Below are 57671 nucleotides of genomic sequence, written 5' to 3'. Positions count from 1 at the left end.
AAACTATTGCAAAAATTGCAGTCTAATCCAAATGTTAGTCTGTTGGATTTGAGCCAGCCAATGTTAAATAGAGCAAAGGAACGCGTTGGAAAATTAACCAATGGAGAAATTCAGTTGATTAAAGGCGACTTTCGTGCTGCAGCTTTAGAGGAAAACAAATTTGATGTCATTATCGCAACATCCGTTTTACATCATCTTCGAGATGATAACGATTGGGAAAATGCGTTTAGCAAGCTGTTCCGCTTATTGAGAACCGGAGGAAGTCTGTGGATTTTTGATTTGATTGAGCAAAATAATGAACAGCTTCAAAAATTAATTTACAGGGAAAAATATGGTGAATACTTAACTAACCTGAAGGATGAACAGTATCGTGATCATGTTTTTGACTATATCGAGCATGAGGATACGCCAAGATCGCTGATCTACCAACTAAACTTATTGACACAAGTTGGCTTTAAAAATGTTGATGTTTTACACAAAAACCTTTGTTTTGCTTCTTATATGGGATTCAAATAGGGGCTGGAAAACGAGTGTCAAATAAATAAGGCGATACGGGGAGTATCGCCATAAAATCACACTAACTATTAAAAAACCTATAGGACTAGGAATTTACAAATTCAATAAACCAATGTATGTCTCCATCCCACGCTTCTCTACTTTTATTCCTCGTCACATGCGAGATGTCAAATAAATAATAAAATGTAATTATTAAGGTCAATACTTTAAAAAAATCAAGTATTTCCATTGGTTTACGTAAAGATATGTCTTTATTTTTTAAATACAAATAAAAATGATGAAAATTGAAAAATTATTATTATTTGACTGTTTTTAAGAATTCTTCCCAGGCGATTTGATCTGTTTTGAAGGTCAAATCTTCCGTTAAAACCGATTCAATTGGTACCCATCGAAAAGATTGAAGCTTATTATCTTCAGGTTTCTGATCAGGATCGAAATCAAAAGCTTTGGTAGTCGTTCTGATCTGAATAGCTGAGGTATTCTTTACCTGATAGTAAATCGATATGATTTGGCTATCGTTAAAGCTTGATTTCTCATAAAAGTCTGTGGTGTAAATATGCTTAACCACAGCAATGTCAAAATCACATTCTTCCTGATACTCCCGGATCAAAGCATCCAATAAGCCTTCCCCGTATTCTAAGCCCCCACCAGGGAATTTGGTAAATGAAACATTTTCCGTTCTTTCGTCGCTGATCAATACCTCTTGATTTTCATTGATCAATATTCCGTACACTCTTACGTTAAATGGAAACATGGGTTAATTATGTTTGTATATATTTAGTTTCTGTTTTTTTACAGTGGCATAAAACCATTGTCTACTGCAAATTCATCCAATCCGATATAGGAATAATGTCTGGGAAGAAACCAGCCTATTGCTTCCATGATATTTGTAAATTCTTTTTCAGTCCTGAATTGATTTGCAACGATATTGAATGCCAAATCTTGTGAAGCATTTTCTTCATCTTTATAATTACGGGCAAGGAGCATAACCTTTGCGTTCTTTACACCATAATAATCCAGAAATTCACGTAATTGGGTGCGGACAGCCTGTGGGAGAATTGTCTCGGCAGGTTGCCCCACTAATATTTCTTCATCTTTGCCTATAATGGTTTGTTCATTTTTCTTTGAGAAAACACTTTCATCTGTATAAAACTCTGCGTTTAAAAAGTAGTTAACTAAGTCGCCATAGGTGAATACCCAGTCAGGGTTTTCATTTTGTGTATTGATAGCAATACCAAAACCTTTTGGCAACACGAAATCCTTTAGCCGATTTTTAATGACAAAAGCCTGAAAGTTCTGATCCTTAGGGACACTTTCGAGTTGAAAATAGGGAAATCCGTCAGGCCCAACAACCACTTCTGTTTCTGCTAATTTTAAGGTACATTCAGCAATATTAGCCAGAAATATATCACGCCACTCTTCATCCCGTTCTTCAAAGGGAACTTCCATCAGGCTATTTATTATAATCGTTTTTTCAAGGTCTCCCAATCGATTATCATTCGCATTGTTGCTATCGTCAAATAAATGTATTGTATTCATCTCGGATTATGATTTTTTGATTTGCTGGTAAAAGTAAAAGAATATTTATTAATTAACGACGTTTTCTTGATTTCGAGGTGCCTTTTCGTTGATTGTTTTGGCTGCTGGAAAGCATTTTCTCCCAGCTCAATAAATAAGGATGTTGATCATCAATTTTAATTTGCCGTTTTAAGGATAACTGTAATTTTATCCACTTTTCATTGTCCTCTGCATCGCAAAAGGTAAACGCCTTTCCCGCGGCTTCCGAACGGCCTGTTCGACCTATTCGATGCGTATAGAGCTCAGGAGTATCCGGAATCTCGTAGTTTATAATAGCCTCTAAGTCTGGAAAATCTACACCTCGAGCCAAGAGGTCCGTCGCAATTAATACACGTACCTCTTTTTGTCTGAACTTATCAATAATCTCTTCTCGTTTTTGCTGTGATTTATCGCCATATAATGCCGAGCAAGAAATACCGTGTCGATCTAGATCGGTTGCTATCCGTTCGACAGCGTGAACTGTTCGCGTGAAAACAATTACCTGCTGTGAAATACGGTTTTCAAGAAGATAACGGAGAAGATTTTTTTTATCATTTTTATCGACATAGAGTACAGATTCTTCTATTTGGTCTTTTTTTGCTTTTGCTTCTAGGTTGATCTCAACAGGGTTAATTAATATCTTTCGAACAATTTTTTCGATTTCAACGGTTTTCGTTGCTGAACTGAAAATGGTTTGTCTCTCAGCGGGCAATGTGCCAATAATTTTATTGAGTTCTTTCGTGAAACCGAGATCCAACAATTGATCGAATTCATCGATCACCAATGTATCTATCGTTTTTAGATCGATAATACCTTGTTCAATGAAATCCAACAAACGTCCTGGAGTAGCAAGGATCATCTGGGCTTTTGGATAAACTTCAAGCTGACTTTCATAAGTTCCCCCACCATAAAAACTAGCGATAGTCAAACCCATACCATCGATAAGGCCCGATATGCGCTGTTTGGTCTGTATACAGAGCTCCCGTGTAGGAAGGAGTATAAGGACCGATAGGTGGTCTGCGGTAATCTTGGTTCGTAAGCGCTGAATAATAGGGATGGCGAAAGCCTCTGTTTTCCCCGTGCCGGTTGGGGCAATCGCCAAACAGTCTCTACCTTCCAAAATGGCAGGGATGGCTATTTCTTGAATAGGAGTAAGCGAAGAAAGCTTTTGTTTTTCAAGATTAGCGGCAAGGATTTTATCGAGTTTAAGTGCTGAAAAATTCAAAATAATGAATGTAAAACCCAAAAATAAAAATTTAAAAGGACAATGGTGTTTTTGCCTGCTTATTGGAATTAAAAATCTGCAAAAATTAGGATTTTTTGTCAAAAAGTACTAATTTGAGGAATTAGAATATTCTATTTCAAATATGAGTTATTGATTATCAATTTATTTGATAAACACCAATTATATAGAATAATATTTTTGTTAAATTTGTTGAAACAAAAAAGAATATGTTTGATACTGCATTTGACCAAAACAATGAATCTATTTCCACTTTGAGCTTTGACGAGTTCAAAAAGATTATTGTGAATGATTATCGAACTGCCTTAGAAAGTCGTTACGTGAGTTTATTGGGACGTAAAGAAGTGCTTACAGGTAAGGCTAAGTTTGGTATTTTTGGCGATGGAAAAGAATTGGCACAAATCGCGATGGCTAAAGTTTTCAGAAATGGGGACTGGCGGTCGGGATATTACCGTGACCAAACATTTATATTTGCTTCTGGCATCAGTGATGTCTACCATTTTTTCTCTCAATTATATGCCCATCCCGATGTCGAGGCAGATCCTTCTTCCGCAGGAAGGCAAATGAACTGCCATTTTTCGACTCGTGTTGTGGACGACCAAGGGAACTGGTTGGATCAAATGGTTCAGAAAAACTCGTTTTCAGATATTTCGACCACCGGTGGTCAGATGGCAAGATTGCTGGGCTTGGGCTTAGCTTCTAAGTTGTATAAGCAGAATAGAAATTTAGACTACCTATCTTATTTTTCAAATAGAGGAAATGAAGTTGCATTCTGCACTATCGGAAATGCAGCTACTTCTGAAGGTGTATTTTTTGAAGTTATTAACGCCGTAGGTGTTCACCAGATTCCAACAGTGATTTCCATTTGGGATGATGGATATGGGATATCTGTGCCCAATGAAATTCAAACAACAAAGGGAGATATCTCAGAAGTCCTCAAAGGTTTTCAGAAGGAAGAACTGACAAACGGAATTGAGATATTCAAAGTGAGAGGATGGGATTATGCGGGTTTATGTGAAACGTACGAACAGGCTGCCCTTATTGCGCGCGAGAAACATATTCCATGTTTGATTCATGTGACCGAATTGACGCAGCCGCAAGGACATTCTTCTTCAGGTTCACACGAACGGTATAAATCGCAAGAAAGATTGCAATGGGAGACTGACTTCGATTGTCTAGCGAAAATGAAAGAATGGATCTTAAGTTCTGGTATTGCTACCGTAGAGGAACTGGATCAATTGGATCAACATGCTAAAGACCATGTTCGCCAAGAACAAAAACGAGCTTGGGCCGATTATATTAAAACGTTGAGCATTGAAGCTAGGGAAGCCATTGATTTACTTCAGGGCATTCCAAATGAGCGGGCTGATTTTGCGTCAAAGAAATTACAATCGATGGTTGAGCCTTCTTTGAAAGAGGTTTACGGCCAGGTTCGCAAGGTATTGCACGAGCTTAAAGGTCAGCATAGCGATGGGCGCCAGCAATTATTAAATTGGTATAAAGAGAAGCAGGAACTGAATGAGAAACGTTATAATTCAAAATTATTTACAGATGGTGTAGATTCACCTGCTCATGTGACAGTCGTACCTGCAGTCTACAGTGAAGAAGCTAAAGTGGTCGATGGACGTGAGGTTTTGAATCTATGTTTTGAAGAGAACTTTAGACGTGACGAAAGACTATTAGCATTTGGAGAGGATGTCGGTAAGATTGGAGATGTGAATCAAGGTTTTGCAGGTCTACAAGAAAAGCTTGGTGTGCATCGCGTATTTGATACCGGTATTCGTGAGAATTCAATTATAGGAAAAGGACTAGGTTTGGCAATCCGTGGACTTCGTCCAATTGCTGAGATCCAATACCTAGATTACCTAATCTATGGTATTACGGTCGCAAGTGATGATTTGGCAAGTTTAAGTTATCGCACTTTTGCTGGTCAGAAAGCACCATTAATTATTCGTACAAGGGGTCATCGATTGGAAGGTATATGGCATTCGGGCTCGCCTATGTCGGTAATTTTAGGATCGTTGAGAGGTTTACATGTATGTGTGCCGCGTAATATGACACAGGCAGCAGGTATGTACAATACGTTGTTCCGCTCTGACGAACCGGCTATTGTTGTCGAATGTCTGAATGGGTATCGTCTAAAAGAGCGTCTACCAGAAAACGTTGGTGAATTTACGGTGCCAATCGGTTATGCCGAATGTGTTAAAGCAGGACGCGATATTACTGTCGTATCCTATGGTTCAACTTTACGTGTTGTTGAAGAAGCGGCCGTGGAACTGGAGCGCTTGGGGATATTCATCGAAATTATTGATGCACAGACATTGCAGCCTTTTGACAAAGGAAAACTTTGCGCCGAATCGCTGAAGAAAACAAATAAACTACTTATTGTAGATGAGGATGTGCCAGGCGGGGCTTCAGCTTTCATCTTACAAGAGATCTTAGAGAAGCAAAATGGCTACTATCTATTGGATAGTCAGCCGAGGACACTAACTGCAAAAGCACATCGCCCACCATATGGTTCCGACGGGGATTATTTCTCGAAGCCATCTTCTGACGATGTTGTCGAGACGGTGTATGCAATTATGCATGAAGCTAATCCAGAAAAATATCCATCTATGTTTTAATAGATGGATATCTTTTTTGTTTGACTAAGCTAAGTATTCCAACGAGGGATGATATCTTTTCTTAATTGAATATACTCGCAGCACCAATCATAGCTGCTTTTTCACCAAGTATTGCGGTGTAAATCTGAAATCTTTCAAATTCTTTTCGGTCACCAATGAAAATAGGTAGCGCCTTAGCAATATTGCCACCGATTATAAATATTTCAGAAGAATGTTTCTCTGCGAAGAACTGCATAAAATCAAAGAGATGTTTAGCATATTCATCTTTGATAATTTGAAATTCCTCAGTTTCCCGATGATTATCTAAAATCTCCTTAAGTCCCGTAACATCTTTTCCTGCTACTTCTTTGAAACGTTTGACGAACCATCGTGTGACAAGAAATTCTTCGAAAATACAATCTTCATAAGGGCTGTTCCATAGGGCGGCATCAAAGGCCTTCTCGCCTTTATTCCATACCGCAGAACCAAGTCCGGTACCCAACGTAATTCCTAATATCCGGTTGTTTGTTTGCAAGTTCTGTACGAATATTTCACCTTGTAGGAATGCTGCTGCGTCATTGATAAAGTGAATAGACGTAGGCGAAAGTCCCAATTCTTCAGCTAAAAGAGTTTTGACATCTTTATTGTAAAGATTGTCATACTTGCTTTGTCCCTGTATTTTAGATATTCCATTTTCGTAGTCAAAGGGGCCCGGCATGGCAATGCCGATGAACTGAATAGGAGCAGGAGAAGTGGCGATGATATCGCGTATAGCTGATGCCCAGGTTTGTAAAATCGTTTTAGCATCTCCTTGAGAAAAAACGTGGTTTCTGGCCACGTTTTCTAAGTATATATTCCATTGTTTTGTGTCAATGATACAGGCAGAAATATGTGTGCCTCCAATATCAACACCTACGACATAATTATCTTGCAGCATGTTTGTAACTTTGATTTTTAAGTAGATGATCCGCGATTACAAGTGCTGCCATAGCTTCCACAATAATTACTGCTCTCGAAACAACACAAGGGTCATGTCTTCCCTTGCCACTTGCAATAGCAGGGTTGCCATGGATATCCACTGTTTCTTGATCTCTCATGATAGTGGCAACAGGCTTAAATGCTACTTTAAAAGTAATATCCATACCATTTGAAATCCCTCCCTGAATACCTCCAGAGAAGTTGGTATGTGTGTGCACTCGATTTAAATCATGGTCATCTGCTACAAATATATCATTATGTTCGGAACCTCGCAACTCCGAACCTGCAAAACCTGAACCATATTCAAAACCATGTACAGCATTGATGCTCATCATTGCTTTTGCAAGGTCTGCATGGAGCTTATCAAAGACCGGTTCGCCTAAACCAACAGGGACATGTCTGATGACAGCCGAAATACGTCCGCCAACTGTGTCACCCGCTTTTCTGACCGAGTCGATAAACTCAACCATTTCATTTGCTGTTGCTGGATCTGCACAACGTGCAATGTTAGCTTCCCGTAATTCAAGCAAAGCTTTTAGATCTTTGGTATCTACATTTGGCGCCTCGATAGTGCCTACCCCCGAAACGTGGGCAAAGATTTCTATGCCAAATTGAGTCAGGAAGCTTTTTGCTACTGCACCTGCAGCAACACGGGCAGCGGTTTCCCTCGCCGAAGACCGTCCACCGCCTCGATAGTCACGGATACCATATTTCATCTGATAGGTGAAATCAGCATGGGAAGGTCTGAAGATATCTTTGATATGTGTGTAATCTTTCGAACGCTGGTCTTCATTTGGGATAACAATTGCTATTGGTGTTCCCGTTGATTTCCCTTCGAATACGCCAGATAAAATCTGTGCGGTATCACTTTCTTTTCTTTGTGTCGTGATCTTAGATTGACCTGGTTTACGTTTATCGAGCTCAGACTGGATAAATTCCTCGTCGATTGTTATATTTGAAGGGCAACCATCAATAATTACACCTATAGCTTTGCCGTGTGATTCGCCAAAAGTGCTAATTCTGAATAAATCGCCAAATGAATTTCCTGCCATAAAAATTAAATTTCAATAAACTTAGATAAATTTGCCTTTAAATGCAATTCTAAAGCACCAGACTGGCTACAAATTTATGGATCTGTAACTCGTATATGGCCTAATAGATTACATCACAATTTTCTGTCCCAGGCTAAAGGCTATCTGGGAGATTGAATAATAAAACAGAGATTAATGTTGATGTTAATCCCTGTTTTTAATATGTTAGTCAATTACAAAAGCTTGCGCTTGTAAATGTTTCCAAAAATCAGGATATGATTTTTCTACAACTTGAGGTTCAGCAATCTTGATTTGGTCAAAAACTAACGCCAGAGGTGCAAATGCCATCGCCATACGGTGATCTTCGTAAGTGTCGAAGGTCACATCTTCAGGCTGATATACCTGTGCTGTTTTCAGGTGATAGGTATCACCATCTTCGATCAATTCAGCACCGAACTTTGCGATTTCGGTCTGTAACGCAGCGATACGGTCAGTCTCCTTAATCTTTAAGGTTTCTAGACCTGTAAAGGAAACATCACGTTTTAAAGCTGCTGCGATAACGACTACTGTTTGCGCGAGATCAGGACATTCTTTAAAGTCGAACAACGTTTTGTTTGAATTGATTTCTTTTTTATTTAAATGCAATCCATCCGATTCAAAGCTCGAATAAACACCAAAATGCGCCATAATGTCTGTGATGGCAATGTCGCCCTGTAAACTATGTTGTCTTAGCCCGGGCAATATAATCGATGCATGAGCATCGGCTAGTGCTACGATAGCATACCAATAGGATGCTGCGCTCCAATCTGGCTCGACATATATGGTTTGCTTTTCAAATACCTGCGGTGCAATTTTAATCGCATTCTCCGTCCATTCATGTTGGATCCCGACACTTTTAAGCATATCTAAGGTCATGGACACATAAGGTCTGGAAGTTAATTCGCCTTCAATCTCTAACGTAAGTCCCTTTTTTAATGCTGGAGCAATTAATAGCAAGGCGGATATATACTGACTGCTGATATTTCCTTTGATCTTAACACGGTCTTTTCCTTGAAATAATCCACCTTCAATCTTCAAAGGAGGATAACCCACTTTTTTTTCATAATGGATTTCGGCGCCAATTTCTTTCATTGCATCGACCAATATCCCGATTGGACGCTGTTGCATGCGCTCTGTCCCCGTCAGGATGAAATTTCCTTTAACAAGGTTGAGGTAAGCTGTAAGGAAGCGCATAGCCGTTCCTGCAGGGCCTATGTCAATCGTATTATAACCGGGTTGCGGTTCTGATGCGATTTGCAATACGCGGTTTAGGGTAACCGTATCTGCAGCCTCAGAGAGGTTGGCTATTTCAACTTGTCCTTTACTCAGCGATTGGATAATAAGAGCACGGTTGCTCTCAGATTTTGAACCTGTGAGTTGGACCGTGCCCTGTATTTTTTTTGAAGGATGCGTCAGCGTGATGACTTCTTGATTCATTATGCTTCTGCTGTTGGTTGCTCCTGAGTATTCATGACCGCATTTTGTTTGCGGATAGATTCGTTGTGAATTAATTCGAGGAATTTCGTCGCAAATTCGCTACCTAAAGAAAGCGCTTCCGCTAATTTAGTGCGTTTTTGAACAATTTCATCCCAACGGTTAACCTGCAAAATTGTCACGTTGTTATCGCGTTTGTATTCGCCGATTTTCTCCGCTATTTTCATGCGTTCACCAATTTTTTGGATGATCAAATCATCTAATTTGTCGATGTTGCTACGTAATTCTGCTAATTTATCTTCGAATGAAGGATTGTCAGAAGCTGCTTTACGTAATGTCAAGTGGTCGATCAACTCGGCCAATGCAGCTGGCGTTACTTGTTGTTTTGCGTCAGTCCAAGCGACAGATGGATCAATATGTGATTCGATGATCAATCCTTGCATATCCATATCCATTGCTTTTTGTGCGATGTATGGTAACAATTCGCGGTTTCCACAGATGTGACTTGGGTCGTTGATGATCGGTAGATTAGGACAAGCAGTTTTTAACTGAATCGCTAAATCCCACATTGGTTCATTACGGAATGCTGTTTTCTCGTAAGAAGAGAAACCTCTATGGATAGCACCTAATTTTTTGATACCAGCACGGTTGATACGTTCCAATGCACCGATCCACAACGATAAATCTGGGTTTACAGGGTTTTTAACAAATACTGGAATATCTACACCTTGTAAAGCATCAGCAATTTCTTGTACGGTAAATGGATTGGCTGTTGAACGTGCGCCTACCCATAGTACATCCACACCAGCAGCCAAAGCTTCTTCCACGTGTTTTGCAGTAGCAACTTCAGTAGCTGTTAATAAACCTGTTTCTTCTTTCGCTCTTTTCAACCACTCCAAACCAATTGAACCGATTCCTTCAAATTCTCCCGGACGAGTACGTGGCTTCCAGATACCAGCACGTAAAATATTTACTTTTCCGGTATTTGCCAACAAATGCGCTGTCGATACCAACTGCTCTTCTGTTTCTGCGCTACAAGGGCCTGCGATAATTAAAGGTTTGTCTCCTGTGTCCAACCAAGATTTTAAAGGAGTGATGTCTAATGTATTTTTCATGTTAAGTTTGATTATCTATTTTAATATTGTATGCGTAAATTGTTAATTATAGTTTTTCGTTTTTGACATACTCGCCCATAATATTGAAATTAACACTATGTTTGAGTACTTTACGTATTGCTGCTTCGTAGTCTGTTTGTTTTTTCCATTCTACGTCAACGAAAAAATCATATTCATTGCGTTTTCCGATTACCGGCATTGACTGAATTTTGCTCAAGTTGATATTCTGTTCGGCAAAGCATTGTAAAATAGTCGCCAGAGATCCTACTGTATTTCCTGTTTGGAATGATAATGACGCTTTATTAGCATTCTTATGTTCGACAACCTCATTGGATAATACGAGGAAACGTGTTGCGTTCTTCTTATTGGTTTCGATTCTCTTTTCTAATATTTCAAGACCATAGATTTCAGCAGCCAATGTCCCAGCAATTGCCGCAGTATCCGTTAATTTGCGCTCCGCAATCATTTTCGCAGTTGCAGCGGTATCAGATCCCTCGGTTATACGTACACCTTCAAGTTCAGAAAGAAATTCTTCACATTGGCGAATGGCAATCGGATGCGATTCGATGTGTTTAATATCCTTTAATTTAACGCCTGGCAATACCATGAGATTCTGTTGGATGTTTAGGTAAACTTCCCCAGTGATATGGAACTTATAATCTCTCAATAAATTATAATTCGGTAATAGGCTTCCCGCAATTGAATTCTCGATCGCCATAACGATATAGTCGACTTTTCTTTGCTTTAGCAATTCACAAGTTTTTTTAAATGAATCACATTCTACAATCTCAACTTCTCTTCCGAAAAATTTAAATGCGGCCTCTTCATGAAATGAAGCCTTTGCTCCCTGTATTGCAATTTTTAAACTCATTGTTTTTTTTGTTCGCTTATGTTGTCTCCAAACAAGAAGAGTCCCGATCATTTGAACCGGGACTCTTCTTGTTTGTATTTTTTATGATTTATACACAATCTAATCCCGGCTCTTATTTTTAAAATAAAAGAAGTTAAAATAGAAATATGTATATGATCTGTTCATCCTGTTGTTGTTTGACATTTCAAATGTACGAATGTTTTTGAAATATCAAAGAAAAAAATAATTTTTTATTATAAATATTGAGTTAATTTCATGGTTTTTTTATGTGTTTTTATATGATTTTTTTGATTAATTTTTGGTGGTTTATTTGTAATGTTTTTAAAGTGTTTATTTTTCTTTAATTCTGGTATTATGTTGTTTTTTTAGTTATTTAAGTTTTTGTTTTGTTGTTTTTCTTTTATGATAAATTATGTTTTTGTGTTATTTTTTATGTTAAAAATAGCTGTGTTTTTATGTGATTTTTTGTTGTTTTTTTTGTATTAAATTTATGTGTTTTTAATATTAATATTTCCGTTTTTTTTGGCTGTTTTGTTAAAAAAGTATTTTACTACCTTTGGGCAAACGCTGGATTTTATGCTAAAACGACGTAATTTTTATGTATGTGTATGTATGATCTGTTTTTTATTGACAGGTTTTACTTTTAAAGGAGAGGAAAAAGACGCGAAGGTAAAGCGCGTTATCGATGGTGATACCTTTGTCATTGAAAATGGAACCTCAAAAGGGGAGAAAGTTAGGTTGATAGGGGTAGATGCCCCGGAAACGAGACGGACAGCACGTAAGGAGATCGGTTACTATGGTCAAGAAGCGAAGCAGTATTTAACGGGGATGTTGAATGGGAAAAGTGTAAAGTTAGTCTTTGACGTTGGAAAACGGGATCGGTATGGAAGGCTTCTTGCCTATGTGTATATTGGAAAGAAATTTGTCAATCGGGATTTGGTTGAACAAGGTTATGCAGTATCTTATACGCTAGCACCAAATGTACAATATGCAGATTTATTTGTAAAATTGGAACGTCAGGCTCGTCAGGAGAAACGTGGCCTTTGGAAATAAATGAATTTTGAATCATGATTTTTGTTTTATTAAGTGTCATCTGCAGCGTAACCGTTGCTGTTTTATTAAAATTGGCAAAACAAAATGGAGTCGAAACCAAACAAGTTATCGTTTGGAATTACCCCATGGCGGTTGCACTGACCTATTTTGTATTGCAACCTGATCTAAAATCGCTGGTATGGGATGCTATGCCGGTTACGTTGTATACGAGTCTGGCGATATTACTTCCTGGGATGTTTGTTTTTATAGCTTTGTCCATTCGCTATAGTGGTTTGGTCAAGACAGAGATTGCACAACGCTTATCGTTGTTTATTCCCTTGCTTGCATCATTTTTCTTCTTTCATGAAAAAATGGAGGGACATAAGATGCTTGGAATAGCCTTTGGTTTGTTGGCCATCCTGTGTTCTATTGGCTGGCAAAAAAATCAGCATAGTAGCTCGATGGCAGATAGTCGTTATAAAGCGCTTTATCCATTATTGGTATTTATCGGTATGGGCATAATTGATATCCTCTTCAAACAGGTCGCCTTGCATGTTAATATACCTTATATCAGTTCCATGTTTATTATCTTTGTGATGGCGATGTGTATTGCAATGGTGCTGTTGCTGTATTTCCTTTTGGTGGAAAAGCAACGTTTTTCAAAGCAAGCTATGGGATATGGATTGGTTTTGGGTGTATTTAACTTCTGTAACATCCTATTCTATATGAAAGCGCATCGTGCCCTACCAGAAAATCCATCAGTCGTATTTACTGGGATGAATATTGGTGTGATCTCATTGGGCGCTTTAATTGGCGTCTTATTTTTTAAGGAAAGGTTATCGTTATTGAATTATATAGGCATAGCGCTTTCTATTGTTTCAGTTTTAATCATAGCATATCTATGAGTTTATTTGAAGATACTTACCGGACTATTGATGCAAAATACGAGGGAATTTTTAGGGATAAGGGCAGTAAGTTTATTGCTTATGCTTTTCCATTTAAATCCGAAGATCAATTAAAAGATCTGATCTTGGAAGTGAAAGCGATTCATCCGAAAGCGAGACACCATTGTTGGGCTTATCGTCTCACACCAGATCGTGCGGTCTTTCGCGTGAATGATGATGGAGAACCTTCAGGGACAGCAGGACGCCCAATTTTGAACGTTCTCCTGTCGATGGATGTCACCAATGTTATCGTGATTGTCGTTCGCTATTTCGGTGGTACATTGTTGGGTGTCCCAGGCTTGATTAATGCCTACAAATCAGCAACGCAAGATGCTTTGACCCAAGCAGAAATTATCGAGCGTACAGTGAATGACCATTATGGTATTACCTTCGATTACCTCCATATGAATGATATTATGCGGATCATAAAGGAAGAGGACGTGGAAATTGAAAAGCAGGAATTTGATAATCAGTGTTATTTGGAGTTTGAAGTCCGAAAAATGCAGGTCAATCGAGTTGTTGATCGGTTTTCCAAAATAGAAGGTTGTCAGTTAACTTATTTATATACGATATGATCAACGAATCGGAATTGATTTTAAACGCAGATGGCAGTATATATCATCTGAATTTGTTGCCGGAGGATCTGGCAAATACAGTAATCACAGTTGGTGATCCAGATCGTGTAGCCAAAGTATCGAAACACTTTGATCGTATTGAACTCAAAAAAGGGAAACGTGAGTTTATTACGCATACCGGCTATCTGGGAAATAAACGGTTGACCGTAATCTCAACAGGTATAGGTACTGATAATATAGATATTGTGTTGAATGAACTGGATGCGCTGGCAAATATTGATTTTGCCAATAGAACGGTGAAGTCGACGCTCAGCTCATTGAATATTGTTCGCATTGGAACTTCTGGAGCGGTACAACAAGATGTTGAGATGGGAACTATTTTGGCCTCTGCGTATGGAATAGGTCTTGATGCATTGATGAACTATTATCAGGGATCTTACGACTGCGAGGAGCAGGCGCTTCAGGTTGAGCTAGCCGAATATTTTTCCGCATTAAACCTAAAGCCCTACGTTGCAAAAGCTGGCGCAAGCCTTCTGGATCGAATTGCCTTTGATTTACCGAAGGGAGTCACGTTGACTGCGCCCGGATTTTATGCTCCACAGGGAAGGACTGTCCGATCAACTAATACGATTCCCAATTTTATAGACTTGATAAAGTCCTTTCAATATAAAGATCAGCGTTTCACCAATCTGGAAATGGAAACAGCGGGTATTTATGCATTGGCTAACATGTTTGGACATCAGGCTTTATCCATTAATGCAATTTTGGCAAGTCGGGTAGATGGCCGGTTTTCTTCCGCACCTGAAGAAGTTGTGGATAAAGCTATACAGCTCGTTTTGGAGCGTATTTAACCGTTTGTCTGTGCTAGGCAAGGGAGTCTTTGTTTTTTTCTCAATTGATGCAGTAAAAGAGTTGAGAAGAACTAAATAGGGGTACAAATAGAAAAGCAGTTGTTTTTAGACAACTCCTTTTCTATTTGAATCAAATTTAAGCATGATAAACAGTAAAATGGTGAAACTCCATAAGGATGAACCACCGTAACTGATAAAAGGCAGCGGAATCCCGATAACCGGAACAATACCTATTGTCATACCGATATTGATAAATAAGTGAAAAAAGAGGATGGAGGCTACACCGTATGCATATATCCTGGCGAAAGCTGAACGCTGTCGTTCGGCGATATGAATAATGCGTAGCAGTAAGGTGAGGTAGATAAGTAATAAGGTAACCGATCCAACAAATCCCCACTCTTCTCCAACGGTACAGAAAATAAAGTCCGTACTCTGCTCAGGTACAAAGTTGTATTTTGTCTGCGTTCCCTGTAAGTAACCTTTGCCGAGAAGTTGCCCCGATCCAATTGCAATCTTCGACTGATTCAAATTATATCCTTTACCCTTAGGGTCTTCCATTTTACCCAGGATAATGTCAATACGGTCGCGTTGATGGGGTTGTAGCACATGTTCATACACCAAGTCCACACAGAGAACAAATACAGCGCAGGCTGCAAAAAGTATACTCAAATTAATAATGTATTTCCTTCTCTTGCGGTAGTTCCACATGACAAGGCCAATGAGCAATGCTAAAATCAAGATAAGTATCCATGGCTCGACCAATAAAGCAAGGACAAAAAGTAAAATACAGAGACCGCCAAATATTAGTAGTTCATTATTTACATAGCCCTCACGGTAGAATACAAAAATCAACGAAAAGAATGCAAGGGCAGATCCCGTATCGGGTTGTAACATAACCAAAAATACAGGAAATAAGACAATACCGGCTCCCATTGCCAGTGTCTGCATGGTCGGAGCTTTATTACTTTGTGAACTTAAAAAGTTAGCCAAGAGCAGACAGGTTGAAAGTTTTGCAAACTCAGAGGGCTGTAAGCGGAAAAAACCTAAGTCAATCCATGCCTGATTTCCGCCGACATTTCGCCCTACAACGAGCACGATAACAAGCAGGACAGCTGTTATACCATAAAATATCGGTGAAGCGGAGCTGAAAAATTTGGCGTCTATGATCAGAATGGATACCCCTAGAATAATTGCGGAAACAAGATATAAAGACTGTTTTCCATAATTGGTCCCTAAAGTAAAGAAATTGGGTAGTTCAGGATTAAATACAGCCGCACGAATATTGAATAAGCCAATTAAGCATAGCGCAAGCCAAAGAGTGATGGTTAGCCAGTCTATCTTTCCAAAGAAACTAGTTTTTTGATTATTCATATCTTCTCTTTATCTCGCTATGGTGAACAATTGTTTCCTTTGGTTTTGTTAAGGCAGCCAGCTGACGTTTTGATTTTAAGGTGTCGGTTTTCGATTTGACTGAATCCGTCTTTTTTACATCTTTAGCCTTTGGATCCACAACCTTTTTTGGTGCAGGAAGAAAATTCGCTTTATAAATGCGGTCCTGAATATATTTTGGTGCAGTTATCGTGTCTTTGAGGTATTTCTCAACCATCATACTTGCGATAGGTCCTGCCCAGGTTCCACCGTAACCAGCATTTTCAACAAAGACAGCAATGGCAATTTTAGGGTTTTCTCGAGGTGCAAAAGCAAAGAAAACGGCATGGTTTTCTCCGTGTGGGTTTTGTGCTGTACCTGTTTTTCCGCACATTTCGATGCCTGGGATACGATTGGCCCAAGCAGTACCTTCGGGTGTATTGACAGCATCACTCATCCCTTGGATAACAACAGGATAATACCGCTCATCCACGCCGGCACTGACTTTTTCGGTGAATTCCTTCTTGGCAATTTTCTGTGCGCCAATACCTTTAATCAAATGAGGTCTGTAATAAAAACCTTTGTTGGCAACGATAGCCATAATATTAGCCATTTGCAAGGGCGTTATACCCATTTCCCCTTGTCCAATAGATAAGGAGATATTGAAACTTGAACGCCATTTATCGTTACCATAGCGTTTGGTATAAAAATCTGACGTAGGTAGTAAACCTGGTTTTTCACCCGGCAGATCAATTCCTAGTTTATGGCCAATTCCAAACTGTGTTACTGCATTGCGCCATAGATCGTAAGCCTTAGGTCCCGAAAGCCCACGTCCGTCGATCATCTTAGCATAGGTAAATCCATAGTAGGTATTACATGATACAGCTACAGATCGCTGTAATGTAGTTGATCCATGATAGTGCGTACAGCCCATCCAGCCGCGTCCACCACCATAGCTATATCCATGCGGGCAGAAAAATACCGTATTGCGATCAATAACACCAGCCTGCTGCGCAGTCAGTGCTGAAACAACCTTAAATACAGAGCCTGGAGGGTAAGAGGCTTGAATAGGACGGTTAAAAAGCGGTTTGGTGTCGTCTTTCAATAATTTCATATAATTATTGCCAGACTGTCTGCCGACCATCATGTTTGGATTGTAACTCGGACTACTTACATACGCCAATATTTCACCTGTTGCAGGTTCAATAGCGACAATGGACCCCAATTTATTTTTCATGAGGTTTTCCCCTAGAATCTGGAGGTCCTTATCCAAAGAGGAAACCAGTCCTTCCCCTGCGACAGCAAGTGTATCGTATTTCCCCTCCATAAATACCCCTTTCGGGCGGTTCAGCGCATCAACCATTAAGTTGTTGACACCACGTTTTCCGCGAATAAGGTCTTCATAAGAACGTTCTACACCACTGCGACCAATATAGTCACCACTACGATAAAACCCGTTGGAGCGTTCAATATCTTTATCATTTACCTCACTTACATAACCCAAAAATTGAGCTGCTATGCTATCGGGATAACTTCTGATTGTTCTTTTTTGGACATAGAAACCACGAAATTGATATTGGTATTCCTGATATTGGGCCCATGTCCGTACAGAAAGCTGTTTTTCAAAAATGGATGCACGGTAAGGCGAGTGTACTCTTGCCTTTTCCATCCGTTTAATAAAGCCTTCCTTGTCAATGTCTATCAATTTGCAAAACAAAGCGGTGTCGATTTCTTTCACCTCACGTGGAGTAACCATAAGGTCATATACCGGTTCGTTTTGAACTAATACCTTTCCCTTTCGGTCCAATATAACCCCTCTGGCCGGGTACACAATGACCTTACGCATGACATTGCTGTTTGCGGAATGTATATAGGAATCGTCTATGATCTGTAAATAGAATAAGCGGGCCACCAAGGTCAATGTGATGGCAATAAAGATTCCCGAAACGACGTACTTACGCGCAAAAAAACTGTTCATAGAAATGAATTTCTATCCATCGATCTACTACAACCGATCTTTCTTTTTGTAGAATAATATGCTAAATAATAGCATGATAATTACTGTAAATATACAACTTAAAACTATACTCAATAAGGTGTATTGGATGTGCTGGAAGGAAAAAGATTCCAAGAGATACAAAAATGTATGATGGATCAATGTTCCGAAAAAGATGTAGGAAAAGAACCAGCGAATATTCATGAACCCCAACATCGGGGTAAAAAAAGATTCGCGTTCTTCAACTTCGAGCGTAATTTTCATGAAGAAAATACGGAAGGCTGCCAATGCAACACAGGCTGCGGTATTGACACCAAGGGTATCATAAAATGAATCTACGGTAAGTCCTGTGAGAAATGCGATCAAATACACCAGGAAATTAGGTGTTCCTGTCGGAAGTAAAAAAATAAATAAGATATAGGGAAATGCAGCGACCAGATTGTAATAACCGATATTTTGAAATAGGAAAACTTGCATGCCTATCAAAACGATAAATCGAATAATATTAAATATTAAAATCCTAGCCATTGTCCTTTGTCGATTCTTCTAGTGTCTTTAATTCTTTATTTAACAGGTCTTTTACAACGTAGACATGTTGCAAGTTGGAGAAATTGGTGCTCAATAATAGTCTAAGATCCAAAAAAGCATCTCCTGAAGAAATACCCGTCTGAATGACCGTCCCGACAAAAATTCCTTTTGGAAAATGTCCTGAATATCCTGAGGTATACACTTTGTCTCCTTTGTTGACTTTGATATGGTTTGGAATTTCCTTGACCATTGCCGCTCGGTAATCCATGCTATTGCCCCATACCAACGAGCCGAAGACCTCGGTATGACCCAGTGTAACGGATATACGCGTATCTGGATGCAATAGGGATTGAACTGTCGAGAAGTTTTGGGAAACATTCAAAACAATACCAACTACCCCGTTGGGAGCGATAACACCCATACCTCGCTCTATACCGTCTTTACTGCCTTTATCGAGTGTAATCGTATTTGCCTTTTGGTGAATGCTATTGTTGATGACATTCGCAATAATAAATTCGTAACGCCCAAACTCACTGCTATCGATTGCTGGGACAGGAGCGATCTTGATGCTGTCAGTTGATCGATAGGCTTGTAAGTCCTTTCTTAATTGTGCATTTTCCTTTGCAAGTGCATCGTTAGTCTCCCCGAGGTGCAGATAGCTTTTCCAAGAATTGACCTTTGCATACAGGCCTCCGATGATACTATTTGAAGAATTTAAAACAGAGTTACGTTGGAAAGAATTGTTGGTGATCACCAAAAATAACGAGAATCCAAAAAATAGGATAAACCAGAAGAATGCATTATATCGTCTCAGGAATAACCAAAGGTTTCTCATTTTTTAATGTGGGTATTTAATAAGCAAGCGATATAATAGTTTTGCATATTATATCGCTCTTTAATAAAATATTGTTATTAATTATCGAACGTTATGATTGCATCAAAAATTTAAATCGTCCAATATTTTTAAGTGCAATACCAGTTCCTCTTACGACAGCACGTAACGGATCTTCGGCAATATGTACTGGAAGTTTAGTTTTCGCTTGTATACGACGGTCCAAACCACGCAATAATGCACCACCACCGGTAAGATAGATACCTGTTTGATAAATATCTGCTGATAATTCTGGAGGAGTGATTTCAAGTGCTTTTAAGATCGCCTCTTCAATTTTTGATATGGACTTATCTAGACAATGCGCTATTTCGGTATAAGAAACAGTGATTTGCTTAGGAACACCTGTCATCAAATCACGGCCTTGAACAGCGAAATCTGCCGGTGGTTCCTGTAACTCAGGTAGAGCAGCACCGACTTCAATTTTGATTTTTTCAGCCGTACGTTCACCGATCATGATGTTATGTTGTCTTCTGATGTATTGAACGATGTCAGAGTCGAAGTTATCACCAGCAACACGAATGGACTGGTCACATACAATACCCGATAAAGCGATGACAGCAATTTCAGTGGTACCACCACCGATATCGATAATCATATTACCCATTGGTTCTTCCACATCAATTCCGATTCCTACAGCAGCAGCCATGGGTTCATGAATTAAATAGACTTCTTTGGCACCCGCAATTTCTGCTGAATCGCGCACAGCTCTTTTCTCTACTTCCGTAATACCGGAAGGAATACAAACAACCATACGTAGGGAAGGAAAAAACCAACTCTTACCATTGTTTACCAATTTTACCATACCTCTGATCAGGTGTTCAGCTGCCGTAAAATCAGCGATTACTCCATCACGTAAAGGACGTACTGTCTTTATATTGTCGTGTGTTTTACCCTCCATTTGCATGGCCTGGCGACCAATGGCGATCACTTTGTTTGTGGTGCGGTCAAATGCAACAATAGAAGGTTCATCCACTACTACTTTGTCATTATGAATTATTAGGGTATTTGCAGTACCCAAGTCAATCGCAACTTCTTGCGTAAACCAATTAAATAAGCCCATCTGCTAATCCTTAAGCTATTTTAAAATAATATGCAAACCTACACAAAAAAAATTAATCTTTTTGAGGTTATACATCAAAAAAAACTACATTCTGAAAGTAAATTCTATCTGGAAAAAACTGTCTTTAAATTTAACGAATATAATCTGTAATTCTTACGTCCATGGTGAAGTTATTTTTAATTGGACGCCGTGTTAAAGAAGAATTAAGCAGGTGTTTTTGAAATCATTGACTGCGAGAAGAAAGAATCCAATCTTGAAAAGGTGGTTTTGACAACTATCTGGAGAGGGCTGTTGTTTCGAAGTGTTCCCACACTCCGCTAATACATCTTTTTGGCGAGTGGATTAAACAGGTAAGATAGGGGTAAAAAAACAGCGCCATTATCGTTTGGGATAATGGCGCTGTCGATGTATTGAAATAGTTTATATAGACTCCAATAGAAAGTTATTGCGCTGTTTCTGCCTGCTGTTCTTCTGGACTCGGCTCATCATATTTGTGGAAGATCAAACGGACACCACTGTTTTTGGTGAAAAATTTGACCGACCAGTTTACGAATGTGATCAATTTATTTCTGAATCCATAGATGGACATCAAATGGACAAACATCCACGTCATCCAGCCAAAGAATCCATTGAAATGGATTTTTCCCATGTCAACGACAGCTTTATTACGACCTATAGTAGCCATGGATCCTTTGTCAAAATAGTTGAATTTCTCGGTTGGTTGATTGGACATTGTTTGAAGAATGTGTTTTGCAACATATGCTCCCTGTTGTTGTGCTACCGGTGCAACACCTGGTAAGCCACGAGGAAGATCATCTGTAATAAATGCCGAAACATCACCAATGGCATAGACACCTGGCATATCGATAACACGGCATTGATCGTCTGTCTGTATACGGTTACCGCGTTGGATAATCTCCTTTTTGAAACCATTCGGATATTGCCCAGCTACACCTGCTCCCCAGATAACCGTTTTTGTTTCAATGCTTCTGCCATCGGCGAAAGTAATTGAATTGCCATCATATCCTGTTACCTGAACATTTAATAGTATTTCTACACCCAAATCTTTGAGGTACTTTTCTGAATCTTTAGAAGATTTTTCAGATAAGTTAGCCAATACTTTTGGAAGTCCTTCAACCAGGTACACCGACATCTCAGATTTTTTCAATTCTGGATAATCTTTCTCAAGAACATTGTTTTTGATTTCTGCAATTGCCCCCGAAAGTTCTACACCTGTTGGACCACCCCCAACAATTACAAAATTCAAATTAGCCTTACGATCAGTAGGGTTTTCTATCCGTACCGCTTGTTCGAGGTTCTGTAAAACATAGCTTCGAATATTTAATGCTTCTTGTATGTTTTTCATCGGCAAAGCATATTTTGTGATTTGTTGATTGCCGAAGAAGTTCGTTGTAGCACCTGTAGCAACAATTAAATAATCATAGTCAAAATCACCAACATCTGTTCTTACAATCTTAGCCTCGTTGTCTACGCTTTTTACGTCAGCAAGTCTAAAATGAAAGTTGTCTTGGCCTTTGAACATTTTGCGGACAGGGAAAGAGATGGAGTCCGCTGAAAGAGTACCCGTAGCAACTTGGTACATCAATGGTTGAAAAGTATGAAAGTTATTTCTGTCCAGCAACAGAACTTCAACTTCCTTATTTTTAAGCTTTTTAGCAACTTCAATTCCTCCAAATCCAGCACCAATAATGATTACTCTTGGGAATTTTCTATTTGAACTATTGCTTGGCATATTTTTAATAGTTTGTTGTAAAAATTCGGTACAATCGAATTAAGCTGCAAATATCTTAAATTTTGACTCAAAAAGCTAAGAAATATTTATTTATTGTGCTGATATGTTGTGAATTTTATTGTAAAGTAGCTAATTCTTTCAATAATATGTTTTGTACTTATTTGATTTTTAGTTCTTTATGGTGAATATTGCTATCTCAAAAAAAAATCGATTAATAGTGTTATCATTGTGTATTTTATACACAATGATAACACTATTGTAGCGCGCCTTTTATCTTGATTTTCATACCGTTGTTGCTATTCTGCAGATAAAGCTGACAGGCAAGGCGGCTTTGATCATCGGCATCCGGAAGCGTATCCAGCATATCGAGCTCCTGATCACTCGCTGAAGGAAGCGTATCCAGGCCTTCGACAACTTCGACATGGCAGGTAGCGCACAGCGCCATACCACCACAAGTGGCCAGAATTTCATATTCGGATGCCTTTAAAATCTCCATGAGTGAGAGATTGATATCGGTGGGAACCTCCATTGTATTTTCGGTCCCATCACGATCAATAACAGTGACTTGAATTAAATTATCGTCCATGGCTAGAATGTATTTATACCGTTTACAGTGGTGTATTTGAATGTCAATTTTTGATCTGGGTAGACAAATTTAAAAGCACTTTGACACATCAGTGCAGCCTCATGGTACCCGCAAAGAATGAGTTTCAGTTTGCCTGGATAGGTGTTGATGTCTCCAATAGCATAGATCCGCTCGATATTGGTTGAGTAATCAAACGTATTGACCTCTATCGCATTTTTATCGATATTTAATCCCCAATCTGCGATTGGACCAAGCTTCGGCGTAAGACCATATAAAGGAATGAAATAGTCTGCATCTGTTGCGATGACTTCTTTTTCTTTATTTGTTGTTTCAACATGGGACAAGTAGTCATTGCCATGAATATTGGTCAGATTATGGGACAATAATAAGTTGATCTTACCCTGTTGGGCCAATTTGAAAACCTTTTCAGCTGAGTCCGGAGCGCCCCTGAAGGAGTCACTTCGATGGATTAAAGTGACCTGTTGCGCAATATCTGCGAGATGGAAAGTCCAATCGAGCGCGGAATCACCACCACCGGCAATGACGATTTTTTTATCCCGGTACTTGGCTGGGTCTTTTACCATATAATCTACGCCTTTCCCTTCAAAGAGGTGAAGATTTGGAATTTCGGGCTTGCGCGGTTCAAAGCAACCTAGGCCCCCAGCGATGACAATGACCTGTGTATGAACCATCGTATGATCATTGGTTTCTACAATAAAAGAACCGTCGTCCTGTTTTGTTATATGTTCCACACGCTCGCCTAAGGTGAATGTGGGGTCAAAGGGTTTAATCTGTTCAAGCTGTTTATCGATCAACTCCTGCGCAGTGATACTCGGATAACCAGGAATGTCGTAGATAGGCTTATGGGGGTAGATCTCTGAAAGTTGACCGCCCACTTGGGGGAGCACATCAATCAAATGGCAGCGCATTTTTAAAAGCCCAGCTTCAAAAACTGCGAATAGGCCAACAGGTCCTGCTCCGATGATACAGATATCCGTATTTATCATAGCTATTCTATATTTAAATTGTTATATATTGTATTCAAAATCCTTGTGAAAGCTTCGAAATCTTCGTCTGCTAGATTTTCCCAGGCCTTCATGCGAATCTCCGTAACAATTGGCGTAAGCGATGCTACTTTCAATTTTCCTTCTTCTGTCAAATGGAGGTAGAGACTCCGACGGTCTGTTTCGTCAGTGATCCGCTCAGCCAGGTTTTTCTTAAGGAGGATATCTACGATCCGTGTCAGTGTGGGCTGGTCTTTTCCGCAGCGCTTGGCCAGTTCTTTTTGTGAGAGTTGATCTGTTTCGTACAAAGCCTTTAAAATGGTCCATTGGTCTACAGTAATATCAAATCCTTTCTCGGCAAAAGAAGATTGGGCGAACTGTTTTACTTTCTTGGCTGTTTGGTCCAAGATGAAAGAGTAGCGGTCAAATTTTTCGTTTAGCATACAAATATTTAGTACAACAAATATATTTAAAATATTTAGTGTGACAAGTAATTTGAATGCAATAAAAAAGGGCGTTCATTCGAACGCCCTTTTTTATTTTATCAATATCAGCTATTATGGTCTTACGACTTCAGCTTTTTTAGCAGTATTACCTTCTGCCAAATGCTTTCCTTTACGTAAGTCATATACTGAAGGTGCAGCTAAGATAATAGATGAATATGTACCTACGATAACACCGATTAAGATCGCGAATGAGAATCCACGGATAACTTCACCACCAAAGATAAACAATACAGCAAGAACAAATACGATTGTCAATGATGTGATAATTGTTCTACTTAATGTCGAGTTGATCGCATGGTTTACGACATCACCAAGATCTTCATTATGTGCATTTGGTTTCGATACGAATTCACGTAAACGGTCAAATACAACCACTGTATCATTCACCGAGTAAGCAATTACAGTTAATATCGCTGCTACAAAGTGTTGGTCAATATCAAGTGAGAATGGTACGATACCATCCAAGATAGAGAATAATCCCAATAAAATAATCGCATCGTGAATTGTTGCAATAGCTGCTCCAACTGAATATTCCCATTTATGGAAACGGATCAAGATGTAAGCTGCAACAATGATGATAGAGAAAATTGCTGAGCTGGTTGCTCTGGATTTGATGTCAGTAGCGATACTTGGTCCAACTTTTTGAGACGAAAGAATCTCATGTTTATTGGATGCATCTACTTTCGATAAACCTTGGTTTAATTTGTCCAATACTTCTTTATCGGCAGTATCCGAAGTTTCTTCAATATGGTAAGTTGTTGTAATACGCAATTGATTGGCTGCACCGAATACTTTTACCTCTGTTGTTTTCTTGAAGATATCATCCAAGTTTGTACGCACAGCTTCTAAGTCCACAGGTTTATCATAGCGAACAGTATAAGTACGTCCACCTTGGAAATCCACACCTAAACTGAATCCTTTTGTGAAAATTGATGCAGCAGAAATTAACACAGCAACGATTGAAATCGCGTAAAAGATTTTACGTTTCTGCACGAATTTGAAGTTTGCGTTATGCAGAGTGTTTGCAGACCAAGGGAAAGAGACTTTGATTTTGAAATCTTTCGCCAACATCCATTCAAAGATGACACGTGTAACTAAGATCGCAGTAAACAATGAAGTAATAATACCCACCATTAACGTTGTTGCGAAACCTAAGATCGGACCACTACCAAATAAAAATAGGATAATACCAATTAAGAAGGTTGTGATCTGCGAATCCAGGATGGACGGTAAAGCATGTTTGTAACCATCGGCAACAGCCTGACGGATCGATTTTCCTAAGCCTAGTTCTTCACGGATACGTTCATAAATCAAAACGTTTGCATCGACAGCAGTACCCATTGTCAATACGATACCGGCAATACCAGGTAGGGTCAGTACAGCATTTAAGGATGCCAATACCCCCATAATGATAAATACGTTTAACAATACCGCGATGTTCGCTACGATACCCGCAGTATTGTAGTAAGCGATCATAAAGATCATTACAACGATAATACCGATAACAGCAGAATTTACACCGGCGTCAATGGCAGCTTGACCTAAAGTAGGACCAACAACGGCTTCTTCAACGATTTTAGCAGTTGTCGGAAGACGACCTGCCTTCAATACGTTTGCTAAATCTTTGGTATCTTCTACCGTAAAAGATCCAGAGATTGATGAGCTACCATTTGGAATTTCACCGTTTACAGAAGGAGCAGAATAAACTACATTATCAAGCACGATAGCAATTGCATCTCTGTTTTGAGCTGCTTTTGCTGTAATTTTCTTCCATTGATGAGCGCCTTCACTGTTCATTTGCATACCAACCACAGGTTGATTTTTCTCATCAAAGTTTGCTGTTGCGTCAGTGACCACATCACCTGTCAATACAGCACCATTGTCCTGTCCAGACCCCTTAATTGCATATAATGATAATTGCTCAGGTGTTTTTTGTTCAGGTTTAACAGCCCATAAAAGCTTTAAGTTTCCTGGAAGGATTGATTTCACCTCAGGACGTTGCAAGTAAGCATTTACTTTTGCCGTATCTTTTAATGAAGCAATACCGACCATTGAACCTGGCATAAGTGCCATTTGTTGGTTCTCGCCCATATAAACAGCTGGACGTAATACTTCAAATAATGGGTTTTTCTGACCTAGATTTACAGCAGCACTGTCTTTCTTAGCATCTTTTTTACCACCGGTTAGATTAGACAATAAATCATCTGATTTTTTGCTCGTATCTGCAGCAGCATTTGTCGTAGCAGCTGGAGCAGCTTTTAACGTTGATGCTAAAGTTTTATCGATATTTTCCAGTATTGGATAAACTTCCTGGTTTGTATATGTTTCGTAGAATTCCAATTTAGCCGAACCTTGTAATAGGTTACGAACACGGCTTTCATCTTTCACACCAGGTAATTCGATCAAAATACGGTTTGTACCTTGTTGAATTTGAATGTTTGGAGATGCAACGCCAAATTTGTCGATACGTGTACGAAGTACTTTGTATGAATTTTGGATAGCATTGTCTGCTTCTTTTTGAAGGAATGATTCAACTTTGGAGTCTGAATCACCAGGTTTAATTAGAGCAGCATTATCTTTTGTTGAAAAGAATGTCGAAAGTGGAGTTGTAGCACCGATGGATTTGTACTCTTCCATAAATAAAGCAACGACTGTTTTTGCACTCGTTTTGCTTTTTACCACTGCTTGCTCCAACGCTTTGTTGAATTTCTCATCTTTTGGATTGTTCGCCAAATTGCGGATCAATTCGTCCAATGAGATTTCCATTGTCACGTTCATACCACCTTTCAAATCCAATCCCAAAGCGAGTTCATTTGCTTTGGCTTCCCGATAGGTGTATTTTGCAAAACCTAAATTGTACACTACTTCACCGGCCATTGAGTCGAGATAGCTTTTCTCTTTCGCCAAATCTCCTTTGGCAAAATTCTCAGCATCTCGTTCCACATTGCGGGTCACCCAAGTAAATGATAGGGAGTATAGACACGCTAATGACACCACTATCACTAAAAGTTTAATCAGCCCTTTACCTTGCATCGTCTGTTATAATTGTATTAATTTTAATGTTAAATACTGTTTATGTAATTGATAATTAGTTCTCGTTTAATCACATTTTACCAAGAATGGCAAAGGTATAAAATTTTTGTAGAATGAAAAGTTTTATTTACGCCAATCAGGTCAATGGCATAAAAATAGGAGAATTGAAGAAAAAAAGAAATATTTATTGATTTTATTTATAAAAAAAGGTCCTGCTCAAAATAGAGAAGGACCTTTTATACTGTTTAGTTGTTTTATATTACTTCAATGTATATTTGATACCAAACGAGAATGTTGATGCATCAAAATCACTGTTGTGGTTCAATCTCCAGTCGGGTTTCCAGTCTGCGTGGAACGCAATCGGAGCAACTGGAATTTTAAATTCCAAACCTAATTGAGGGCGCAAGGCCACGTTTGTAATGTTATCACCTACGTCAATAAAAGTCAATTGTGCACCAACACCTGCATACCATCCCAAACCATTAACGCCCTGGAAAGGTCTTGCATATTGGTAATCAGCACCTACAGCAACAACATGGTCGTCAAACATCACTTGTGCTTGCCCCATGTTGGCGCCACCAAAAGATTGCTTATATTGAACACCCCATAAGTCAGTTGTTGTACCATCGAATACAACACCTATCGCTGATCTAAATGGAGACTGAGCTTTCGCTTCCTGTGCGCCAAATGCTAATGCTGCGACGGCAGCTAATGAGAGTAATGTCTTTTTCATAATTATCTTATCTTTATATTTTCATTAATTAAAATAACTTTTCGTGTTACCAAAAGCAAATAGCCTGCCAAAAAATGATAAAGGCTGGGACGTACCCTAAGTGAATGCTTAATTCATAACGGTTCTAATTTGTCTTCCGATTGTAATTTGTATCTTTTATTTTTTATTATTGCTTATTTTTCTTAAATTTGCCTGGCAAATAGAAAACCCAATACATATTTGCCATGCAATTAGATCCACAAAAATTCGTAGCAGAAGGTCTCACTTACGACGACGTCTTATTAATTCCAGCTTATTCTGAAATTTTACCCCGTGACGTTGATACGAGCACTTCGCTAACAAAAAAAATCAAATTAAATATTCCATTGGTTTCTGCAGCAATGGATACGGTAACCGGTGCTGATTTGGCGATTGCGATTGCACAAGCTGGCGGTATTGGTATGTTACATAAGAACATGACGATTGCAGAACAAGCTGCTGAAGTACGCAAAGTAAAACGTTCGGAGAGCGGTATGATTCAGGATCCAGTAACGTTATTGGCAACAGCAACTGTGGGTGATGCCTTCAATATTATGAAGGAACACAAAATCGGTGGGATTCCTGTTGTGAACGAACAAGGTCAATTGGTCGGTATTGTAACGAATCGTGATCTTCGTTTCCAAAAAGATATGAGCCGTCCAATCAACGAGTTGATGACTAAGGAAAATCTTGTCGTTGCTCCCGAAGGAACGGATTTGGTGAAAGCGGAAGAAATTCTTCAGAACGAAAAAATCGAAAAACTTCCAGTAGTCAATGAAGAAGGTATTTTGAAAGGCTTGATTACCTTTAAAGATATCCAAAAATATAAGCATTACCCCAATGCTGCCAAAGATAGTCATGGCCGTTTATTGGTTGGTGCGGCAGTAGGCGTTACTCCAGATACCCTTGACCGCGTTGAGGCTTTGGTGAAAGCAGGTGTGGATGTGGTCACAATCGATACGGCACACGGGCATTCTAAAGGTGTAATCGATAAGTTGAAATTGGTGAAATCGCAGTTCCCTGAGCTACAGGTAATCGTTGGAAATATTGCGACAGGTGCAGCAGCAACAGCTTTGGCTGAAGCAGGTGCAGATGCCGTAAAAGTAGGTATCGGACCTGGCTCAATTTGTACAACCCGAATTATTGCTGGTGTCGGTGTTCCTCAGCTTTATGCTGTATATGAAGTTGCCAAAGCACTTAAAGGAACTGGCGTGCCATTGATTGCAGATGGTGGTATCAAACAAACAGGTGATATTGCAAAAGCAATTGCAGCCGGAGCAAGCACAATTATGGCTGGATCTTTATTCGCTGGTGTGGAAGAAGCTCCAGGCGAAACAATTATCTATGAAGGACGTAAGTTTAAATCTTACCGCGGTATGGGCTCAATCGAAGCCATGGAAAAAGGATCTAAAGATCGTTATTTCCAAGACGTAGAAGATGATATCAAAAAATTGGTTCCTGAAGGTATTGTTGGTCGTGTTCCTTACAAAGGTACATTGGCTGAGGTCGTTTATCAATATATTGGCGGATTACGCGCTTCTATGGGATACTGTGGTGCTGCAACAATTGAAAAATTACAGGAAGCACAGTTTGTCCGTATTACAGGAGCAGGGTTGAGAGAGTCCCATCCACATAATATTTCCATTACAAAGGAATCACCAAATTATAACAGCAGAGGCTAGATGTTGCTTGGATGATATAAAAACCGATAATCTTGATTATCGGTTTTTTTTGTGTAAAAATATTAGCAAGATAGCCCCAGTGATCAATAGGAAATTTGTACTTTTATACCCTATTCTCAGGTTTTAAAATTTAAGGAGTTAATTTGGATTATTTAGCGGGTTTAAACCCTTCACAACGAGGAGCCGTAGAGCAAACAGAAGGTCCTGTGATGATTGTTGCGGGAGCTGGTTCAGGAAAAACACGGGTAATTACCTATCGTGTAGCACACTTGATTCGAAAAGGTGTTGATCCATTCAATATCTTGGTATTAACATTTACCAACAAGGCCGCCAAAGAGATGCGCGCACGTATCGTTTCTGTTGTTGGGAGCGAAGCGAAAAATATTTGGATGGGCACATTCCACTCGGTATTTGCAAAAATACTCCGTGTCGAAGCAGAATTGATCGGTTATCCCAGGAACTTTACCATCTACGATACGGACGATACCAAAAGTTTGCTGCGAGCAATTTTAAAGGAAATGAATCTCGATGATAAGCTGTATAATGTCAATCATGTGTACGGACGTATCTCACAGGCAAAAAACAACCTGATTTCACCGCAGGAATATAATAAGAATGAAGCCATATTGGCCGAAGATATTTCCAATGGTCGTGGTCAATTGGGACAGATTTATATGACCTATGCACAACGCTGTTACCGTGCTGGGGCAATGGATTTTGATGACCTCTTGTTTAAAACAAATGTCTTGTTAAATAAGCATCCAGAGGTACTGCATAAATACCAGCATCAATTTCGTTATCTGATGGTCGATGAGTACCAGGATACCAACTTCTCTCAATACCTTATTGTCAAACGCCTGGCAGGAGTCAACGAAAATATCTGCGTGGTAGGGGATGATGCACAATCGATCTATGCATTTCGTGGTGCAAATATTCAGAACATCCTGAATTTCCAAAAGGATTATCCTGATGTGAAGATCTTTAAACTGGAGCAGAATTATCGATCGACTAAAATGATCGTGAATGCAGCCAATTCGGTGATTGCGAATAATCAGAATCAATTGGAAAAAAATGTTTTCTCGGATAATGAAGAGGGCGAAAAGATCAAGGTTTCACGTGCTTTCTCTGACAATGAAGAAGGTAAGATCGTTGCCGACCAGATCATTGAAGAGAAATCGTTAAAAGGGCTTAATTATAAAGATTTTGCTATTCTGTATCGTACCAACGCCCAATCCAGGGCAATGGAGGAGGCCTTACGCAAAATTAATATCCCCTATAAAATATACGGTGGTACTTCTTTCTATCAACGCAAAGAAATTAAAGATCTGATCGCGTATTTCAGACTCACCTTCAACCCAAATGATGAGGAAGCACTAAAGCGTGTTATCAATTATCCACGTAGAGGGATAGGGGATACGACGATAGAGAAGATAATGATCGCTGCAGATCAGAATCAATACCGTATATGGGATGTTGTTGCAAATGCAGCCCAGTTTCTAGACGGACGTAGTGCAACTTCTGTCGGTGGTTTTGCACAGATGATACAGAGTTTTCAGGCTCTTGCCAAAAACAATAACGCATTTGATACAGCAATGCATATCGCGCAGCACTGTGGTATTCTGAAAGAATTGTATGAAGACAAATCTGTGGAGGGATTGGCACGTTACGAAAATATCCAGGAACTCCTCAATGGGATCAAGGAATTTTCGGAACGGGAAGATATCGAAGAGCGTGGACTTGATGTCTATATGCAGGATATCGCCCTGTTGACAAACGACGATAATGATAAAGATCCAAATGCTGATACTGTATCATTGATGACCATTCACTCTTCTAAAGGATTGGAATTTCCGATCGTTTTCATTGTAGGCTTAGAAGAAAACCTATTTCCTTCCCAGTTGTCGTTGAATTCCAGGTCGGAATTGGAAGAGGAACGAAGACTTTTTTATGTCGCTGTTACGAGAGCTGAAAAAAAATTACTACTTTCGTATGCTACTTCGCGATATCGTTGGGGAACGCTGAATAACTGCGAACCCAGTCGCTTCTTGGATGAATTGAATCCGGCATGTCTTGCATTGGATTTTAAACCACGACAAACTTCTGCCTCAGCCGGAAGTTTTCAAGGCGAACGAATTGCATGGCAACAAAAGGACAGTGATGATACGTTTTCTAAACCTAAGCCTAAGCCTATGGTTAAAACGACATCAATACTGCCGAAAGCCCACAAACCTACTGCGGGTTTTGCTCCTTCAGATACATCAAATCTTCAAGTCGGCATGGAAGTTGAGCATGAACGCTTTGGATTTGGGAAAGTTGTTAATCTCGAAGGAAACAAAGGAGATATAAAAGCAACTATTTTCTTTAAAGAGTTGGGACAGAAACAATTGTTGCTTAAATTTGCAAAACTTAGAATAATTCAATAATAAAATACCAAAACGGCATCTTGATCGTTTAATTAGGTACTTATATTAGCTATATGGACTTTGACTACAACAGCACTAGACCAAAATTGATCCTTGCAGAATATGGTCGCAATGTGCAAAATATGGTAGATTACATCTGTACTTTACCCACAAAGGAAGAAAGAAATAAACATGCGCAGATTGTAATCGATATGATGGGGGTATTGAACCCACATTTGAGAGACGTGTCTGATTTTAAACATAAACTGTGGGATCACCTACAGATTATTTCTGATTTTAAATTGGATATTGACTCGCCTTATCCAATTGCTACAGCGAAAAGTGTGAAACACGAAGTTGAGCATTTGGGCTATCCGCAGCATTCCATTAGATTCAAGCACTATGGTTTTACCGTAGAGAAAATGATTGAAAGGGCTTTATTGGCTAATGACGAAGCCAAAAGAGAGCAGATGGTTATCGGTATCGCCAATTTTATGAAAATGGCTTACCTGACCTGGAATAAGGATTCTGTTTCGGACGAGTTGATCATCCAAGATCTAAAAGAGTTATCAGGTTATCAATTGACCTTGCCAGAAGGTACCGTATTGACCAAACTTGACTTTAAAACCCCGCCTCCGGGAAATCGTGTTAAAGGTCCGGCTAATAGTAATTCAGGCGGAAATAATAACAATAACAATAATAATTCGGGTCACCAGTCGAAAGGTGGAGGCAAGCCTCGTATGACAAGTAACAATAACAATAATACGAAGCGCAATAACTACGGAAGTAACAATAACAGCTACGGAAGGGACAACAATAACAATAATAGTTACGGAAGGGACAACAATAACAATAATAGTTACGGAAGGGACAACAACAATAATAGAAACAGAAAGCCTCAGGGTAATTATAATAATAAACGAGGCTAGTTCTTAAAGATTTTGTTTAAAGAAGCAGGCAATTGCGAAGTGATTAACAGATTTCTTTACAATTGCCTTCTTTTTTTTAAGAACCGCACTGCTTTAATGGGTAGCATGGTTCTTTGGCCTTCCATCTTTGTATGTTAGGGGGAAGGCTAAATATCCCAATGCAAATACAAAAACAGGGATATGATACTAAGAAGATATCACTTATATATAAATGAACGCATTTGAAATAATCGGTGGAAAACCGTTAAAGGGAGAGATTATTCCTCAAGGAGCAAAAAATGAGGCCTTACAGATCCTTTCTGCAGTTTTACTGACAGAAGAACCTATGACCATCAGTAATATCCCAGATATTAAGGATGTCAATAAGTTGATCGATTTATTGGCTGCTTTAGGTGTTAAAATTAATCGCATAGATAAGGACACATACGTTTTTGAAGCTAAAGATATAAATATAGACTATTTCCAATCACCCGAATTTAAAGAAAAAGGCGGTGGATTGCGTGGCTCTATCATGATTGTCGGCCCTTTGTTGGCTCGATTCGGAAAAGCCGCTATTCCGAAACCGGGGGGGGATAAAATCGGACGTAGACGATTGGATACACACTTTTTGGGCTTTGAAAAATTGGGTGCTAAGTTTGTGTACGATGCGACTACCCATTTTTTTAACGTTGATGCAACGGAGTTAAAAGGAAGTTATATCCTTTTGGACGAAGCTTCTGTAACGGGTACTGCGAATATCGTGATGGCTGCTGTATTGGCAAAAGGGACAACAACGATATACAACGCTGCTTGTGAGCCGTATTTACAACAACTATGTAAGATGTTGAATCGCATGGGTGCTAAAATATCCGGTATTGGATCTAATTTGTTGACCATCGAAGGAGTAGAGCGTCTGGGAGGAACTTCACACCGCATGTTGCCTGATATGATTGAAATAGGTTCTTTCATCGGACTTGCCGCAATGACAGGTTCAGAAATCACCATTAAAGACGTCTGTTTCGAAGAACTTGGCGTTATTCCATCTGTATTTTCACGCTTAGGCATCAAGTTTGAATTACGTGGTGATGATATTTTTATTCCGGCACAAGAATCGTATGAAATCGATACATTTATTGATGGATCTATTCTGACGATTTCAGATGCACCTTGGCCAGGTTTTACGCCCGATTTATTAAGTATAGTGCTTGTTGTGGCGACTCAGGCAAAAGGAAATGTATTGATTCATCAAAAAATGTTCGAGAGCCGTTTGTTCTTCGTGGACAAATTGATTGATATGGGAGCTCAGATTATCTTGTGCGACCCACACCGTGCAACCGTTATTGGACTGAATAAATCACACCACCTGAGAGGTATTGAGATGACTTCGCCAGATATTCGTGCCGGGGTGTCTCTATTGATTGCAGCGCTATCTGCCAAAGGAAAATCTGTGATACACAATATCGAACAGATTGAACGTGGCTATCAAGATATCGAAGAACGCTTGCGTAAATTAGGAGCAGATATTAGACGTATCGATGCCGAACCAAAAGGTCATTAATTAAAGCGACTAGCCTATGTGCTAGCGCAAGATAAAAGGAGCCCCGGATACAAATTCTGGGGCTTTTTTTGTGATATCTGCATCAAATAAGGTAAATTTGTCTAAACTACATTTAAACAGCTATAGATATGAAAAAATATCTAAAAAAGTACGCCTTAGTTTTCCCATTATTAGGCATAGTACTTCTTTTTCACAATTGTCAATCCTCTACACCTAAAGAGGTTAAGCTACATGAAGAATCAAATACAACAACGGATATCCGCTCTTCTAAACGGATCAATGCTGCGGTAATCGTACAAAAAGTTACTTTTCCCAATATGCCTTTTGCTGAACTAATCAGGTTGATGAATCTTACCAAAGATAGTTCACCTGCTGCATTGTGGAAAGCAATATCCACACTACCCCAGGCGGAACAAATGAAGAAAGATAGCTTTGATCTTGAAAATCCTCTGCAGCGTATGGAGCTGATGCTTGCTCCTTTACGTAAGATGGAAATTAAATTCGATCAACAACAAGCGAAATCTGATGCTGAGGGCCTGACGTACCGCTTGGAAAATTATGTGAATTATAGCAAAGGTTCAGGCGAGTTTTTTTTGGCAAATAGCGACAACGCTGCTATCAATGTAGGACTGAACTATCCAGAAGGGAAACTTAATGGATTGGCGAAGGTGCAGATACGAATAAATCCCAAAGAGTATATGATCGATAAGACCGGAAAAACAAAAGTAATTGCCGGAATTACCTGTCAGCAGGCCATTTACAATAAAATTGATGCAATGGATAAGACACTCCCTAAATTTGTCGTTTGGAAGAGCCCACGGATTCCGAAAGGAATCAATCTGCTGCATCCTTATGTGTTTGATGAAAACGAAGGAATTCTTGAAATTGATGCCTATCTCAATGCGGATGAAAATTCCCTATTGCGTTTTACAACCACAGCTGTCGTCGAAAAGCAATTTGAACCCAAAGAATTTGAGGTAGCAAAAGCACATGCTAAGCTTGACGGGGCCAAGGATCAAAACAACATCGAAAAAAAAGTACTTGATGTGGTGTTTCATTAGAAAACACCATAAAAAAGGAGTTGATCACATGATCAACTCCTTTTTTATTTGGGATATATGTCAAAGTTTACATTAAAGGAGCCGGTGCTTCTTCTTCAAATAAAGGAAATTCCTTGATAATGTTATACCATGTGATAACCTTTTTAATATCCGAAGAATAAACACGTGATTCATCATGGCCAGGAGCTACTTCACGGAAGAAATCTCTTAATGTTGCGCCATCAGATTTTGTATCTGGCAGAGCGATGCCTTTCTCTTTGATTGTTTCAAAAATATTCAATAGACGAATTTCTTCTTCTTCACCATAGATTGTGATATCTTCCAAAGTCGCCATTTTTGTAGAAGATAAACTTACTACAGTTTTGATTTTTGCCTGATCAAGGGTTTCTAAAATAAAACCACCTTTATTTTGTCCAACCAATTTGAACAATCCTGGTTTACCAGTTACGGATACTAATGCTCTTAAATTCATTTTAATACTATTTAAATCTCCAAGAATTAATCTTCGATAACTTCAATTGATAAAATACGGTCACCTTGTCTGATATCGTCAACAATGTCTACGTTTTCGATAACTTTTCCAAAACAAGTATGGTTACGATCTAAGTGAGCAGTGTTGTTACGGCTATGACAGATGAAAAATTGAGAACCACCAGTATTACGGCCTGCATGAGCCATAGACAATACACCTCTATCGTGGTATTGGTTTTCGCCTGTTAATTCACAGTCAATTTTATAACCAGGGCCACCTGTTCCAGGGATTCCTGCAGCTCCTTCACGTGAATTTGGACATCCACCTTGGATAACGAAATCAGGTATCACACGGTGAAATGCTAATCCATCATAATATCCTGATTTAGCAAGTTTGATAAAATTGGCTACTGTATTTGGAGCATCAGCTGTGTAGAACTCCACAGTCATGTCGCCTTTTTCTGTTTTAATAATCGCTTTACTCATATTCAAAAATTTTTATGAAATACAAAGATAACGTTTCAGAGTGAAATGTGAAGTAAATCCCGATTGCCAATTTTTTTTAATTGATAGATTGTGTATTTCTCAGGATATTAAGTAACAGTATTTTTGTATATTTATGTACGCTAGCCAATTATAATTAACTGTAGATGTCAAATCCGTACAAACTAGTCATCCGGGAGTGGGCAGAGGCCGATCGTCCGAGAGAGAAGCTGTTGAGCCAGGGGCGTAGGGCGCTTACCGATGCCGAATTACTGGCTATCTTGATCGGATCTGGTTCCAAAAATGAAAGTGCTGTCGAATTATGCCGGCGCATATTGGCCGATGTCAATAACAACCTGCATACGCTTTCGATGATGGAGGTATCTGAACTGAGCATGTATAAAGGGATAGGCGAAGCAAAAGCCATCGCCATTCTCGCGGCATTGGAGCTCGCCCGCCGCAAAAATGACCTGCCCGCAGAAGAACGTAAGCTCGTAAATAGCAGCCGCTTCGTTTATAACTTTATGAAACCCATATTACAGGATCTACCCCATGAAGAGTTTTGGACCCTGTATCTCAATACGGGGTATAAAATATTAGACAAACAACTGATCGGACGCGGCGGTAATGATTTTACGCCAGTCGATGTCCGGATTATATTACGATCTGCACTTAGCCTTAAAGCACATGCAATTATATTAGTTCATAACCATCCCTCGGGCACCTTGTATCCAAGCAATGCTGACAAAATTCTGACGCAAAAAATTGTTGAAGCCTCTAAAATTATGGATATTAGAGTTGCCGATCATTTAATCTTTACCGATAACGGATATTATAGTTTTAAAGATGAAGGTATAATCGACTAGTTACAGCAATTCTTGGTATGAACAAAAACAGTATTGATAGATTCACAGACAGGGTTGTCGATTACGAGAAATTTAGACCTTGTTACCCAAAAGAGATTATTCAGGTGCTTAAAGAACAAATAGGGCTTGATAAAAAGTGGTTGGTTGCCGATATCGGTAGTGGTACAGGGCTATCTACGCAACTTTTTCTCGAAAATGGGAATGACGTTTTTGCTGTTGAACCCAATCGGGAAATGCGTGAATCTTTACTGCATCATTTTAAAACCTATCGGAATTTAATCGCGCTTAATGCGACAGCCGAAAATACATCTATTGAGTCTGGATGCGTAGATCTTATTTTTGCAGGGCAATCGTTTCATTGGTTTGACCGGGAAGCATGTAAAAGGGAGTTCGCTCGCATTCTCACAGAAAATGGACGTATTGTACTGGTCTGGAATCAGCGTGATCCCGGCGACGCTTTTCAACAGGAGTACGAAGATTTTCTGCTCAGTCATATACCAAGTTATCAATCTGTCAGTCACAAAAATATCAGTGATGATGATCTCAAACAATTTTTTGGATCACGTTCAATGACCAAGGTAACCTTACCAAATCAACAGATATTGGACCTTCGGTCGTTTTTGGGAAGAGTACGTTCATCATCCTATTTTCCCAAAGAGCAGGCTGAAAACAAAACGCTCTATGACGATCTCCGTACACTTTTCGATAAGTACGCAATCTCTGAGCGCATCGTATTCAAGTATATAACCGAAATTTATATCAGTTAACTAAGAAATGGGAATTTGCAAAGCTTCTTTCGTTGCATTTTTTCTCTTCCAGTCGAAAACTCTTCGTATAGGCGAAGAATGAAAAGGGAAGATTAAGATGAATAACGTTAGGATTATCCCGATAATAAATAGCCCGGAGTAGGCGTCGCGTATGGATAGTAGCGAGGCTTGGACTTGGACCGATTTCATTATATTTCCTCTTTGTAGCACCAAGCTATTTGTTCGATCGATTATACCAGCAAGATTATTGGCATTAAGGATCTGTAGGTGGTAATACCAATTAGTAATGATGTTTGACCAGACTACAGGCACCAAAAATGAACGTGTAAGAATCAAAAATACTAAGCCAGAGAGGTAATATTTGCTGGGAATATTACCGGCCATATATACGCCTATTCCAATGTAGGAAGTGATCACGCCCATTCCTCTTAATGTCAAAGGGAGATAGAACAAAGCCGTGTTTGTTTGTTGGTCGATAATCCTTGCAAAGAAAAAGCAAGATAGGGCATAACACGCTGCGGAGAATGCCAAAATGAACTTGCATTTCTTTGTTATTTTGAAATATATATAAGCGATTACTGCGCCGATCATATAACCAGGAATTACATAGGTATTTATTTCGGCGACTTCCAAGGGGTTTGTACCAAGCGTAATTCCCAAAAGGGAGGAGTACAGCGAGGTCGAGCTATAAAAAATGCCGAAAATAAAAATTGTTCCAATGGAGATAGGCAGAATCCGTGTTGAGAAGGCTTCAAAATTTAAGAGTGATTTTCGGATTAGTACACTTCTATTTATAAAAAGTATAAAAAAACAGAGCGATGCGATTCCGGTGACCAAAATAAACCTGGAATGAAACCAATTTTGTGTCAGACCATATGTGCTGAAATAGGCAAAATTCAATAATGAAATACAAAGTAAAATACTTCCAAACCAGTCATATTGATAGAGAGGTACTTTTTTAAAATCTGACGATTTCATAAAGATGATGCAGATTAACAACGCTACTGCAAGTAGTATATTTTGAAATAAAAAGACAGTTTCCCAATAGAAACGTGTTGCAAATAGAACAGATACATAACTTGCCAAGGCAGGAATGATCATTGTCATGGGGTAGTAGACTGCATATAATTGATACCGTTCTCCACGTGGCATGAGAAAAGGGATCATTTCCCCAATGATAGCCATAGTGACAATAATCTTGGCACTTCCGATAAAAAATGTGGCCATACAGATGTTGACACCATTATTGGCCTGTTCCAAAACCGTATTGGAAGCGAGGATAATGAAGATAGATACGATTAATATCGTCTTTTTGGAAAATAATTTCAACAACCTAAATACCAGTGGTATGGCACATACCATTCCCGCATAATAACAATATGTAGCCATACTCAGATCTGCGGTGATACCGGCGTATCCATTCATGACATACGTGTTAATGGATGTTGGGATTCCATTATTGAACGAAAATAAAATATTGAGTACAAACAGAAAGAACAATTCCCAGCCTGAACTCAACCAATCTCTGAATATACGATCTTTCATGATTATTTAATACGCATGATAGCATTCATACCTACGCGAAGCATGGCGAGATCTTTTGGGGTATTGGATGCTGTAAAATTAATTCTAACCGGAATGCGCTGTTGTACCTTAACAAAGTTCCCCGTAGAATTGTCAACCGGAACAGCAGAATACTTAGATCCTGTTGCTTCGGATATGGCGGCTACTTCACCTTCAAATGTCTTCCCGGCCAATGCATCTATTTCGATGTTGACTTTTGCCCCGAGGGCAATATTTTTTAGTTGACTTTCGGTATAATTTGCGGTAATCCATTTCTGCTCATCACGTACAATATTGACCAATGGCGTGCCGTTTTGTACCAATTGGCCCTCTTCTATCGTCCGCCGTCCCAATACACCATCGTATGGCGCAGTGATAACCGTATACGAAAGGTTTAACTTGGCTAGATCAATCGCAGATTCGGCCTTTAGTAATGAGGCATCATTGATTGACAGCTTCTGTTCAGACTCATGTGTGTTAAGTTTCGATACACGCTCTTGCGCCAAAAGTGCCTTATATTTGGCTAACATGGCCTCATAATCTGCTTTTACCTGATCGAATTGATATTGCGTTACTGCTTCATCTTTCACCAGACTCTCGTAGCGCCTATAATTCAATTCCATATTATCTAGCCGGGCTCTCATCTCATCGATATTGGCATTTGCTATCGCAGTACTATTGCCGGCAATGGCAATTCCAGATTGCGATATTGTTTTACTTGCTTTGGCATCGGCAAGGGTGGCTTGTGCATTTTGTAATAAAATTCTGTACTCAGCATCATCAATAATGACGAGTGTGTCGCCTTTGTGAACTTTTTGATGCTCATCAAATCGAATTGTTTTGATATAACCGCTGATACGCGAATTTATAGGGGTAATATGGGCATCTACCTGGGCATCATCTGTATAAACAGATTCGTTGATGTGGAAAAAGACTAAGATACCCCAGATAATTGTAACTACAATGACGACTGCAGATAGGATGTTGATGATCCATATCTTCCGCCTTCGTTTTATTTCTTTCTCACTTAATGTTGAATTACTCATGATTCAATTAATTATCTTCTTTTTTTCTGAAAATCAAGGCTCCCGATACTATTGCTTATCAATAATTGCGGTCAATTTTTCGAGTGTTTCTGTAATTTCCAATACTTTTTTTTCTGATATCTCCTGCAGGATCACCCGGTAGAGGTCTTGCTGGACAGGGTCTAATAATGTCCTATATTCGTCTCCCTTTACCGTTAATTCGATTAAATTATTTCGTCTGTCATTGGGATCGCTGACGCGTCTAACCAGATCCCGTTTACAAAGATTATCGATAAGCGGAGTGACACTTGCTTTGTTCTTCTGTATTGCTGTGGCTATATCTTGCTGATTCATTTGCTCCTTTTTCCACAGTGCTGCCAATACTTGCAACATTTCATAGGTGATATCCAATTGCTGTTCCTTTATTTTCTGGATATAGTATTGTTTTAAGCCCGTTCGCAAGGCAATGATACTATCCACTAAGGGTTTTACTGGATTCATGAATTCGTTTTTCATAGCACAAAGTTAAATATAAAACAGTTAAATATCAAACTAATTTATTTTAGTTAAAAATGTGTTAAAGATGAGTGCTTTATAGAGAGATGGCATTTTATTTGGAAGCACTTAAACGAAAGGAAAAAAAGATATGTTAAGAGTTGAATTAATCTTCTTTAGACGTTGCCTACTGCCATTGCTGATTTTAGGAGGTGGGATAAGTGTTGTAAGGGCACAGCAAATGCATGCTTTTAATAACTTAGAAACCGATTATCATTTTGTATATCGCTGGGTAGATCCATTCTTCCCTTTAAGCCCACAGGTCGATATGATTACCTTGGACGTTGCGCCGATCGATAAAGAGTCCGAGCAGCAGGAGAAAATAAAAACGTCAACGGGAAAACAGCGTTTTACCGGCAGGGTGAGTGAGCGCGTATATGAAGGTTCGGAAGTAATTGTGAGCCCTGGAGAATCGGTTGGCAATATAACCTACAGCTCCACTAGCTCCCCCACCCGGTATCGTGTTGCTATTGATCGACGCAGTAATGAGCACTACCATGGAAAGCCTGTATTTATAGATGCGAAGGGCGTAAAATATATAATTGATTCGAAATTTAGAAAACAAGTTGTCGAATAATTCCTTGGCTAAGTTAAAAATTTGTTAAAAATATTTTTTCAAGTAATTAAATCGAAATATGGCATTTGTATTGTACTTTTATTTACAATTATTTAAATAACAATTGAGTTATGAAAGCAATAAATCGTTTCAAAAAAATCACAGCTGCATTAGCTTTGATCGCTGCAGTGGGATGGGGACAATCCTATGCACAAACGGCTCCTAAAAAAATGGAAAAAGAAGCCAAAAAGTCTGAACAAAAAGCAAAAGAAGTAAAGACTAAAGCCAACGAGGCCGAAACGAAAACGAAGGCAGCGCCGGTGAAAGCTACAGCGAAGAAGGAAGCTGCAGTCAAGGAAAAGTCCGCGCAGACGAAAAAGATGGCTGATACAAAAACAGCGCCAGCAGCACCAATGGAAGCGAAGGAAAAAGCCGTGAAAAAAGAAAGCGCTAAAGCTGAAAAACAAGCCGCTGCTGTTAAAAAGGATGCCGTAGCTACAGCTGATAAAGCAACAAGTGAAAAATATAATGGACATACAGTTTATCTCGGTCCAAAAGGTGGCAAATATTATATCAACGGAAATGGTAACAAAACGTACATTTCTGACAAAAAGTAAAGAGCAGCTGAAAACGAATTATATCAAAAAAGGGGACATCGATCGATGTCCCCTTTTTTCATTTCAATAGTTTAGCGTAGCAAATTCATTAAATAGCTTTTGTCGAGATAAAAGACATCTAAACTTCCGCCGTCATCCAGAATACTGTTGCTAATCTCCTTTTTATGTTGCTGTAAGGTTTGAATTTTATCTTCGACCGTGTTAGGGCTGATTAATCGGACTGCGGTGACCGTTTTTTGTTGCCCCATGCGATAGATCCTGTCGATCGCCTGTTGTTCAACAGCAGGATTCCACCAGGGGTCTACCAGGTACACGACATCGGCCGCGGTAAGATTAAGTCCGGTACCACCGGCTTTTAGGCTAACCAGAAAAACGGGGATATCCTTGTCGGATTGAAAATCACTAACCAATTTACCTCGATTTTTGGATTGGCCTGTGAGCATTAACGCGCGAATACCCTGTTTATCCAAAGCCTCTTTAATCAGGTTGAGCATACTGACAAACTGTGAAAACACGATCATTTTGTGCTGGTCTTTTTTATGCTGAATCTGCTCGATAAGCATTTCTATTTTGGCAGAGTCCGCAGCGCTAGTCAGATCTTCGTTTTGGAGCAGTTTGCTTGAATTACATATCTGACGCAATTTTGTTAGACCTTTTAGGACATGCATGGGGCTTTTCTTGATTTCATCGCCATCTTTGGCAGAGATAAAATCCCGAAACTCTTTTTCATAAAGATCATAAATTCGCCGTTGGGCAGTTTTCATCTCACAGTAAAGGACCAGTTCATTTTTTGCAGGAAGATCACGTAATACATCCTGTTTTGTTCTACGGAGAATGAAAGGCTTTATTTTCTCTTTTAGCATTTTTTTTCTCTTGCGGTCATGGAAAGCATCAATAGGAGTCGTATAGACATCTTTGAAATATTTTTTGCTTCCTAGTAGACCCGGCACAATAAAGGAAAGCTGGGCATAAAGATCCATCGTATTATTCTCGATAGGAGTTCCTGTTAAAATAATGCGATTTCTTGATTTTAATAAATTTACCGTTTTGTATCGCTGGGAATCCGGGTTTTTGATTTGCTGCGATTCGTCCAATATGACATAATTGAAGGTTATTTTTTTTAGCGTATTAATATCCGTCAGCAGGTTGTGATAAGAAATTAAAACAAGGTCATATTGTTCAAACTGCATCCCTCTTTCTATTCTATTTGGACCATCTAAAACCAACGTTTGAAAAGATGGAAGAAATTGTTGTATTTCATGCCGCCAATTAAAAATTAAGGTCGTGGGAAGTACAAGTAATGTTGGTGCAGATTGTCCCTTTGCTTTTTGAGTAGCCAGAAAGGCTAATATTTGGATCGTTTTGCCAAGTCCCATGTCATCGGCAAGACAGCCACCAAAATTAAGCCCATCCAAGAAATGCAGCCATTGTAGTCCTTGTTGCTGATAGGGGCGTAAGTTTCCGACAAAAGTTGGTGGTACCTGGACCTCGGATAGCGAAGAAAAATTAGCGAGCTGCTTTCTCAACATGCTGAGCTCCGCCAACACGATAGGGTCTAGCTCAGCCTGATCAAACAGGTGATCGATCTCATTGAATTTGTATTTTGGAATTTCAATGAAATCATCAGCTATCGATTCTGCTGCATTAAAATAGGCCTCAAATTTATCGAGCCACTGTTGCGGTAAAATGCCCTGGGTGCCGTCATCCAAGGTGATAAATTGCGAGCGGTTCCGTACTGCCTTTTCAAGTTTTTTTAGGGAGACACTTTTGGGGCCAAATTTGACCTGTATATTGGCATTGAACCAATTTTGTCCACTGAGGACCTCCACATGTATTTTTCCCTTAAAACGGCTTAATTTATTTCCACGTAACGTATTAAATCCAATGATCTGTATACCCTGATGCTGCCATTCCTCAAAAGCATCCAGAAACCAGTTGCTATTCAGAAAGTATTTGCGATGCAAATAAAAATGCTGAAAGCTTCCCTCATCCATTTGCTCCTGAAAATAGGGATGCTGCTTCAGTAACAGGGAAATAACTTTTGTTTCAGCTTCACGTTTCCGATCGACCAAAAATTGTGTACCCTTGCTGTCTGTACCAAATATATTCCGCTTACTTAAAATAGGAATTTCGACCTCACCATAACGCATGACAGGAATAAGGTTGACAAAATCTTCCGATTCTTCGAGAAACAAAAGAGGCTGCATGTCCTGATAATACAGATTTTCCTTCAGCTGTGGCTTGCTTGCTTTGGGAATATCTTTAAAATTTAACTCCACGGAATGTGCTATCTGTTCCAAAAACAACCTGTTGAATTCTTCGAACTTACGCTGATGGATCAACAATTGCTCCCCTTTGTTGCCAAACAAACGGATCAACTTGAGGTGAAACTTATTTTCAATCAGAAAAAGCTGATTTTTGATGAGAATGAAATGGTCCAAAAGAACAACTAAATCCTGTAAATTGTAGGCTATCGTATGAATATGAATTTCTCCCTGAATGGCATAAAATGTACCTTTTTTTGTAATAAAGAGCTTAATATCACCTTTGTTTAGGTTGAATTGAACCGGCGATAAGGTGGAGGCTGTTATATTGTCGGATTTCTCATAGTCATGCAGATAAAAATCGAGGTGTAACGGGTTTTTTGCAACCGCCTTCAGGCTGGAGCTGATTTCGATATCCTGTTGCACAGCTTGAGAAAATTGGTAAACAGCTGTGTAAAATTGCATTTCCTCAATCGAGCTGCTTTGCCAGATACGAGACTGGCTCTCACTAGCGGAAATCGGGTTTTTAGGCACGCCGGATTTTGTCATTGGAGCTTGGCACAGGAGTATTTGTAGATTTTTGTAATACCGGTTGCGCGTTAACACCACAAAATGATGATGCTGTTCGGCTGTCGTCTTGGCCTTTGGGGCAAGAGATTCCTCCACTAGATCAAAGTCATCAATGGAGGTTAGCTGTTTGTCTTTTAATAGAAACTCAAGCTTCCCTGCTTTTATCTGGGCTGAAAAATAGTTTTCTAAAGACGATTCCTTTTCCAGTCCATATTGTGCCGCAACCTTCTTGAGGAGATGCTGATAGCGGTTGTGATCAAAAAATGCCAGCCAATTCTCCTGTGTAAATAGTTTACTTAAAGCCGCCTTTTGATGACGGCAGAATCCTGTTTGTGGACAATTGCAAAAGACGGCTGTTGTGGGCAATGTATGGATGATCATCACTTCAAAATCGGTATAATTCTCCAGTACCTGAAAAGTTGCCTGATTGACCTCCATTTCCATCGCATTGACCTGAAAATGGGCCAGTGTCAGGTCCATCCAAGGAAAATAAGAATAACGGCTCACCTTGGTGAAATCGATATCGGTCAACGTATACTGATGGAATTCCATGATGCTTGGTTAAAAATTAAAACTCATTCCGCCATAATAATTACGTAAAGGGGCAGGATTAAAATACCGTCCTCCAAAAGCATTGATATCGTTTCCAAGACTATATTTTTCATTGAGCAGATTGTCGGCCCCAACAAAAAGCCTGATTTTATGCCGTGAACAGACAGATTTGCTCCAAGATAATTTGGCTTGCAAAAGATGATACCGTTTGGCATAAACAGTGTTTGCATCATCCAGTGGTATTGCTGCAGTTAAATTGGAAATAAGATCCAATTGGAATTCATTCGGGAAAAGTATATCCAACGAATTTACCCATACTGTTTTAGGAACTGCGGGGAGTTTATTGTCCTTATAGTTTTTGTCGCCTACCTGATAGGTTTTGAACCTGTAGTCATTGAGGGAAAAATTACTGGTCAGTTGTAGGCTACGGACCATACCGGTTGTTTGAGGCCTGATCAAATACATGAATAGCGAGGCTTCCAATCCCTTTTGGTTTATTTTACCCGCATTTTGAAAATATTCAGCACCATTATCCCGTACCTGTCGGATAATGGCATTGTTCATTTGATACGTGTAGGCCGCTACATCTAAAATAATCCGGCGATTCCACAAATGCCAACGAAGCCCAAATTCATGGTTTGTACCTGTTTCTGGTTTCAGCATCGTATTAATTGTATTGTCTGACGAGCGGACTTCAGCAACAGTTGGTGCAGAGAAACCTTTAGAAATCGATGCTCTAAGTGCAAGCATTGGTGTGATCAAATAGGATAGTGCTGCTCGTGGCATCCAGGTACTTCCGAAATCAATATTTTCTTTGTTTTCTTGTGCGACAGGATAACGTTGCTGGTAGCCAATTTTATTCTCATTTAATCCGAGCGACAGCTCTACCTGGAGGCGCTCTAGCCACTCCAGTTGGGTGCGTGCAAAAAATGATTGCTGACTGTTTTCCAATTTGTCCTTGGCCTGAGGATCGGTAGCGACACCTTGGGCGTTGTCATAATTGTCAATAGCATACCAGCCCTTTTGTGCTTCCAAGCCCAGTTGGACTTCATATTTTAAATCTTGGCTCAACAGATCGGCATAAGATAAATACAGGCGCGTTCCTAAATTCTTTTCATCTCTTTTCTCGTAATTGGTGATGAAGGGATTTTTGATCTGATTGGATGAACCAAATACACTGGCGAATAAGGTCATCTTAGAACTGAGGTGCGTCTGGTTGCTCAGTCCACCAAAGAATGTTTTATCGTAGATTGCTGCTTTTTGTTCAGCAGCACCAGGATTTGGTCCGCCCTTAGGCCGGGCCTGTCTGCGGTCGCTCTCCATTTGTGCTGCGGTGAGCCCTCCCGGAGTTTGGTAACCAAGATCCGAATAGAAACCGGTGAATTTTAATTCGGATGTTTTTGCATATTGCCAATTGTAATTGAGCTGTATATTCTTTTTGTTTAAGGCTGAATTCTGGCGATAACCGTCACTTCTTGTCCAACTTTGATTGATGGCAAGTTGCTGACTCTGGCTGAGGGGTAATATTGCATTGAGCTGTTCCTGGAAAAGACCGTAGGAGCCCCCCGTTAATTGGAGGTTGACTTCAGGTTTGTCAGATCGATCAAATCCCTTACTATAAAAGGAGAGTACACCGCCTGAATTGGCCCCATAGATCGATCCATCTGGACCTTTTAATATATTGATTTGTCCTATTGCGGATGGATCTATCAAGTTAAGATAGGTGTTCCCGCCTGCGTCAGTAAATGGAAAGTCGTCCAGATAGATTTTGACATTGCGAACACCAAAAGGTGAACGGATCATACTCCCACGGAGTGCTAGCCGGTAACTCCCAGGGGAACGTTCTTCCATGCGTAAACCCGGCACCCTGTTCATTGCTGAAACAAAGGAGGGCGACTGCTGGGATTGGATCATTTGGCTGCTTAACACAGCCGCAGAAGATGTCAGTCGCAATAGTGGTTGTTTATTGAAGTAGGCTTTAACTTCGACTTGTTCTAGCCGATTAGTCGTAGTATCCACTTCCTGCGCATATAATTTGCTACATAAACCAAGGGTAGCAAGTAGGTAATATCTTTTCATCGTTAGGGTTTGGTCGGCTTAGTCTGCAAATTCCTGACTGAAATAAATTTCAAAAATCTGCTTTTTCTTATTGTATTTTAGGCATTGAAAATTCGCATATACGGAGCTGGTCGGCACACAAAGACTGTTGGCCATGGCTTCTTTTGAGAATTTTTTGTTCAGACAGCCCTGCTGCAAATCAAAGTTTTTGTTCGTCGAAATATCGGTCACATCAAAGGAATTGTCGTCAATCAGGTAATTTGAATTGTTTAAACGAATATAATCCTCTTGATAAATCAGTTCGGAAGCAACGAGATAATCGAGCGATCCAAAGCTGGATGAACAATCTAGATTTTGAAGGGTATTGACAACTTTTAACTCTTTATACAATGTGTTGTATGTATTGCGTTTATGATCGAATAAGGTGATCTCGATGTGATGATTATCTTTGTTGTACAGCAGATACCCAAGGTCTCCAGAGCCATTTTCGAAGATATTCCCTTTCGCGATCGCTAAAACAGCCAAGTTAGGATGCCCAAGAAAATAATCCTGCTGGTCTGCACTTAGTGTTGTCGTTAACTTCTGGTGAAGTTTATCGAAGAGGCCGGCGTCGTTCATTTTTATTAACTGCTGCGTTTGTTCTTCAATTCTGTCTGCAAAACGCGGGCTATCGTAGCTCGAAGTATCCGATGGGAGCGGTGGTGATGCAGGAGGGACTACCTGTTCTTTCTTTTGTTCGTCATTTTTCGTTGTTTTTGGCGTCTTTGTCTGATGACAGGAAACAAGAGCCAATAATAATACAATGTATAGAAAAAAGGTTTTTAAATTCATGATGAAGTATCGTCAATGCCAATTCAGTCACTCTTCGTGAATAGAAAGAGCAACAACATCGGCTAATTTAGTTATTTTATGGCAAACAAAGCTGTCGCAACCTGGAATTAGAAGGCTTCATTCAGCCCTAAAAAGAAACCACGGGAACCATATTTTCCAAAGGCATAGTCCAGACATAGATTTGTGCGTGTTGCTTTGTTAAAGAGCACCCGTAATCCGGCACCACCCCCAGGTTGCCACCTTTCAAAAAGTTTGGTACCCAGTTCGTCGCTGGCAGTCTGTAGGTTAAAAAAAGCAGCTCCGCTCAAAAAGCGATTCTTTAAAATTGGGAAGCGGTATTCTGTTTCGGCATAACCGAAAGAAATTCCTTTGAAATAACCAATGGTATAGCCGCGGCCGCTTCTGACAGCTACGTCTCTTCCCGTTCCTGGGAGATCAAAATAGGGAAGTGTACCACCAAGTTTATAGGAGCCCCAATACCAGAAGGCAAGTACATGAGCCGGGTCGGACTGAGATAGACTAAAGTATTTTCGAAAGTCGGTGGTAAGCTGTACAGCACTTTTGCTACTGCCCAACAGCGTTGTGTTCCATCGCACACCAATATCCGAATAGATACCCTTGTAAGGCCTATTGGGATTGTCTCTTGTCATATATTGCATATTGAGCAATAGTCCATTGGAATTATAACTGTCGGGATCGAAGCCATGTTTTTCGGTGTAGATGGTATTGGGCGTAATGTTGCCATTGGGGCCGCTGCTGGTTATTTTTCGTCGTAAGTCAAACGCCAATCCAGCTCCAACAAATAGTCCGTCGGCGATACGTTTATAGACTTTTTCATTAAATGTAAATGCGTTATATTTTGCTCCGTATTTTTTATGGTCGGGGTTGGCAAGGATCTCTTCATCGGCATTGTTCCATTTTCCATGGGGAGTCATGCCCAAACCCGCATCTAAAGCGACCATTTTGACAAGTGCAAAAGCGCCCTGAAAATTTAGTTTATTGTTGGGGGTAAAGATATTATGGCTGATATAGAAGACCATGATGTTTTTTGTGGTGATTGAGGCGGATGTCGCTGCGATCGACATGGTCGTTGTTTTGGGGTCACCCAGTACTTTCCCCGCGACAGCCTTGATTCCGATCTGACCACCAATGGTTGGGTTGTAGGCAATGTTGGGCATTAAGGTGATGGGAGAGCGTTTACTCGCGTGTTCCTTTTTTCGTTTGGGATGGATTATTCGTCCGATTAAATCCGATATATCGTATTGACTGGCCATGGCCGAGTCACGCTGATGTTTGTACTGTGCAAGAGAGTCTGTTTTTGCATCGGTTTGAGCAGCGAGCAGCGTAGGGATTGAAATTAAAAGTATTCCTAAAAAAGCATGTCGGAAGAAATCGTTAAAACGTAAAAGTTGATGCATACATTCGGGTCTATCTTAAAACTAAACGTCAAAAAAAATAAAATGTTTTCTCAAGTACTCGGAGCCTGTCTTTTTTTGATCTTTGAACAAATGCAAATACGGTATTGTGTTGAAGAAGTTTATTTTTCTTGCGAAGCAGGAGAATTAAACTTGCAAATCACAGCAAATTTATCTTAGTTTGATTATTTAAACTAGGATATGATAGGACGCACTATATTTAATTATGGATTGACTTTGCTTTTATTGACAGGGGTAACTCATGCGCAAGAACTGTATACCCCAAGGAATATTCAGCAAGCGATCGAAAAGGGAACCCGTACCAAAACGGGTCTACCAGGGAAAAACTATTGGCAGAATTTTGGTAAGTATGATGTGCGGGTGCAATTGGATCCGGCCACAAAGATGGTGAGTGGAACAGAGACTATTGTGTACACAAACAATAGTCCCGATACATTGAAACGCTTGGCTATCCGATTTGTGAACAATGTACACAAACCTAATGCGGTACGTGCTGCATACGCTTCGGACGACTACCTGACTTCGGGCCTAAAGATTAAATCGTTTAAACTGAATGGTCAAGTTTACGACGTAAACAGCAAGGACTGGGGAACGGTGAAGTTAGGTGATTTTGGGCAGAAAATCCTTCCGGGAAGCACTGCAACATTGGACATTAGCTGGGAATATCCGTTATCTGTCGAAAGCGACCGTGAAGGGCTGTTGAATGCTTCCACCTTTTATTGTGCTTACTCTTATCCGCGTGTGTCTGTATACGACGATTATAATGGCTGGGATCTTCTGGAACATAATGGCCGACAAGAATTCTACAATGGTTTCAACGATTATCAATTTGAGATATCCGTTCCGAAGAACTTTGTTGTTTGGGCGACAGGTGAATTGACAAATGCGGCTGATGTACTGCAGAAACCTGTTCTGGACCGTTTCGAAAAATCAAAAGTCAGCGACACGCCAATACATATCGCGACAGATGCCGAAATGAAAGCGGGGAAAGTGACAACACAAGAAGCCTGGAATAAGTGGAAATTCAAAGCAACCTATGTGCCTGATTTTTGTTTCAGTGTGAGTGATAATTATATCTGGGATGGCGGGAGTGTAGATTTGGGAAGTAAGCGCGTGAGTGTGCAGTCAAGCTATGTCGCTGGAACAGCAGATTTTGAACAATACATTGGTTGGCAGCAATATTGCATTGACTGGTTTTCTAAAAATTGGCCTGGTGTCACCTACCCATACCCAACAATGACAGCCGTTCAGGGATTTGCAGACATGGAATATCCAATGATGATCAATGATTCGAGTGTCCCAGATAATCTCGTGGATGCGCGACAAACAGCAGACCATGAAATTGCACATACCTATTTCCCTTTTTACATGGGTATCAATGAGACGCGATACGGTTATATGGATGAAGGCTGGGCTACTGCATTGGAATTCTGGATTGGAAATGCGGAGATTGGTGCCGAAAAAAACAAAGAACTTTTCAAAGATGCCCGTGTAAAGCGCTATATCTTTGACCCTTCTACCGAAGAAGACCAACCCTTGATTACCATGACCTCTCAGTTAAGTGGTTTAGGGTACGGCAACAATGCCTACATCAAGGCCGCATTGTCTTATATTGCATTACGGGATTACTTGGGCGATGAACTGTTTAAAAAAGCATTACACCATTACATGGAGCTATGGCATGGAAAACATCCGACGCCTTGGGACTTCTTTTATAGCATCAATGCTGGAGCTGGGCAGAATTTAAACTGGTATTGGAAAAATTGGTATTTCACCAATAATTACATCGACCTTAAAGTGAATGATTTTAAACAACTTGCTGGCAAAAATACCCTTAAAATCACTAATGTCGGGGGATTTGCAATTCCGTTTGATGTGTTGATTACCTATACGGATGGATCGGTGGAGACAAAACATCAAACTCCGTCAATTTGGCAACACAATGAAAAACAGGTAATCCTGACTTGGACTTCGACTAAAAAGGTGAAAAATATTACCTTGGACGGTGGCATTTTTATGGATTACACAGCTAAGGACAACCGCTGGGACGTTATTAAATAACCCGATCGATCGTGTCAGCCTTTATGTTTGAAAAGGTTGACACGATTAGTGACTGAATGCTGTTGAAGTCTGCTTACAAATAGGTGTCCATTCCTGGAAGCCTTACCCTGGGCCTGTAAGACTACAGCTGATCGATGCTTCGAAATGTCAGATTAATTCGTGCACTGAACGCCTTTTTTGTCGGTGGAAGCCGATGCAGCCAATACGTTTGTGTAAGACCTTTCATTACCAATAAACTTCCATGGCCCAAGATGATGTCTATTTTTTCTTTGCTTGTTTTGTGTTTAAAGGCAAACTTTCGTTCAGCACCAAAGCTTAAAGAAGCAATTGCTCCATTTTTTTTGAGGTCTTTTTCACCGTCGCTGTGCCAGGCCATTCCCTCGTCGCCATTGTGATATAGATTCAACAGGCAGGAATTATACGTCTCCTGTGTTTGTTGTTCGGCAATCTTTTTCAGCTCAAGAAGCTCTTTTGTCCAGGGAAGCGCCCTTTTAGTGGTGTTGGAATAGCTATATTCGAAAGCCTGATCGCCATACCAAGCCACTTTTCGTTTGGTGACGATTTCGTTTCCAAAAATAATAGCACGGTCATTTACCCATTCGATCGAGTCCATGAGTCTATCAAAATAGTGGTTTGCTTCCTGTGGTGGCAGTATTTTACCATAATAATTGACAGTTCCATCGTAAGGAAGTAGATTTCTATTGCCATCGAAGAGATTGTCGAAAAGTTCCATGTTATCGTATTGTGTGTATTTACTAAATTGCCGTATGTAAAGTCTCCCATCCGATCATCGCTGTTTTCCGCATTGGATCCCATCGGTAACCACCAAATATACCGCTGTTTTGTATAACACGATGACAGGGGATAAGGTAAGCTATCGGATTGCTTCCAACAGCTGTGCCGACAGCACGGGAAGCTTTGGGGTTTCCGATTTGAGAAGCGATAGCACCGTAAGTGCTTAAGTTACCCATAGGGATTTTTAATAAAGCTTCCCAGACTTTCAATTGGAAATCAGTGCCTTTTAAATGTAATTTTACCTGACGGATATCTTTATCTTGGGGATTTAATGCGCTGAGTGCATTCTCGTGCATGCTGTTCCCCTGTTGTAGGTATGTTGCGTTCGGAAATCGTTGCTGAAGAGCGTCAAAAGCTGTTATGTTATCATCCGCGTAGGCAATATGACAAATACCTTTTGAGGTGGATGCAATTAGCATTGTGCCGAATAAGCTCTGATAATACGCGTAGGAAATCAATAAATTGGAGCCTTCATTTTTATATTCAGCGGGAGTCATCCCCTCAATGTTGATAAATAGTTCATGAAGTCTACTGCTGCTGGAAAGGCCAAGCTGGAATGTTGTTTCAGCAATGTTATTTTCCTTAAGCAATGATTTTGCATAATTTATACTTACGTACTGTAAGAATTTCTTGGGGCTTGTACCTGCCCATGCGGTAAACATGCGTTGAAAATGAGCTTCACTCATGTAAACATGAGAAGCGATCTGACCCAATGTAGGTTGAGACTTAAAGTTTTCCTGTAAGAAATGTATGGCCTTGGCGATACGTTGAAAATCTACTTCTTGTTGAATAGTCATGATTGTTCATTTAATTTATACAAAGTTGCTAATAAGAAGAAGTCTTTAAAATCCGATTTATGCTAAATTAAATGTTGGATGAAGGAGATTTGTCCGAATGACCTAAGGATTTATCTGGTGCGACTAGATCACGGATCAGTTGTTTGAGTTCTTTTATTTCGGGGAATCGACCGGCTCTTTTTCGATCGAATATCTCCTTATCCGCTACCCGTATTGTATAACGGCCTGCAATTTCGCTGGGGACCAGCATCACTCCATGGATCTCATCCGTGAACGAACTCAGTACCTCCTGCGCCATATAGGCGGCGCGCAGCATCCAATTGCATTTTGGACAATATTCAATTTCAATAACAGGTTTTGTTGCCATGAGTTAAGTTCAAGTACGTTGTTTTTGTTTCAAACAAATTTATCAATCCTAGCGCTGCAATCCTAACGCTTTTTGTCATGGAAATTTCGAGATTATTTCCAACTCAGCGGAGTACTGTATACAACAAGCCCCTTCCATTGGCCTTTTTCTCGGTTAATGGAAGGGGCTGGTATTGTTGGATATTCCTGATAGGTATGCTGGAAGCTTAACCGATTTTCAAAGAGGTCATGGTCAGCGATCCAGCCACTGAATTGTCGTTGAAGAGAAACAACTCGTCATTTTTCTCCTGTAAACCCAAGGTATAGATTAAAGGGAGGTAATGTTCAGGAGTTGGAATTGCCAAGTCGAACTCTTTGCCCTGTTTTCTGAAATCTATGAGCGCTTGATGGTTGCCGTTCTGAATAAATTTCTTCATTTTTTCATTGGCTATAGTAGCCCACTCATACGCATAGCCTGCCGTATCGAGTTTGTCCCAGGCGACCATCCGTAAGTTGTGCACCATATTGCCGCTACCGATAATGAGTACCCCCTTTTTTCTTAGCGTGTTTAATTGCTGTGCAATCTCATAATGGTATGCTGCAGGCTGTGTGTAATCGATGCTCATTTGGATAATAGGAACGTCTGCATCAGGGTATAGATGTTTGACGACAGACCATGATCCATGGTCCAGCCCCCATTTGTCGTCGAGATGAACATCTGCTTTGCTGACAATACGCTGTGTTTCTAAAGCGAGTGCAGGGCTACCTGGAGCTGGGTATTGAACATCAAATAACGCCTGAGGAAAACCGCCAAAGTCATGAATGGTGGTGGGATGCTCCATCGCTGTGACAAATGTTCCACGTGTTTCCCAGTGTGCCGAGACAACAAGAATCGCCTTCGGTTTTTCGAAAGTTTGGCCAATTTTTTTGAATCCCCGGACAAATTCGTTGTCCTCTATGGCGTTCATGGGACTTCCATGTCCTAAAAATAAGACCGGAAATTTGTCCGTTGCCTCCAGTTCTCCGGAAAATTTATATAAAGAGTTTGCTTTATGAGCTACTCCAGCTAATGGTAATGTTGCCATAATTTTAATAAAATCCTTTCTACGCATTTGATATGATGTGGCTGCGTCAATTTTTACTACAAAGGTAGGGGTTGGGCTTGGCTAGGCGGTATCATTATCCTGTCAATCTGTTGTACTATTCGGAAATCTGTTGTACGCTATTCGGAAATAAGTTTTTGGATTTCATTTCTAAATTCCGAAGGCGTCATGCCTGCTTTCTTTTTGAAAACATTGGTAAAGTAGGCTTTATCTTGGTAGCCGAGTTCAAAACCAATTTCCGAGATCGTTTTAGTCGTTGTCAACAAGAGGTTTTTTGCTTCAATAAGTTTCCGTGTTTCGATAATCTCAGAAACGCTTTGTTGTAATATGCTCTGACAAATTAAATTTAGGTTTCGTGTCGACATAAAAAGCTTTTCCGCGTAAAAATTAACGCCTTCGGGACGGCGGTAGTTCTCTTCCAGTATAGATAGAAAGCTTGTGAACGTTGTACTCTGATTTTTCAATTGCTGTTGGCTGTCTGGAAATTGCTTTTTCCGTTCAGATTCAATCATGGTAAAGATGGTGCTCAATAGCTGCTTGATAACCGCATAATCTACGCTATGTTGTAAGCATTCCTGTTGCATTAGCTGACACAGGACTATTAATCTCCCGAAGCAGTTGGGGCTGGCGAAGGTCAATGTCGCATTTTCATGAAAGTGGGCGTAGAGCTGGAAAGTCGTTTCGGGGATAAATTCACTTTTAAATCGAACGACCCAAAATTCAATGTTATTATTATGCAAAAGAGGTTTGACGCGGTGGGTTTTGCCCTGAGTGACAAAACTTATAAATGGAGCGGTGTAGGTTTTTGTTTTAAAATCGATAAAATGTTCGAGTTTTCCTGCCACACCAATAATCAATTCCTCGAAATCATGTTGATGTATTTCGTTTTTGGATTGTTGTATGCGCAGTGCCTCGTCGGCGTCAACTTTGTAAATTTTGAAAAGTCCGTTCAAAATAAGGAAGATTTTAATTTGCTATTTACGAATATACGGTTTCATTTACATTTTGTTTGTCAAAGACCATTTGGCTTTCTATATTGCTATTTTCGCTTGTTTCAGTAGCAGTTTTGACAAAGAAGAGAGGCCTGTCGTTACGTTGCTTATGTTCAAATTGAATATCGATTTGTAATTAACAGCACTATAGCACCGCTTTAACAGGGGGTTAATAGGGGTTGTACCCCTGCTAACCCCCTGTTATCCCCCTGTTATCCCCCTGTAATACCCCTTTTAATTAGGAATAAAAGTTGAACGAAATTGGTAATAGATCCGATGCGAAGCCTGTCTCCATACTATATATGATGACCTGGGGTTCTCCGAAGGCCCAGTCTGGTGGCCGGATCAGTCATTCCAGCCCTCCGATCACCTGTTTTACAAAAAGAATCTTGCACCGTTACAGGTAGTTAGGGGCAAAATGAAATAAATAAGAACAAAAGGCTTGGAAGTGATTGTTAAAACTCCCTATCTTTGCACCACTCCGCAAGGGAGGAACGGTTGCCTCGAAAGAGGGAATCATGAAAAAAGAAGGGTTTAAGAGAAGCCTGACAGGATTTAAAATCCCGCTCAGTTTATTTTAAACGCGGAAATCGAAAAAAAAGAAAAAGAAAAAAAACTTAAAAAAGTTTTTGGAAGTTCAAAAAAGATTTCTACCTTTGCAGTCCCAACGGAAACGAAGGGAAAAACAAAACGATAAAGAGGGGCGCAATGCCCATCGGAATATAGCGGATACGGAAGTTGAAGCGACAAAGTTCTTTAAGAAAACACAATCATGTAAGCGTGACGAGTAGACAAACGAAAGTCATGAACAAATTCAAGAATTAGTTCAATTCGATCCAAGATCAGAGATATAAAAAAAGAATTCTGATTATGTAAATAGTTGGAATCAAAAACTTCATTTTACAATGGAGAGTTTGATCCTGGCTCAGGATGAACGCTAGCGGCAGGCCTAATACATGCAAGTCGGACGGGATCCGTCGGAGAGCTTGCTCGAAGACGGTGAGAGTGGCGCACGGGTGCGTAACGCGTGAGCAACCTACCTCTATCAGGGGGATAGCCTCTCGAAAGAGAGATTAACACCGCATAA

The 57671-nt window shown here is 39.8% G+C and carries 50 protein-coding genes and 1 rRNA gene (1 of these 51 running past the window's edge); 18 read left to right on the top strand and 33 right to left on the bottom strand.

The window, feature by feature from the left end:
* Positions 1–516 carry the 3' portion of a class I SAM-dependent methyltransferase gene (locus A9970_RS13175; protein ID WP_182982611.1) on the top strand. Its footprint begins 198 nt before the window's first position, so the window shows 516 of its 714 coding nt (coding positions 199–714); the start codon falls outside the window, past its left edge; it ends in the stop codon at positions 514–516.
* Between the two features lie 298 nt (positions 517–814).
* Here the strand turns inward: A9970_RS13175 and A9970_RS13170 are convergent, their stop codons facing one another.
* The 3 genes from A9970_RS13170 to A9970_RS13160 are packed head-to-tail and all read right to left on the bottom strand — an operon-like array spanning position 815 to position 3319.
* Positions 815–1270, bottom strand: a complete 456-nt coding sequence (locus A9970_RS13170) for an NUDIX domain-containing protein (protein WP_153847724.1) — start codon at positions 1268–1270, stop codon at positions 815–817.
* 38 nt (positions 1271–1308) lie between these two features.
* A complete protein-coding gene (locus A9970_RS13165) occupies positions 1309–2055 on the bottom strand; it encodes a hypothetical protein (RefSeq protein ID WP_153847723.1) in 747 nt (248 codons plus the stop codon).
* A 52-nt stretch (positions 2056–2107) separates the two neighbouring features.
* The gene (locus A9970_RS13160; RefSeq protein ID WP_182982610.1) at positions 2108–3319 is read right to left on the bottom strand and encodes a DEAD/DEAH box helicase; all 1212 of its coding nucleotides are present in this window, start codon (positions 3317–3319) and stop codon (positions 2108–2110) included.
* A 206-nt stretch (positions 3320–3525) separates the two neighbouring features.
* Here A9970_RS13160 and A9970_RS13155 point away from each other — a divergent pair, with 206 nt between their 5' ends.
* Positions 3526–5940, top strand: coding sequence for a thiamine pyrophosphate-dependent enzyme (locus A9970_RS13155; RefSeq protein ID WP_153847721.1), 2415 nt, complete (start codon positions 3526–3528; stop codon positions 5938–5940).
* 61 nt (positions 5941–6001) lie between these two features.
* On the opposite strand, the gene A9970_RS13150 is transcribed toward A9970_RS13155, so the two are convergent.
* The 5 genes from A9970_RS13150 to A9970_RS13130 form a co-directional block, all read right to left on the bottom strand.
* Entirely contained in the window at positions 6002–6856 is an 855-nt protein-coding gene (locus A9970_RS13150; protein WP_153847720.1) for an ROK family protein, read from the bottom strand.
* Entirely contained in the window at positions 6843–7949 is a 1107-nt protein-coding gene (gene aroC, locus A9970_RS13145) for a chorismate synthase (RefSeq protein ID WP_070566019.1), read from the bottom strand. Before aroC ends, A9970_RS13150 begins: the two co-directional genes overlap by 14 nt.
* A gap of 204 nt (positions 7950–8153) precedes the next feature.
* Positions 8154–9404, bottom strand: coding sequence for a 3-phosphoshikimate 1-carboxyvinyltransferase (gene aroA / locus A9970_RS13140; protein WP_182982609.1), 1251 nt, complete (start codon positions 9402–9404; stop codon positions 8154–8156).
* Complete coding sequence (locus tag A9970_RS13135; protein WP_046671824.1) at positions 9404–10516, bottom strand: chorismate mutase; 1113 nt, start codon at positions 10514–10516, stop codon at positions 9404–9406. The genes aroA and A9970_RS13135 overlap by 1 nt, the downstream gene beginning before the upstream one ends.
* Before the next feature lie 46 nt (positions 10517–10562).
* Positions 10563–11387 (bottom strand): prephenate dehydratase, encoded by an 825-nt coding sequence (locus A9970_RS13130; protein WP_046671823.1) that lies wholly within the window; start codon positions 11385–11387, stop codon positions 10563–10565.
* Positions 11388–11999: 612 nt separating this feature from the next.
* On the opposite strand from A9970_RS13130, the gene A9970_RS13125 reads away from it, so the two are divergent.
* The 4 genes from A9970_RS13125 to A9970_RS13110 are packed head-to-tail and all read left to right on the top strand — an operon-like array spanning position 12000 to position 14789.
* Complete coding sequence (locus tag A9970_RS13125) at positions 12000–12440, top strand: thermonuclease family protein (RefSeq protein ID WP_227550303.1); 441 nt, start codon at positions 12000–12002, stop codon at positions 12438–12440.
* A gap of 14 nt (positions 12441–12454) precedes the next feature.
* Positions 12455–13324: an EamA family transporter gene (locus A9970_RS13120; protein WP_182982608.1), complete on the top strand. Its 870-nt coding sequence runs from the start codon at positions 12455–12457 to the stop codon at positions 13322–13324.
* Positions 13321–13938, top strand: coding sequence for a YigZ family protein (locus tag A9970_RS13115; RefSeq protein ID WP_182982607.1), 618 nt, complete (start codon positions 13321–13323; stop codon positions 13936–13938). The genes A9970_RS13120 and A9970_RS13115 overlap by 4 nt, the downstream gene beginning before the upstream one ends.
* On the top strand, positions 13935–14789 hold the full coding sequence (locus tag A9970_RS13110; RefSeq protein ID WP_182982606.1) for a nucleoside phosphorylase: 855 nt from the start codon (positions 13935–13937) through the stop codon (positions 14787–14789). The genes A9970_RS13115 and A9970_RS13110 overlap by 4 nt, the downstream gene beginning before the upstream one ends.
* Positions 14790–14894: 105 nt before the next feature.
* Here A9970_RS13110 and rodA read toward each other — a convergent pair whose 3' ends face one another.
* The 11 genes from rodA to A9970_RS13055 form a co-directional block, all read right to left on the bottom strand.
* Positions 14895–16160 (bottom strand): rod shape-determining protein RodA, encoded by a 1266-nt coding sequence (gene rodA / locus A9970_RS13105; protein ID WP_182982605.1) that lies wholly within the window; start codon positions 16158–16160, stop codon positions 14895–14897.
* A complete protein-coding gene (mrdA, locus tag A9970_RS13100) occupies positions 16153–18135 on the bottom strand; it encodes a penicillin-binding protein 2 (RefSeq protein ID WP_088162766.1) in 1983 nt (660 codons plus the stop codon). Before mrdA ends, rodA begins: the two co-directional genes overlap by 8 nt.
* Positions 18136–18162: 27 nt before the next feature.
* Positions 18163–18681, bottom strand: a complete 519-nt coding sequence (locus A9970_RS13095) for a hypothetical protein (protein ID WP_046671817.1) — start codon at positions 18679–18681, stop codon at positions 18163–18165.
* Entirely contained in the window at positions 18674–19516 is an 843-nt protein-coding gene (gene mreC / locus A9970_RS13090) for a rod shape-determining protein MreC (RefSeq protein ID WP_182982604.1), read from the bottom strand. Before mreC ends, A9970_RS13095 begins: the two co-directional genes overlap by 8 nt.
* 91 nt (positions 19517–19607) lie before the next feature.
* The gene (locus A9970_RS13085) at positions 19608–20633 is read right to left on the bottom strand and encodes a rod shape-determining protein (RefSeq protein ID WP_046671815.1); all 1026 of its coding nucleotides are present in this window, start codon (positions 20631–20633) and stop codon (positions 19608–19610) included.
* A 442-nt stretch (positions 20634–21075) separates the two neighbouring features.
* Positions 21076–22386: an NAD(P)/FAD-dependent oxidoreductase gene (locus A9970_RS13080; RefSeq protein WP_182982603.1), complete on the bottom strand. Its 1311-nt coding sequence runs from the start codon at positions 22384–22386 to the stop codon at positions 21076–21078.
* 253 nt (positions 22387–22639) lie between these two features.
* Positions 22640–22972, bottom strand: a complete 333-nt coding sequence (locus A9970_RS13075; protein ID WP_182982602.1) for a 2Fe-2S iron-sulfur cluster-binding protein — start codon at positions 22970–22972, stop codon at positions 22640–22642.
* Between the two features lie 2 nt (positions 22973–22974).
* A complete protein-coding gene (locus tag A9970_RS13070) occupies positions 22975–23979 on the bottom strand; it encodes an NAD(P)/FAD-dependent oxidoreductase (RefSeq protein WP_153847710.1) in 1005 nt (334 codons plus the stop codon).
* A 2-nt stretch (positions 23980–23981) separates the two neighbouring features.
* The gene (locus A9970_RS13065) at positions 23982–24419 is read right to left on the bottom strand and encodes a MarR family winged helix-turn-helix transcriptional regulator (protein ID WP_070565996.1); all 438 of its coding nucleotides are present in this window, start codon (positions 24417–24419) and stop codon (positions 23982–23984) included.
* 114 nt (positions 24420–24533) lie between these two features.
* Positions 24534–27515 carry a protein translocase subunit SecDF gene (gene secDF / locus A9970_RS13060; protein WP_159731315.1) on the bottom strand — a complete coding sequence of 994 codons (2982 nt, stop codon included), beginning with the start codon at positions 27513–27515 and terminating at the stop codon, positions 24534–24536.
* A gap of 259 nt (positions 27516–27774) precedes the next feature.
* Positions 27775–28248 (bottom strand): hypothetical protein, encoded by a 474-nt coding sequence (locus A9970_RS13055; protein ID WP_070565992.1) that lies wholly within the window; start codon positions 28246–28248, stop codon positions 27775–27777.
* A gap of 224 nt (positions 28249–28472) precedes the next feature.
* On the opposite strand from A9970_RS13055, the gene guaB reads away from it, so the two are divergent.
* From guaB to A9970_RS13030, 5 genes are all read left to right on the top strand, one after another.
* On the top strand, positions 28473–29948 hold the full coding sequence (gene guaB, locus A9970_RS13050; RefSeq protein WP_153847707.1) for an IMP dehydrogenase: 1476 nt from the start codon (positions 28473–28475) through the stop codon (positions 29946–29948).
* 143 nt (positions 29949–30091) lie between these two features.
* Positions 30092–32371: an ATP-dependent helicase gene (locus A9970_RS13045; RefSeq protein ID WP_182982601.1), complete on the top strand. Its 2280-nt coding sequence runs from the start codon at positions 30092–30094 to the stop codon at positions 32369–32371.
* Between the two features lie 53 nt (positions 32372–32424).
* A complete protein-coding gene (locus A9970_RS13040; RefSeq protein WP_182982600.1) occupies positions 32425–33279 on the top strand; it encodes a DUF4290 domain-containing protein in 855 nt (284 codons plus the stop codon).
* 211 nt (positions 33280–33490) lie between these two features.
* The gene (gene murA / locus A9970_RS13035) at positions 33491–34816 is read left to right on the top strand and encodes a UDP-N-acetylglucosamine 1-carboxyvinyltransferase (RefSeq protein ID WP_182982599.1); all 1326 of its coding nucleotides are present in this window, start codon (positions 33491–33493) and stop codon (positions 34814–34816) included.
* 128 nt (positions 34817–34944) lie between these two features.
* On the top strand, positions 34945–35877 hold the full coding sequence (locus tag A9970_RS13030) for a hypothetical protein (RefSeq protein WP_182982598.1): 933 nt from the start codon (positions 34945–34947) through the stop codon (positions 35875–35877).
* A 67-nt stretch (positions 35878–35944) separates the two neighbouring features.
* Here the strand turns inward: A9970_RS13030 and A9970_RS13025 are convergent, their stop codons facing one another.
* Together A9970_RS13025 and A9970_RS13020 are read right to left on the bottom strand one after the other, a co-directional pair.
* Positions 35945–36349, bottom strand: coding sequence for a DUF5606 domain-containing protein (locus A9970_RS13025; protein ID WP_075993972.1), 405 nt, complete (start codon positions 36347–36349; stop codon positions 35945–35947).
* A gap of 26 nt (positions 36350–36375) precedes the next feature.
* Complete coding sequence (locus tag A9970_RS13020) at positions 36376–36834, bottom strand: peptidylprolyl isomerase (protein WP_046671802.1); 459 nt, start codon at positions 36832–36834, stop codon at positions 36376–36378.
* Between the two features lie 164 nt (positions 36835–36998).
* On the opposite strand from A9970_RS13020, the gene radC reads away from it, so the two are divergent.
* Positions 36999–37697: a RadC family protein gene (gene radC, locus A9970_RS13015; RefSeq protein WP_153847703.1), complete on the top strand. Its 699-nt coding sequence runs from the start codon at positions 36999–37001 to the stop codon at positions 37695–37697.
* Between the two features lie 17 nt (positions 37698–37714).
* Positions 37715–38464, top strand: a complete 750-nt coding sequence (locus A9970_RS13010; protein ID WP_120333385.1) for a class I SAM-dependent methyltransferase — start codon at positions 37715–37717, stop codon at positions 38462–38464.
* Here A9970_RS13010 and A9970_RS13005 read toward each other — a convergent pair whose 3' ends face one another.
* Genes A9970_RS13005 through A9970_RS12995 form a run of 3 tightly spaced genes read right to left on the bottom strand, consistent with a single transcriptional unit; the run spans position 38465 to position 41568 of the window.
* Positions 38465–40009, bottom strand: coding sequence for an MFS transporter (locus tag A9970_RS13005; RefSeq protein WP_182982597.1), 1545 nt, complete (start codon positions 40007–40009; stop codon positions 38465–38467).
* 2 nt (positions 40010–40011) lie between these two features.
* Positions 40012–41073 carry an HlyD family secretion protein gene (locus A9970_RS13000; protein WP_182982596.1) on the bottom strand — a complete coding sequence of 354 codons (1062 nt, stop codon included), beginning with the start codon at positions 41071–41073 and terminating at the stop codon, positions 40012–40014.
* Between the two features lie 48 nt (positions 41074–41121).
* Complete coding sequence (locus A9970_RS12995; RefSeq protein WP_182982595.1) at positions 41122–41568, bottom strand: MarR family winged helix-turn-helix transcriptional regulator; 447 nt, start codon at positions 41566–41568, stop codon at positions 41122–41124.
* Positions 41569–41698: 130 nt separating this feature from the next.
* Between A9970_RS12995 and A9970_RS12990 the strand changes: the two genes are divergently transcribed.
* Both A9970_RS12990 and A9970_RS12985 read left to right on the top strand, forming a co-directional pair.
* Entirely contained in the window at positions 41699–42184 is a 486-nt protein-coding gene (locus A9970_RS12990) for a hypothetical protein (RefSeq protein WP_182982594.1), read from the top strand.
* 110 nt (positions 42185–42294) lie between these two features.
* The gene (locus tag A9970_RS12985; RefSeq protein ID WP_120333390.1) at positions 42295–42780 is read left to right on the top strand and encodes a hypothetical protein; all 486 of its coding nucleotides are present in this window, start codon (positions 42295–42297) and stop codon (positions 42778–42780) included.
* A gap of 71 nt (positions 42781–42851) precedes the next feature.
* On the opposite strand, the gene A9970_RS12980 is transcribed toward A9970_RS12985, so the two are convergent.
* The 4 genes from A9970_RS12980 to A9970_RS12965 all read right to left on the bottom strand — a co-directional run bounded on the left by A9970_RS12980 (position 42852) and on the right by A9970_RS12965 (position 50473).
* Positions 42852–46166, bottom strand: coding sequence for a DEAD/DEAH box helicase (locus tag A9970_RS12980; protein ID WP_182982593.1), 3315 nt, complete (start codon positions 46164–46166; stop codon positions 42852–42854).
* 9 nt (positions 46167–46175) lie between these two features.
* Positions 46176–48245, bottom strand: a complete 2070-nt coding sequence (locus tag A9970_RS12975) for a TonB-dependent receptor (protein ID WP_182982592.1) — start codon at positions 48243–48245, stop codon at positions 46176–46178.
* An 18-nt stretch (positions 48246–48263) separates the two neighbouring features.
* Positions 48264–49055 (bottom strand): hypothetical protein, encoded by a 792-nt coding sequence (locus tag A9970_RS12970; RefSeq protein ID WP_182982591.1) that lies wholly within the window; start codon positions 49053–49055, stop codon positions 48264–48266.
* A gap of 107 nt (positions 49056–49162) precedes the next feature.
* Entirely contained in the window at positions 49163–50473 is a 1311-nt protein-coding gene (locus tag A9970_RS12965) for a BamA/TamA family outer membrane protein (RefSeq protein WP_182982590.1), read from the bottom strand.
* A gap of 198 nt (positions 50474–50671) precedes the next feature.
* Here A9970_RS12965 and A9970_RS12960 point away from each other — a divergent pair, with 198 nt between their 5' ends.
* Positions 50672–52552 carry a M1 family metallopeptidase gene (locus A9970_RS12960; protein ID WP_182982589.1) on the top strand — a complete coding sequence of 627 codons (1881 nt, stop codon included), beginning with the start codon at positions 50672–50674 and terminating at the stop codon, positions 52550–52552.
* A 121-nt stretch (positions 52553–52673) separates the two neighbouring features.
* Here the strand turns inward: A9970_RS12960 and A9970_RS12955 are convergent, their stop codons facing one another.
* The 5 genes from A9970_RS12955 to A9970_RS12935 form a co-directional block, all read right to left on the bottom strand.
* Positions 52674–53285: an alpha-ketoglutarate-dependent dioxygenase AlkB gene (locus tag A9970_RS12955; protein WP_182982588.1), complete on the bottom strand. Its 612-nt coding sequence runs from the start codon at positions 53283–53285 to the stop codon at positions 52674–52676.
* Between the two features lie 22 nt (positions 53286–53307).
* Positions 53308–54144, bottom strand: a complete 837-nt coding sequence (locus A9970_RS12950) for a methylated-DNA--[protein]-cysteine S-methyltransferase (RefSeq protein ID WP_167512264.1) — start codon at positions 54142–54144, stop codon at positions 53308–53310.
* Between the two features lie 67 nt (positions 54145–54211).
* A complete protein-coding gene (locus tag A9970_RS12945) occupies positions 54212–54511 on the bottom strand; it encodes a SelT/SelW/SelH family protein (protein ID WP_153847690.1) in 300 nt (99 codons plus the stop codon).
* A 205-nt stretch (positions 54512–54716) separates the two neighbouring features.
* The gene (ygiD, locus tag A9970_RS12940) at positions 54717–55574 is read right to left on the bottom strand and encodes a 4,5-DOPA dioxygenase extradiol (protein WP_220801606.1); all 858 of its coding nucleotides are present in this window, start codon (positions 55572–55574) and stop codon (positions 54717–54719) included.
* A gap of 137 nt (positions 55575–55711) precedes the next feature.
* Positions 55712–56545 (bottom strand): AraC family transcriptional regulator, encoded by an 834-nt coding sequence (locus A9970_RS12935; RefSeq protein ID WP_182982586.1) that lies wholly within the window; start codon positions 56543–56545, stop codon positions 55712–55714.
* Between the two features lie 668 nt (positions 56546–57213).
* Here A9970_RS12935 and A9970_RS12930 point away from each other — a divergent pair.
* Positions 57214–57375 (top strand): hypothetical protein, encoded by a 162-nt coding sequence (locus A9970_RS12930; protein WP_157698368.1) that lies wholly within the window; start codon positions 57214–57216, stop codon positions 57373–57375.
* A 111-nt stretch (positions 57376–57486) separates the two neighbouring features.
* Positions 57487–57671 (top strand): 16S ribosomal RNA (locus A9970_RS12925); the annotation flags it as partial.

This window comes from Sphingobacterium sp. UME9 (genome assembly GCF_014170215.1).
Taxonomy (GTDB): Bacteria; Bacteroidota; Bacteroidia; order Sphingobacteriales; family Sphingobacteriaceae; genus Sphingobacterium; species Sphingobacterium paramultivorum.
The sequence above is the reverse complement of the archived record's forward strand: the minus strand, read 5'-3'. Positions and strand labels throughout refer to the sequence as shown.

Coding starts and splice junctions, on each gene's coding strand:
- A9970_RS12995 (WP_182982595.1), bottom strand. CDS start 41,568: ATGAAAAACGAATTCATGAATCCAGTAAAACCCTTAGTGGATAGTATC.
- aroA (WP_182982609.1), bottom strand. CDS start 9,404: ATGAATCAAGAAGTCATCACGCTGACGCATCCTTCAAAAAAAATACAG.
- A9970_RS13080 (WP_182982603.1), bottom strand. CDS start 22,386: ATGCCAAGCAATAGTTCAAATAGAAAATTCCCAAGAGTAATCATTATT.
- A9970_RS13115 (WP_182982607.1), top strand. CDS start 13,321: ATGAGTTTATTTGAAGATACTTACCGGACTATTGATGCAAAATACGAG.
- A9970_RS13150 (WP_153847720.1), bottom strand. CDS start 6,856: ATGCTGCAAGATAATTATGTCGTAGGTGTTGATATTGGAGGCACACAT.
- rodA (WP_182982605.1), bottom strand. CDS start 16,160: ATGAATAATCAAAAAACTAGTTTCTTTGGAAAGATAGACTGGCTAACC.
- ygiD (WP_220801606.1), bottom strand. CDS start 55,574: ATGGCAACATTACCATTAGCTGGAGTAGCTCATAAAGCAAACTCTTTA.
- A9970_RS13165 (WP_153847723.1), bottom strand. CDS start 2,055: ATGAATACAATACATTTATTTGACGATAGCAACAATGCGAATGATAAT.
- A9970_RS13170 (WP_153847724.1), bottom strand. CDS start 1,270: ATGTTTCCATTTAACGTAAGAGTGTACGGAATATTGATCAATGAAAAT.
- A9970_RS13095 (WP_046671817.1), bottom strand. CDS start 18,681: ATGGCTAGGATTTTAATATTTAATATTATTCGATTTATCGTTTTGATA.
- aroC (WP_070566019.1), bottom strand. CDS start 7,949: ATGGCAGGAAATTCATTTGGCGATTTATTCAGAATTAGCACTTTTGGC.
- mreC (WP_182982604.1), bottom strand. CDS start 19,516: ATGAGAAACCTTTGGTTATTCCTGAGACGATATAATGCATTCTTCTGG.
- A9970_RS12985 (WP_120333390.1), top strand. CDS start 42,295: ATGAAAGCAATAAATCGTTTCAAAAAAATCACAGCTGCATTAGCTTTG.
- A9970_RS12990 (WP_182982594.1), top strand. CDS start 41,699: ATGTTAAGAGTTGAATTAATCTTCTTTAGACGTTGCCTACTGCCATTG.
- A9970_RS13155 (WP_153847721.1), top strand. CDS start 3,526: ATGTTTGATACTGCATTTGACCAAAACAATGAATCTATTTCCACTTTG.
- A9970_RS12980 (WP_182982593.1), bottom strand. CDS start 46,166: ATGGAATTCCATCAGTATACGTTGACCGATATCGATTTCACCAAGGTG.
- A9970_RS13085 (WP_046671815.1), bottom strand. CDS start 20,633: ATGGGCTTATTTAATTGGTTTACGCAAGAAGTTGCGATTGACTTGGGT.
- A9970_RS13040 (WP_182982600.1), top strand. CDS start 32,425: ATGGACTTTGACTACAACAGCACTAGACCAAAATTGATCCTTGCAGAA.
- A9970_RS12960 (WP_182982589.1), top strand. CDS start 50,672: ATGATAGGACGCACTATATTTAATTATGGATTGACTTTGCTTTTATTG.
- A9970_RS13075 (WP_182982602.1), bottom strand. CDS start 22,972: ATGGACGATAATTTAATTCAAGTCACTGTTATTGATCGTGATGGGACC.
- A9970_RS13135 (WP_046671824.1), bottom strand. CDS start 10,516: ATGAAAAATACATTAGACATCACTCCTTTAAAATCTTGGTTGGACACA.
- radC (WP_153847703.1), top strand. CDS start 36,999: ATGTCAAATCCGTACAAACTAGTCATCCGGGAGTGGGCAGAGGCCGAT.
- A9970_RS13025 (WP_075993972.1), bottom strand. CDS start 36,349: ATGAATTTAAGAGCATTAGTATCCGTAACTGGTAAACCAGGATTGTTC.
- A9970_RS13030 (WP_182982598.1), top strand. CDS start 34,945: ATGAAAAAATATCTAAAAAAGTACGCCTTAGTTTTCCCATTATTAGGC.
- secDF (WP_159731315.1), bottom strand. CDS start 27,515: ATGCAAGGTAAAGGGCTGATTAAACTTTTAGTGATAGTGGTGTCATTA.
- mrdA (WP_088162766.1), bottom strand. CDS start 18,135: ATGAACAGTTTTTTTGCGCGTAAGTACGTCGTTTCGGGAATCTTTATT.
- A9970_RS13110 (WP_182982606.1), top strand. CDS start 13,935: ATGATCAACGAATCGGAATTGATTTTAAACGCAGATGGCAGTATATAT.
- A9970_RS12950 (WP_167512264.1), bottom strand. CDS start 54,144: ATGACTATTCAACAAGAAGTAGATTTTCAACGTATCGCCAAGGCCATA.
- A9970_RS12945 (WP_153847690.1), bottom strand. CDS start 54,511: ATGGCAACAAAACCTGTTATTGAAATTGAATATTGTCCAAAATGCAAT.
- A9970_RS12965 (WP_182982590.1), bottom strand. CDS start 50,473: ATGCATCAACTTTTACGTTTTAACGATTTCTTCCGACATGCTTTTTTA.
- A9970_RS13020 (WP_046671802.1), bottom strand. CDS start 36,834: ATGAGTAAAGCGATTATTAAAACAGAAAAAGGCGACATGACTGTGGAG.
- guaB (WP_153847707.1), top strand. CDS start 28,473: ATGCAATTAGATCCACAAAAATTCGTAGCAGAAGGTCTCACTTACGAC.
- A9970_RS13125 (WP_227550303.1), top strand. CDS start 12,000: ATGATCTGTTTTTTATTGACAGGTTTTACTTTTAAAGGAGAGGAAAAA.
- A9970_RS13070 (WP_153847710.1), bottom strand. CDS start 23,979: ATGATAAATACGGATATCTGTATCATCGGAGCAGGACCTGTTGGCCTA.
- A9970_RS13005 (WP_182982597.1), bottom strand. CDS start 40,009: ATGAAAGATCGTATATTCAGAGATTGGTTGAGTTCAGGCTGGGAATTG.
- A9970_RS12975 (WP_182982592.1), bottom strand. CDS start 48,245: ATGAAAAGATATTACCTACTTGCTACCCTTGGTTTATGTAGCAAATTA.
- A9970_RS12955 (WP_182982588.1), bottom strand. CDS start 53,285: ATGGAACTTTTCGACAATCTCTTCGATGGCAATAGAAATCTACTTCCT.
- A9970_RS13065 (WP_070565996.1), bottom strand. CDS start 24,419: ATGCTAAACGAAAAATTTGACCGCTACTCTTTCATCTTGGACCAAACA.
- A9970_RS13120 (WP_182982608.1), top strand. CDS start 12,455: ATGATTTTTGTTTTATTAAGTGTCATCTGCAGCGTAACCGTTGCTGTT.
- A9970_RS13000 (WP_182982596.1), bottom strand. CDS start 41,073: ATGAGTAATTCAACATTAAGTGAGAAAGAAATAAAACGAAGGCGGAAG.
- murA (WP_182982599.1), top strand. CDS start 33,491: ATGAACGCATTTGAAATAATCGGTGGAAAACCGTTAAAGGGAGAGATT.
- A9970_RS13010 (WP_120333385.1), top strand. CDS start 37,715: ATGAACAAAAACAGTATTGATAGATTCACAGACAGGGTTGTCGATTAC.
- A9970_RS13055 (WP_070565992.1), bottom strand. CDS start 28,248: ATGAAAAAGACATTACTCTCATTAGCTGCCGTCGCAGCATTAGCATTT.
- A9970_RS13130 (WP_046671823.1), bottom strand. CDS start 11,387: ATGAGTTTAAAAATTGCAATACAGGGAGCAAAGGCTTCATTTCATGAA.
- A9970_RS12970 (WP_182982591.1), bottom strand. CDS start 49,055: ATGAATTTAAAAACCTTTTTTCTATACATTGTATTATTATTGGCTCTT.